The sequence below is a fragment of the Amycolatopsis sp. NPDC114484 genome, assembly GCF_055633755.1.
Window position 1 is genome coordinate 945,208 of the sequence record NZ_JBVKDQ010000001.1, and the last position, 57,671, is coordinate 1,002,878.

Consider the following 57,671-nt stretch of genomic DNA (forward strand, 5'->3'; position numbering starts at 1 on the left):
ATCGGCGGCGGCTACGCCTCGAACGCCCCGTGGGCGGCGCGGCTGTTCGTGAACGGGCAGCAGAACTGCACGGCCACGATCATCGCCCCGCAGTACATCCTCACCGCGAAGCACTGCGTCGCTTCCAGCGGGACGTACACCTTCCGCATCGGCAGCCTCGACCAGAGCAGCGGCGGCACGATGGCCACCGGCGCCGCGATCACGCGCTACCCCGGTGCCGCTGACCTGGCCATCGTCCGGCTGTCCAGCTCGGTGAACGCGACGTACTCGCCGCTCGGCACGTCGACCGACGTCCGCGCCGGACAGACCGTGCAGGTGTACGGCTGGGGCGCGACCAGCCGGTGTGGCTCGGAGATCAACTGCCAGTCGCGGTACCTGAAGGTGGCCAACGTGCGCGTGACGACGCCGTCGTGCAGCGACTACGAAGGCGGCGTCGCGGTCTGCGCGACATACGGCGACGGCATCACCGCGGGCGGCGACTCGGGCGGCCCGATGTTCGCGTCCGGCCGGCAGGTCGGCGTCGCGTCGACCAGTGACCGGCAGAGCAGCACCGCCTACACCAACATCACGCGGTACCGCAGCTGGATCTCGCAGGTCGCCGGGGTCTGATCGGCTGAGCTGACCACTCCGACGTCTGTTTTTGTCGGTGGTCCGGCCTAGTGTTGGGAGTGCGCACCGCTTCCGTTGCGCGGAGGAGGAGAACGATGCCCGACAAGCTGATCCCTGGGCCGGACCACCCGATCACCGTTGAGCCCAACCCCGCGCGGGTGGTGGTCAAGGCAGGCGAGAAGACGATCGCCGACACCACCCGCGCGCAGGTGCTGCGGGAGGCGAGCTATCCGCCGGTGCAGTACATCCCGCTGGAGGATGTCGATCTGGCGATGCTGTCGTCCACCGAGCACAAAACGCATTGTCCGTACAAGGGCGACGCTTCGTACTACAGCCTCGCCGCGGTGCCGGACGGCGAGAACGCGGTGTGGGTTTACGAGGCCCCGTACGACGCGGTAGCTGCGATCAAGGGACACGTCGCGTTCTATCCGGACCGGGTGGAGATCGAGGAGGTCGGCTGAGAGTTGGTTTCTTGGCCGGTGGCGGAGCTCGGGTCGTGGCTGGGCTTGGTTCGGTGGTGATGCTGGCTGGTGGCCGGTCTGGGTTGGGTGTGGCTCCTGGCTGGCTGCCGGTGCCGGTTCGGACTGGGCCCGGTTTGGTGCGGATCTTGGCTGGCGGCCGGTGCCGGTTCGTTGTGGATCCTGGGGTGCTGCCGATTTCGGCTGGCTGACCGTCTCGGCTCGGGCCGGTCTTGGCTCGTTGCTGATCCGGGCTGGCTGCCCGTGCCGGTTCGAGCTGGGCCCGGTTTGGTGCTGACCTTGGCTGCCGGTGCCGGTGCCGGTTCGGTGCGGATCTTGGCTTGGTACCGATTTCGGCTGGCTGCCTGTCTCGGTTCGGGCTGGTCTCGGTTTGGTGCGGATCTTGGCTGGCTGCCCGCGCCGGTTCGGCGCGGATCCTGGCCCGGTGCCGATCTCGGCTGGCTTCCGATCCCGCCCCGGTGCCGATCTCGGCTGGCTTCCGATCCCGCCCCGGTGCGGGCGTCAGCGGTCGACCTCGAGCCAGGACGCTTCCCCGGCCTGTTGCAGCGCGTTCCACAGCAGGTTGAGCGGATGGCTGTCCGGGTAGGAGGACCGTTCGCTGCGCCGGGCGAACACGCCGACGAGCAGTTCGAGTTTCGGCTCGATGTCGTCGACGAGGCTGATTGTGCGCAATCCGGAGGCGGCGTGCAGGCGGTTTTCGCCCGCGGCTTCGCCGAGTCCTTGGGTGACGAGCATGCATCCGCGGATCAGACCCGAACGGAGCAGTTCGAATCCGTATTGCGCGGAGTCGATCTCGGCTACGATGTCGAGCCGGTTGCGGTAGTCGGAGCCGAACCAGCCGCGCATAAAGTCGTTGATCACGCCGCCGCTGGGCACGACGAGCGGCAGCGTCGGCAATTCACTGGTGCGCACGGACTCGCCGGGCTTCGGAGTGTCCATATTGGTCAGGATGCCGAGGCCGCTGCGCCGCCATTCGAGCACGTCGACGGAGTCGAGCGCGCTGGTCGTGACGACGCTGCCGCACACCAGGTCCACGTCCTTGGCCAGCAGGCGGTCGATCAGGTCCTTGGTGCGCACGTGCACCACGTTCAGTTCGATGTCGCGCGCGCGGAACTGCTCGGCTACGAGATCGCCGGCGTGGGCCAGGCTGCCGAGGGTGTAGCGAGTCGCCCCGACGGTGAGCGTTCCGCCGAGTTCGCGGCGGCATTCGTGAATAGTGTCCAGCCATTCGGTAAGAGTGCGGCGAGCCTGGTGCGCGACGGCGCGCCCGGTGTCGGTAAAAAGAACGTCGCGGCCGCGGCCTTGCCGGTGCAACAATGGTTCCCCGCACAATTCCGAGAAATTGCGGTTGAGAGTGTCGAGTTGTTTTTGCACACTGGACTGGTCGCGGCCGAGCGTACGGGCGGCGGCGAGAGCGGTGCCGGTTTCCGCGACCGTGATCAGCGTGCGCAACTGGTCGAATGTGGTGTCGAGCAGGGCGGGTGACGAGCGCAGGAGCCTGCTGAGCACGTTGAACGACGGCGACCGGAACGGGCTGGGTGCGGACATCTGGCAGGGCTCGCCTTCTGCATTCACTTCTCGGACGACGAAGAGCCTAACCCGGCCCTTCTGATCTCGCGGCCAGTTCAAAAAATCTGTAGATAATATCGGCGAACCAGTGGACGGCGCAAGCGTTCGGCGGGAAACTCCGTGACGCTTGATTTGATTGCTGATCCAAGGAGTTCGACAGAAGTGAGTTCGTACAGTTCCACCGGCGCGCGACGTTCCCGCACCCTGACCATCGGCGGGGGGCTGGGATTGCTGGGCGCGCTCAGCGGGCTGCTGTGGGGTGCGATGGTGCTGGTGCGGGGCGAGGGCTTGATTCGCCCCGCCGTGCAGGAGTACCTGCAGACCGAGGGCCGCGAACTGGCCTCCAGCGGTCTGCTCACGGCCAACGACCTGACCGGAATCGCCATGGCGTCGTTCAACAGCCGCGCGGCGATCTGGCTGGTCATCGGCCTGGTGACGCTGGTGTCGGCCGCGATGGTGCTCGCCGCGCACAACTGGGCGCGAGTGGTGTTGACGGTGTTCGCGGTCTTCGGCATCGGCCTTGGCCTGCGTGACCTGATCGACCTGAACCCAGCGTTGCTGAACGCCTTCGACGCGATCGCGGTACTGAGCCTGCTGGCGGTGCTCGTGGTGCAGTGGCTGCCCGGCGCTAACCGGGCGGTCCGGGCGCGGAAGAACGCGGTGATCGCGCGGAAGGCCGCGGCGTTCGCGGTCTGAGGTCCGGTTCGGGTTTGCCGGGGCGCGGTGGTTGTGAGCGGCACGTTCTGAGGGGTCGTGCCGCTTGAGGAAGCTGACGCTTGAGCTTGTCGGGGTTGCGGTGCCGGAGAGGTGGCTGTTTGAGGGGACAGCGCCGGGGACGGTGACCGCTTCGGTGGGTGCTTCGGGGGAGCGCGTCCCTGAGGGGTGCCTATCTGCGAGGACGGTGCCGGAGGGGCAATTGTCTTAGGCGACAGTGCCTGAGGGGGTGACCGCTTCAGAGAGCGCGTTGGGCGGAGCGATCGCGGGGAGCGAATGCTTCGAGGGAGCGCGTTCTGAGGGGCGGCCGTTTGGGAGGACGGCGCTTCGGCGGCGGTGTGGGCGGTCGTAAGGGGGCGGCGTTCGAGGAGCATCCGTTTGAGGGGACGGATGCCTGGGAGGGACAGCGCTGCTGAAAGGACGACCGCTCGAGGGATGGCACCGGAGGGGCGGCGGTGCGGGACAGTGCCGGGGGCGCCTTCGATGGAAGGGCGTTGTCAGAGGCGGAGGTTTGCTGGGCCAGTCAGGCTTCGCTTGAAGACGTTGCTGGAGGGGAGGTTTGCTGGGTTAGCGAGCCTTCGCTTGGAGGACGTTGTCGGAGGGCGACGTTTGCTGGGCCAGTCAGTCTTCGCTTTGAGGACGTTGTTGGAGGGCGATGTCTGCTGGGTCAGCCAGCCTTCGCTGGAAGGACGTTGCCGGAGGGGCAACGTTCGCTGGGCCAGCCAGCCTTCGTCGGGCGTCGCTTGAGGGAAGCGATGTTTGAGGGGAGTTCCGCTCGAGGGGGAGTTCCGCCTCGCCGCCTGACGGGCGGTGAGGCGGGACCGGGTCTTGGTTCTGCTTCTGTTGCGGGCCAGGCGCTGGGCGAAGCCGAAATCGGCGCGCGAGTGTGGTCGATGACCGACGGTGCCGTGGCGACCGGGTCCAGCCTTCAACGGTACCGTGGTGACCGGGTCCGGCCTTTATCGCGGCCGTGGTGACCAGGTCCGGCCCTTATCGCGTTCCATCGACCGTCGTGAGGTGATCCGGCGGGTCGGCTGAGATCCACCGGGGCAACAGCCTTGCTACGCCCCGAGAGTCGGCGGTGTCGGGCGCATGCCGGTTTCTGGGTCTACGGCGGTACCGTCGTCAGCGAAGAGGTCTACATCAAGAACGTACTTGCGTTCGTGCTCTTCGTCTTCTTCGTTCTTGCCACGTTGTGCTCCGGACGCCGCCGCGCCGGGCAGGCCTTTTCCGCCGGGGGCACCACGTTCCGCGCCGGCACGGGAAGCCGCGCCTTCGCTCGCACCGGCTCCGGAGCGGGGGCCCGCTTCACCGCCCAGTCGGCCGGAACCGCCGCCGGGTTTGCCGGAGCGGCCGGAATTGCCGTCGCTGCCGGGACGACCGGGGCCGCCGAGTTTGCTGGGGTCGCTGCCAGTGCGGCCGGGGCCACTGCCGATGCGGGCGGAGCCGCCGCCGAGGCGTTCTGGGATGCCGCCGAGACGGCCGTCTCCGGGGCCGCTGATCGGGGTGATGCCGAATTCGTTCACCGAGCCGGGGGTCGACGGGGTCCTCGTTCCGCCGTGCCACGGGTTGTCCACGTTCGGGCCGGAGGTCGCGGGCGGGGTGTATCCGGAGGTGCTTGTGTGGTCATTTCCCCCGCCAGGCAAGGAATTCGCAGTCGAAGAGTTGTGCGTGGAAGCGCTGGTGTGCGCAGTTCCCGGATCGAACGTCGAGCCAGTCCCGCCGGTCGAATGACGCTCGGGGGCAACCGAACCATGCTGGGGCTTCGCCTCGGTGGAGGGGTGCTGCTGGATGGTCACATCCCCGCCGTCGTAGGTGCCGATCTTCCCGTAGTCGACCTTTAGCTGCTGCGTGTTTCCCTGGCTTTCCGAAGTGAACTTCTCATACGTATCAACGTTTTTCTGCTGCGCGCTGTCATGCTCGATGAGTTTGGAGAGGACGTCCGCGTTCATCAGCCCCATCGCGGGAGTCGGGCTTCCCGTGGGTGCGGGCGGGATCGGCGTCAGCTGATTCCGCAGGTTCTCGTGCATGGCGATGCCGGTGGCATGGGTGTTTTCGTTGGCCGCGAACGCCTGGTGCGCGTCGATCGCCGAGGCGCGGACCTGGCGAAGTCGTTCGCTGACCAGGTCCGCACCCTGGCCGCTCCAGCACGATTCCAGTTTCGTCAACGTCCCGGAGAGGTCTTGGCTCAGCGTTTCTTGCTCGGTGGCCAGTTCGCGAGCCATGGTCGCGCCTTCGTGCCAGCCGCTGGGTTCTGCGGCCTGCACTTGCTTGACGATGTCCTCGATCGGCACCGTCAGTTCCTGGTGCTGGTCCAGGTACTGCTTGATCGGCTCCCAGAATTTCATGTCACCGGCCGGCTTTCTGCTTCAACGTGGTGAGGACGTCGTTGGCGACGTCGGCCGCGAGCGGACACGGGTCGACGTTCCCGAACTTGCTGGCGCCTGGGGTGACCTCGACCGCGAAAGACAGTCGGTCGGTGACACCGACGTTGACGTCGCAGGTTTGGGAGTTCGGGCCGGGTTGGGTGCTGTAGGCGACGGCGGGGAAACCTTGGATGGGCTGGAGCACCTCGAAGCGCTTCATCTGCGGGCGGACGTTCACGTAGACGTTGCTGAGGCCGTCGTTGTTCTTGTCGAAGAAGGACAGGCCGATAAATCCATGGGTGCCGGGGCTGGTCCACTCGCAGGCGCGGACTGGGGTGGTGTCGGGCTTCCCGGGCACCGCGGAACCGAGTTGGTCGGTCAGTTGCTGGGTGGTGAGCGCCTGGCACGGATCGCCGGAGAGCGCGTTGTCCGGCAGCGGGTTTTCGACCTTTGGCGCGCCGCCGTAAGGCAGAGTCTGTGTCGGCGGCGCGGAAGGTGTCGGGGTGCCGTCCTTGGGGGTGGAGCAGCCGACGGCGAGGACAGCGACGCCGAGCACCGCGATGGTCGTGCGCAGGTTCATCCGATTTTTCCTGGGGAGTGAGCGCCGGGATTGACGTTCTGGATGGTCTTGGTCTGGCCCTGCTCGTTCTGGTCGATCGCGGCGAGCGCTTTCTGGATCCGGTCGGCGAGCTCCTTGACGTAGCGCAATTGCCGGTCGATGTGCCCGCCTCCGTAGGAGAACGCGCCCGGCTTTCCGCTGCCGTCACCGACCATCGCCACGTGCATCGCCGTGGTCGACGGGTCCTTCGACGGCGGCTTCATCGCGCACAGGGCGGTGACTTTGCGCTTCATGGAAAGGAGCCTGTCCTGGTACTCCAGCAGATCCTGAAGGATCCCCTTCGCCGCATCGACCTCCAGCGAGAACCCGCCCTGGCGGGGCTGGGAATCCCACGGGTGAAAGACCGAGAACTCGACGTCCTCCCACACGCGAAGCCCTCCCCATGTTCGGTGTCATCAAATGCAGACAGCTAACAAAGTAGCTGATCACTCACTGCCTGTGTGACGTTCTCCGAAATGCGGAAGACGACTAGACATTAATGCTCTAGACGCAATTTCTATGGTAATTCAAGAACAGTTGTGAACGCGCAGTTCAGGCCGACAAATGCCGTACCGCCGCCCGGTGGACGTCCGGCAGCAGCGGGTTTTCGTCGGTGGCTCGGCTGGCTACCACGATCTGGCAAGGGGCGATCCCGTCGATCGGGACCGTTGTCAGGTCTGGCCGGGCGCGGATTCGGCAGTCGGTCAACGGCAGGACGGCCACAGCCTGTCCCTCGGCTACCAGTTCCAGTTTGTCTTCGTAGCTTTCCGCCGGCGGTGGGACGGGTGCGCCGTCCAAGCGCCAGAATTCACGCCAGGTCGTTGTCGGGCCGGTGCACGGGACTACGGGTTCCTCTGCGAGATCGGCTACTCCGACGGAATCCTTGGCTGCCAAAGGATGTTCCGTCGAAACCACCAGCACCCGAGGTTCGTCGCGGAGCACGGTGACGCGCAGGTCGTCCGTGGGGAACGGGAAGGGGAGGCGCGACACCAGGGCGTCGACGCGGTGTTCCGGCAGTGCGGTGGTGTCGTTCCAGCGCAGGTGCAGGGTGCGGATCTCGGCGTCCGGATGTCGCTGGCGCAGCTCGCGGACCACGGGGGTCACGATGAAGTCGTCGGTGTAGCCGAGGGTGACCGTATCCGGGCTCGCGGCGGCTTTCGCGGTGCGGCGGGCCAGGTGGGCGGTCGCCAGCAGTTCCTGTGCGTAGGGGAGGAAGGCCTCGCCGGCGGCGGTGAGCTGGGTGCCTTGCCGTGTGCGTTTCAGCAGGTGGACGCCCAGTTGGTCCTCCAGGCGCTGGAGTTGCCTGCCCAGCGACGGTTGCGCGACGTGCAGCGCGGCGGCGGCCCGGCCGAGGTTTCGGTGTTCGGCGACGGCGGTGAAGTACCGCACCAGGCGCAGGTCGAAATCCGCGTTGGGGTCGAGCGGGTCGGTCACGAAGTCCAGGTTACGCGTCCTGCGGAGGAGGCATCACGACCTGCGAAATGGGTCTTGGACGGCGAACGGAAACCGATCTTGACTGGAACCGGAGGAAAGGAGTTCGGAAAATGAAGTACGAAGGCAAGCGAGTGGTGATTATCGGGGGAACCAGTGGGTTCGGGTTAACCGCGGCGAAGCAGTTGGTGAGCGAGGGTGTGCGGGTGATCGTCACCGGGCGCAAGCAGGAGCAGCTCGATAAAGCCGCGGTTGAGCTGGGTGATCGTGCCATCGCGGTGCGCAGCGACATCGCCTCGCTCGCGGAGATCGACGCGTTGGCGGATCGAACCAGGAAAGAGTTCGGCACGGTTGACGCGGTCTTCATAAACGCGGGCATCGCGAAGATGGCTCCCTTCGCGGAGGTTGGTGAAGAGGATTACGACGAGCTGTTCGCGATCAATGCCAAAGGGCCTTATTTCGCGGTACAGAAGCTCGCGCCGCTGCTGAACGAGGGCGGTGCGGTGGTGCTCACGACGTCGGTGGCGAACGTCCGCGGGATACCGATGATGAGCGGGTACGCGGCGACGAAGGCGGCGTTGCGCTCGATGACCCGCAGCTTCGCGACCGAGCTGCTGCCGCGGAAGATCCGGGTCAACGCGGTCAGTCCGGGGCCGATCGACACCGGCATCCTGGACCGTTCGCTGCCGCCGGAGATCGCGGAGCCGACGAAGGCCCAGATGGCCGCGGACAACCCGATGTCCCGCTTCGGTGCGCCGGAGGAGGTCGCGACGGCGATGCTGTTCCTTGCCTTCGACGCCACGTACACCACCGGTGCGGAACTGGCGGTCGACGGTGGCGCGTCGCAGCTCTAGGAAAGCGCCCGTTTCCACACCTCGGCGGCGCAGCGGCACAGCTCGGTGGGCTCCACCGCGGCCGGGTCGAGCAGGCATTGGAGGGCGATGCCGCGGAGCTGTCCGACGATAGCGACGGCGAGTTGTTCCGGGTCGGCATCGGCGCGGATGGTGCCCTCGGCGATGCCTGCGGAGATCTCCTGCCGCAGGTCGTCGCGGAAGGCCTGGTCGCGTTCGCGGAAGATCGGGGCCAGCTCCGGCGCGGTCATCGATTCCGCCCACAGCACCAGGAAAGCCCGGCTGAGCACGTCCGGCTCGCTGAGCTGGGCGAGGTAGCCGTCGATCAGCCGCAACAGCCGGTCCAGGCCGGGCGGCAGCGAGTCCAGACCGGGGACGAAGCCGGTCTGGGTGGTACGGGCGAGTTGTTCCAGCAACGCCTGTTTGCCGCCGAAGTGGTGGGTGACCAGGCCGCGGCTGTACCCGGCGCGTTCGCCGACCCGGGCCAAGGTCACGGCGCGCACGCCCTCCTCGACGACCAGCTCGGCGGCGGCTTCGAGCAAAGCGGCCGACGCCTGGTCGCGGCGTTCCTGTTGAGTGCGGCGCGTGGTCACGGGAAGAAACTCTACAACATACTTGCCAGCCGACAAGCAAGTATGCGTAGAGTGGGAGCGACGAGAGGGAGGAAGTCCGATGACCGCAGTTTTCGTCCACGGCAACCCCGAAACGGCCGCGGTGTGGGAACGCCTGCTCGCGGAGCTGGGCGACCGGCCGACGGTGTGCTTGTCCCCGCCCGGATTCGGTGCGCCGTGGCCTGAAGGGTTCGGCGCGACCGCCGTCGAGTACCGCGACTGGCTGATCGCCGAGCTGGAGAAATTCCCCGAACCGGTCGACCTCGTCGGCCACGACTGGGGCGGCGCGCACGTGCTCAACGCCGTCATGGCCCGCCCGGAGCTGGTGCGCAGCTGGGTCAGCGACACAGCGGGCGCGTTCGACCCGGATTACGTCTGGCACGACCTCGCGCAGGGGTGGCAGAAACCGGGCGTCGGCGAGGAAGCCGTCGCGGCGATGTTCGGCGCGCCGGTGGAAAAGCGCGCGGAACGCCTGGTGCTGGGCGGAATGCACGAGTCGGTGGCCGCCAAGGTCGCCGAGGGGATGAACGACGACATGGCCCGCGCGGTGCTCCCGCTCTACCGGTCCGCGGCGCAGCCCGCGATCGCGGAGTTCGGCCGGGATCTCGAACGCGCGGCGGAACGTCCGGGGCTCGTCGTGCTGGCGACCGAGGACCACTTTGTCGGGACGGACGAACAGCGCCGCCGCGCGGCCGGACGGGCCGGGGCGAAAGTCGCGGTGCTGGAGGGTCTCGGGCACTGGTGGATGACGCAGGACCCGGTCCAGGGCGCGCGAATCCTCACGGAGTTCTGGGAAGCGTCCTAATAGGACAGTTCAGGCGCGCGCGACGAGATGGAACACCCGGCTGAGCCGCCGGTACGGATCTCGTCGCGCCGCCTCCAGCTCGACCTCCGCGATTTCAGCGATCCGGCTCTCTTCCGGGTCCAGGTCCAGCCAGTCGGCGAACAGCCAGACTCCGTACCAGGCAAGCGGTTCAGCCCCCAGTCCGACGAGCAGCTGCGACAGCCCAGCCACCGTGTCGGCGCGAGTGTCCACGCCGAGGACGCCCCGCTCGCTGTGCGCGTCGAACGCCGTCAGCGCGTCGCTCCACCGTCCTTCCAACGCCGGGAGGACGGCCAGCGTCTCGGCGTTGAGCGCCATCACCGAGACGATCCCGCCCGGTGCCGCGCAGGCGCAGAGCGCGTCGATCATCGGCACGGGATCGTCCACATACATCAGCACGCCGTGGCACAGCACCGCATCGAATTTCTGACCGGCGACCGCGGCGACGGCGTCCTCGCCGCGGCTGCGTAACAGCTGGACTCGCTCGCGAACCTCCTCCGGTTCCGCGGCGAGACGCTCCTGCGCCTTCGACAGCATCGCGTCGGACGAATCCAGCAGGACGATGTCGTAACCCAGGCGCGCCAACGGAAACGACTGATGCCCGGCTCCACCGCCGACGTCGAGCACCGTGGCCGGCGGCGGAGGCAGGTGCGCCAAGAGCTGCTGGTGCAGGACGTACGTGCGAACTCGGCCTTTAACGGTCGCGTACGCGCCTTCCACGAACGGACTCGCCAGCGCGGCCCAGGCGTCGGTCTCCATGCCGTTCATCCTGCGCCCGGAGCCGGGGCCGGGGCAGTCGAGGGCCAGCGGGAGGCACACAAGATCGGCCGACCGGCTGTTCGCGTACCGTATGGTCTTGGTCACGTCGGGTTCGTCGGGTGAGGGGGACGCGGAGGCAATGGGCGTGCTGGGTGCGCATCCTGGAGGGGTCGAGGTTCCGCATCAGGTCCCGCCGACCCCGCAGCGGTTCGTGAACCGCGCCGGGGAACTGGCCAAAGCGCGGGCCTTGCTCGGCTCCGGGGCCGGCCCTGGCACCCGGATCGCGGTCTTCAGCGGGTTGCCGGGCGTCGGCAAATCGTGGCTCGCCCGGCGCTACGTCGAAGAGAACCGGGGAGTGTTTCCCGGCGGCGAGCTTTGCATCGACTACGGGGCCGCGGGCCAGGGAACCGAGGCGGTGAGCGACGCGTTGACGTCCTGCCTGCTCGCGCTCGGCGTCGCGAATGAGGCCATCCCGGCCCGGTTGGCCGACCGCGCCGCGCTTTTTCGCACGAGGACGGCGGGCGCGCCGACGCTGGTGGTGCTCGACGACGTCACCGATCCGGCTCAGGTGCTCTCGTTCGTGCCCAATTCGCCCGGCAGCGCGGTTCTCGTGACGAGCAACGCCCGGCTGACCGACCTCCGGTTCGAGGGGGCGGAGGTCCTGCCGGTGCCCCCGCTGGACGACGAGTCGGCGATGCACCTGGTCCGGGAACTGTGCGGGCCGGAGGCGACCGCCGACGAGGCCGGACTGCGCAGGCTGGTCCAGGAATGCGGCGGCCTGCCGGTGGCGCTTCGCGTCGCGGTGCAGCGGTTGCTCAGCAGTCCTGGCCTCACCGTCGGTGCTCTGGCCGAGACGATCGCCGAGCACGGGGACGACAAGACCACCGCGACCTTCGGGATGGGCTACGCCGCGCTGCCTGCTCCGGCGGCCAGGGCGTACCGGCTGCTCGGTGCGGTGGCCGCGCCCTCGGGCGGATTCGACCTCGATCTCGCTGGTGCCGTGCTGGCCGGCACGGTCGCGGAAACCGGTCAAGCGCTGGGGGTTATCGCCGAAGCCGGTCTGCTCCAGGCCGAGCCGGGCGGGGTTTTCCGTTTCCACACCCTGGTTCGTCGGCATGCCGCGGACCGCGCACTGGCCGAGGACACCTCCGAGGAGTTGACCGCGGCGGCGCGTCGGCTGGCCGAGTTTCTTCGCCAGCGCGCGGCGTTCGCGGATCTCACGGTGACCGGCTCCGGCCGGTACCGGAGCCCGCGGTACGCCGAGGTGCTCCAGACCGGCGAAAGCCCGTTCGGCAAAGACCGGCCCGCCGCGCTGGATTGGCTGGACAATCGACGGCCAGCGATCGCGTCCGCGATCCGCACGGCTGCGCAGCACAAGTGGTACGACCTGTCCGCGCAGCTGGCAGAGGCCGTGACGGCTCTGTACGCGAACCGGCGTTACCTCGTGGACTGGACCGAGACGAGCGCGGTCGGGGCACAGGCCGCGGCCTTGGCAGGCGACGCCGCTGCAGAGGCGCGGTTACGCAGCTTTTCCTCGCGCGCGTGGGTCGAGCTGGGCAGGCCGAACCGGGCAAGGTCCGAATTGGACAGTGCGTTTTCCTTGCTGGACAAGGTGACAGACGTCCGTCTTCGCGCATCGGTGTGGGAGATGGACGGCCGCTACCACGAAACGCAGGACGACTGGGAGCGAGCGCTCGCGTCGTTTCGTCGTTCTCTGGAACTGTTCGACAGCGTCGGGGATGGCCGGGGCGCGGCGTCGGTGACCTACTTCATCGGCTGCGCGCAACTCGCGCTCGGGGACGTTCTGACTGCCGAGGAGACCCTTCTCCATTCGCTCGGCCTGCTGAAGCAGCACGACAGCAAGATGTACGGTCGCGCGTTGCGGACGCTCGGCCGCCTCGAAGCGGCGCGCGGACAGGACGACGCGGCACGTCGGAGGTTCGCCGAATCTGTGCAGGTGCTGCAGGACAACGGCCATCTTTTTCACGAATCGTGGACACAGGAAGATGTCGCGGAACTGGCCGGCAGGCTCGGTGATCGCGAGGCGGAACGGGCCGCGGTGGCGAGGATGGCGGAGATCCACACCCGGCTCGGCAGCGACCGGGTCGCCGAATTCACCCGGCGGCTGGCGGAACTGGACGGTCGGTGACCTCGATCCGCAGGAGACACCGGTGCGGTCCGAACTCCACCGGAAACTCGTTGGCGGACAAGGAATCCGCTCGTACGCGGGAGAACGCGGCGGCTGCCGCGATCGTGACGTGGACGTCCTCGGTCGTCGTCAGCCGCACCCGGCAGCCGTCTCGGGTCTGTGCGGCATACCGGCCGGAGCCCGTGCTCGCGACGGCAAATCGGGCCGGATAGGCATCGAGGATCATGGCCGTCCATTCCCACGCGGACTCGGCATCGGTCGCTTCACTCCGGCACAGGACGGAGGCTTTTTCCGCGTACCGAAGATCGCTCACGCTCTCCTCGACTACGAGCGGCCACTCTTCCTTGCTTTGCGGGAGCGGCCACAGGTCCGACTCGGCCGGGAACGCGGCCGCCGGACGACGGTCGACTGAAATTCCGCCGCCGGAGGCGGGAACGAGACGGACGCGGAAAGCGGCGGGTTCGCGGTGGCTCCACGGTGCCGGATCGGGGGCCCGGAGCAACGGAGCGGGTCGCTGCGGCGCGAGGCCGAGCAGGTCGTACAGAACGCGCTGGATCCGATCCGCCGCCTCGCCGCGATGTTCGAACAGGCGCGCGGTGACCGGCTGGTACCGAACTGAATCGTAGTTCTCGACAGCCGCGTCCACCTGCGCTCGAAGGTTTCCTCCGACGTCGACGTGCGGGGCTAGTTCATGGAGTGCGGCGACGGGTGAGCCCGGTACGGTTTCCTTGGCGGGTTCGGTGAGCAGCAACGGTTTCTCGATCCCGGCGGCGTAGAGACCGAGGCTGCCGTGGTCGGTGAGCACGAGGTCCGCGGCGACGAGCGCGGCGTGCCAGCCCGCTTCAGGCGGGAGCACCACCGCGCCCGAGTCGAGTTCGTCGGAGAGCAGGAGTTCCAGGTGACGAGGGCCGTGCTCGGCCCATACTCGCGGGTGGAGGACCAGGCACAGCTGATAGCTGTCGCACGGGAGTTGCGCGAGCAGTTCGCGGAGCAATCCGGGGTGTCTGGCTACGCCCGCTTCCGGGCCCCAGGACGACGCGAAGACGATCAGCCTGCGGTTGCCGGTGCCTAGCTGTCGCCGGTAGCGATCCCGCAGCGGCAGGCTGGCGGTGAGCTGGTCGAGGGTGGCGTCTCCGACGACCTCGGTGCGGAGCCCTTCCCCGGGAAAGGCGGCGCGAAGCTGACGGTCCTGCTCTGAAGTGGACAACAGGATGAGGATGCGACCGGTGGCGAGCGCGTCGGGGTGAGGCAGTCCGGCCAGATGCCCGTCGGGCCATTCTTTGTTGAACCCGAAGCCGTGCGCCAGGAGCAACACCGGTCCCTTCGTGGCCGCGAAGTCGATGTTCTCGCTCGCGGTCAGGACCAGGTGGTAGTCACCGACGGTCGGCAGCGCGGTCCAGGAAACGGTGTCCGGGACTCCTCGGTCGTGGAGCAGTTCCAGAGTGCCGGCGGGGGCTTGAGACGAATCGCTGAGCGTGTAGAGGTACTCGATCCGCGGGTCGCCGCGCAGCAGTTCCTGGGCCTCCAGCAGACGGGCGACGGTGTTGCGGTTGTGTCCGACGAACACGATTCGCCGCTCGGGGACGAAAGTTCTTCCGGCTTCCGGCTCCCGGCTCCCGGCTCCCGGCTCCCGGCTCCCGGCTCCCGGCTCCCGGCTCCCGGCTCCCGGCTCCCGGCTCCCGGCTCCCGGCTCATCTATTGTACCAGGATAACTACTCTCCGTGCTCGCCGAAAGGGGATTTCCGCTGGACATCCGCTGTTGTCCCCCCTGTCGGTTGCACGGCGTGATCTCGCCCCACGATAGTTCCCCGATCCGCGCGGACGCTGGCCGGTTCAGGATGCCGCGCTGGTGCGGCTGAACGGGCTGCGCAGGTCGATATCCGCGCGAGCGGCGGCGAGAAAGTCCTCAGTGGCCGCGGAGAAGGACGCGAGGGAGGCGTCGTATTCAGGACGCCTCCGCTGGTCGATCGCACCGCCGTGGCCGGGTTCGGTGGAGGTGCGGATGGCGGTGACGGTGTCGCGCAGCGTCTCGGCGGTGGTGACTGCCGCCGTCATCCGGTCGGTCACGTCGCGATGGGCCAGCAGCCGGGCTTCCGCCGAGACCGCGCGGAGCCGTTCCACCAGCGGGTCGATGGGTTGCCGCGGGCTGTCGGGCGGGGTCGGCCAGACCGGGGCTTGGCGCAGGTCGTTGGCGGCGGCGAGGAAATCGCGGTACAGGGCGAGCAGTTCGGTGGTCCACTGGAACCGGGTTTCCCGCCGGGCTTTGCGGTAGTCCATCCAGACTGTCACGAGCAGAGTCAGCAGTACGCCGCCGAGCGCGATGAGCGGAGTCGTCCACGCTGAGGTCGAGTTCATGCCCGGACGGTACCGGCGAAAGTTTTTCGCCAGGGATGTCCAGAACCCGCCCTCGCCTCCGACCCATCCCCGTAAGACCCCGAAACCACGAGGAGCAAGACGATGAAGTTCCTGATCAGCCTGCACATCAACCAGTCCGTTCTCGACGCGCTGACCGACGAGGAGAAGGAAGCCCTCGGCGACGGCGTCACCGCGTTCATGGAGTCGACGAAGAAGTCCGGCGAGCTGATCGCGGCCCAGGCGCTGGCCGATCCGTCGCAGGCAGTGGTGGTCTCGGTGCGCGGCGGGCAGCCGGTGGTCACCGACGGGCCGTTCCTCGAGTCCAAGGAGTTCCTCGGCGGCTACTACCTGCTCGACGTCGAGAGCAAGGAGCGCGCGATCGAGCTGGCCGCGCGGATCCCGGACGCCGCGATCGAGGGGCTCGGGGTCGAGGTGCGCCAGGTGATGTTCTCGGAAGGACAATTGGACGCGTGAATCCTCCCGCCGTCGAGGACCTGCTGCGCGAACTCGTGCCGCAGGTCCTCGGCGTGCTGGTGCGCCGGTACGGCCAGTTCGAGGGGTGCGAGGACGCGGTCCAGGAGGCCGTCCTCGCCGCTTCGCTGCAGTGGCCGGTCGAAGGCGTGCCGAACAATCCGCGCGGCTGGCTGTCGACGGTCGCGTCCCGGCGGTATATCGACCAGTTGCGCAGCGATCAGGCGCGCCGCGAGCGGGAGCTGGCGAACGCCGTCGAGGCCGCGCCCGAGGTGCCGGACACCGACGACACGCTGCTCCTGCTGTTCCTGTGCTGCCATCCGACGCTGACGCCGGCGTCGCAGACCGCGTTGACCCTGCGCGCGGTCGGCGGGCTGACCACGGCCGAGATCGCCAGCGCGTTTTTGGTACCGGAGGGCACGATGGCTGCCCGGATCAGCCGTGCCAAACAGCGGATCAAGGCGGCGGGCAGCTCGTTCCCGGGTACGGAAAGCCCGGAACGGCTGAGCGTCGTGCTGCAGGTGCTTTACCTGATTTTCAACGAGGGCTACACCGCGTCCTCCGGCAGCGACCTGCATCGCGCCGACCTGGCGTACGAGGCGATTCGCCTGGCCAGGATGGTGCACGCGCGGCTGCCGGACGACAGCGAAGTGACCGGCCTGCTCGCGTTGATGCTGCTGACCCACGCTCGCCGCGCGGCCCGCACCACGGCGTCCGGAGACCTGGTCCCGTTGGCCGACCAGGACCGCTCGACGTGGGATCGCGCCATGCTCGACGAGGGCACTGAGCTGGCGAAGGCGTCGCTGGGCGGTTCGGAATTGGGGCCGTATCAGCTGCAGGCGGCCATCGCCGCGACGCATGCCGACGCGGCGACGGCGGAGGAGACCAACTGGCGGCAGGTGCACGCGCTTTATCTGATCCTGGAACGGATCGCGCCCAATCCGGTCGTCACGTTGAACCGCGCGATCGCGCTCGCCGAGACCGAGGGACCGCGGGCGGGGCTCGCCCTGCTGTCCACATTAGACGGTGAAGAGCGGATGGCGCGGCATCACCGATTGCTGTCGGTGCGGGCGCATTTGCTGGAGAAAGCCGGGGATCTGCCTGGCGCGTACGAGAACTACCGGCTGGCGGCCAAAGCGACGGCGAGTATCGCGGAGAAGCGTTATTTGGAATCCCGGGCCGCCCAGGTGCGCGAGTGAATTCTCCGCGACCGGGCTCGCGGGCCGGTCGCGAGTTCGAGTAGGTTGCGCTGCGTGTCCCGGACGTCTGCGAGCGTGCCTGACGAGGTCATGCACGTCTCGATCGTGGACCGGCTGTTCGCCCGCGCGGACGACGAACGGCCGTTGTTCACCCACCAAGAGCACACTCGCGGCGTCGAGCACACGCTGTCGTGGGCGGAGTTCGCCGCGAAAGTCCGGGTCGTGGCCGGACAATTGCGCCGGGTCGCGGAACCGGGCGAGCGCGTCGCGATCCTCGCCGGGCAGGAACTCGCTTATCCGCTGGCGTTTTTCGGCGCTCTCGCCGCCGGGATGGTCGCCGTTCCGCTGATGCTGCCCGGCAACCGCGCGCAGGCCGACCGGCTCGCCGGCGTCCTCGCCGACTCCGGCGCGCGGGTGTGGGCGACGTCGTCGGCCGTCGTGGCGAAGGTGCGCGAGTTCAGCGATCCCGGCGACCTCGTAGTGGTGGACGAGCTGTCCGGACCCGGCGTCGACCCGGTCCGCGTGGGCCCGGAAAGCCCGGCCTACCTGCAGTACACGTCGGGGTCGACGCGCGAACCGGCGGGCGCGGTGATCCCGCACCGGGCGATCGTCGCGGCGTGCTGGCAGGCCAGCCACGCTTACGCCTCGGACGAGCAGACGACCTGCGCGGGCTGGATCCCGTTCTTCCACGACATGGGTCTGATCCAGCTGCTGTGCCTGCCCGTTTACGTCGGCGGTCGGTCGGTGTTCATGTCCCCAGCGGAGTTCGTGCACCGGCCGCGGCGATGGCTGCGCCAGCTGTCGGACTACCCGGCCGTCTTCACCGCGGCCCCGAATTTCGCCTACGACCTGGCGGCCGACGCCGGAGCGGAGGACGACCTCGATCTTTCGGACGTCCGGGTCGCGCTCAACGGCGCCGAGCCCGTCCGGCCGCGCACGGTCGAGCGTTTCCACGAGGTCTTCGGCCCGCGTGGGTTCCGTCCCGAAGCGCACCGGCCGTCGTACGGGCTGGCAGAGGCCACGGTCTACGTCGCGAGCGCGGGAGACGAAGGGCCGCGCGGCGCGGTGCTCGACCGGGAAGCCCTGGCCCAGGGCCGCGCCGTCGAAACCCCGGACGGCCAGCCGGTGATGTCGGTGGGACGGCCGGTCGGGCAGCTCGTCCGGATCGTCCACGACGGACACGAGCAGCCCGAGGACGAGGTCGGCGAGATCTGGGTGCACGGCCCGAACGTCGCGTCCGGCTACTGGGGCCGCGGCGACGCGGACTCGTTCGGCGGCGTCCTCGACGGGCTCGACGGCTGGCTGCGCACCGGCGACCTGGGCGTCGTCCATCGCGGCGACCTCTACGTGACCGGCAGGCTCAAGGACCTGATCGTCGTCGACGGCCGCAACTTCCATCCGCAGGACCTCGAGGCGGCGGCGGGCGAGGCGCATCCGGCGATCCGCCGCGACCGGGTCGCCGCGTTCGGCGTCGCCGACGAACAGGGCGAGGGCGCGATGGTGGTCGCGGAATGGGCCCGCGGCGCGGAAGCCGAGGTCAAGGACGTGACCCGGGCGGTGCTGCGAGCGGTGTCGAGGGAGCACGATCTCACGCTCCGTGCGGTACACCTGGTCCCTTCTGGCGGACTTCCGCGCACTTCCAGCGGGAAGGTCGCCCGGTCCGCCGCCAAAGCGCGTTACGGTGGGGTGCGTGGGTGATCACTGCGCCGAGGTCACGAAGGTCGTCAGCGACACCTTCCGGCTAGACCCGGCCCTCGTCGTGCCCGACGCTCCGCTGGAGGAGCTCGGCATCGACTCGAAGGGCCGGATCCGGCTTCTCGCGGCGCTGGAGATCTACTACGACGTGTCGATCGATCTGGACGAGCTCGATCGGTTCACCGACGTGGAATCCGTGGCGGCTGTGCTCGCGGAGGCCCTGGCAGCTAGCCGAGCTGAGGAGAAGCACTGAAATGAGCGGTGGGGGCGGGTACACCGCGACAACCGAAGCGTTGTCGAAGGCGTCGAAGAAGATCGGCGACCTGGCGGAGAAACTGCTGGACGACAATCCGGACCTCGAACACTCCGAGCTGACCAAGGAGAAGTTCGGCCGGGTGCACCAGGCGCACGCCGACAAGTACCTCGAGGGGACCAAACAGCTGTGGGGGGCGCTCTCCGGCTACAGCAAGGCCCTCGAATCGTTCGGCACGAACATCAGCACCGCCGGATCTGCCTACGGCAAGAACGAGGACAACCAGTCCGGCGCCATTAACAAGACCGGCAACGGCGTCGACGGGATTCTCTGATGGCGGACGACAAGCAGCAGCCGAAGACGTGGCCGGATGTCAAGAAGCTGCTCGACAACTCGGCGGTGCCGCCGGAGCTGAAGGACGGGCTGCTCCGGGCGTGGGTGCACGAGCACCCGCATCCCGAAGGCGACGAGGGCAAGGACGTCGCGAAGTACATCCAGTCCTATGGGCGGACGTTCATCACCGTCCCGAAAGATCCGTTCGCGGCGCCGGGCGGCGCCCCGCCGCTCGAGCAGGTCTACGAAGAGGCCCGGCAGAAGGGCCAGCAGAACAGCTACAACCAGGACGAGAAGAAAAAGGCGGTCGACCAGGGCAAGGACGACCTCGGCAAGAAGAAGCCCCCCGCTCCCGGCGAGGGCAAGGACGCCGCGGCCACCGGCACGAAGACCTCCGACGAACTCTTCGACCCCGCGGCGGCCGCGCTGCGGGTGTTCGAGACCTTCGGCGGGCTGCTGGAGAAGATCCCCGACGACTGCAAGGGGAACACGCGCAAGCTCGACCTCGACAAGGACATCCGCGGTCCGTTCGACGAGCAGCGCGGGATCAGCTTCGAGGGTTTCGTCAACGACGCCATGCATTTCAAGCACGGCTCGGAAACCGTGAAGTCGACGCTGACCGAAACCGGCACCGAACTGGGCACCCTGTTCGGGACCTGGACCGGAGCCGGTGCCGACGCGGCGTCGGACAAGTACAACGAGAGCATCCAGAAGAAGGCCGCGAAGCTGGGGGACGACCTCAACCACGCCAGCGAAGCGACGCTGCACACCACGAAGACGCTGTTCGACCTGTGCAAGGGGAAGGCCGACCAGGTCATCGCGCTGTACCGCGATCAGGTCGGCAAGGCCGACTACACGATGGCGCAGAAGGTCATCGCGGTCGCCATCGGCGAGCACGGCAGCGTCAACGACCTGGCCCAGATCGCCGGCTGGATGGACTACAACTTCGGCACCAACCTGGTCAACACCCTCAACGACCAGGGCTGCTGCGATGACGACGAGATCCAGAGCCACGGCAAGGACCTCGCCAAGCAGTGGATCATGAACCAGTTCAACCCCGACATGTGGGACACCGTCTACAAGGGGTTCGAGAAGGCCTGCAAGGACGCCAAGGACCTCGTCGACAAGGCCTACGACGCTCTTGACAAAGAGATGGGCAAGCTCAAGAACAAGTTCGAGGGCGCCAAGGACGGCGGGGCTGGCGGTTCGGGCGGTTCCGGTGGTCCCGGTGGCGGTGGGCCCGGCGGGGGCGGTCAGGGTCCTGGCGGCAACAACAAGGGCAACGGCGGCAACGGCAACGGTTACGGCGGCGGTCAGGGGAACGGTTACGGCGGTGGCCAGGGTGGTCACGGCGGCGGTCCCGGTGGGGGAACCGGCGGCGGTCCTGGCGGCGGGCCCGACTCGGACACGCCGCAGGGTGACCACCCCGGTGGCACTGGCGGTGGCCCCGGCGGCATCGGCGGCGGTCCTGGCGGCGGCACCGGCGGCGGGTCCGGTTCGGGCGGAGGGTCCGGCAGCGGATCCGGGTCCGGCGGGGGCGGCGGGAAGGTTCCCGACCTCGACGTCCCGTCCGATTCGCCTGGCGGCGGTCCGCTCGGCGGGGGTTCGGGCGGTGGTCCTGGCGGCGGGACCGGCGGCGGCGGTCCGGTGGACGGCCCGCCGATCAAGACCGACTCCGGCGGCGGCTCCGGCCCCGGCGGCTCTGGTTCCGGTCCGGGCGGTTCGGGCCCGGGTGGTTCGGGGCCCGGCGGCGGACAGGACCAGCACCAGTCCGAGGAAGAGGCCAAGCAGCGGGCCGAGCAAGAGGCCAAGCAGAAGGCTCAGGCCGAGGCCAAGCAAAAGGCCGAGGCCGCGATGGACGCGCTGAAGAAGGACTCGCAGGGCAGCCACGGCGGTGGCAGCCTCGGCGGTCCGGGCAGTGGCGAACCCGGTTCGACCGGCGGCGACGGCAAAGGCCCCGACGGCAAGGGCCCGGACGGCAAGGGTCCCGACGACAAGAGCCCCGGCGACGACAAGGCCCCCGGCGACAAGGGTGGCGGCGGCGGTTCCCCCGGCGGCGGCGGTCCGGTCGACGGCCCGCCGATCAAGACCGATCCCGCCGACGGCGGTCCTGGCGGCGAGGACGGCAAGGACCACGACGGCAAGCCGGGCGAGGACAAGGACCACGACGGCAAGCCCGACGACGACGGCAAGGGCCACGACGGCAAGCCCGGCGAGGACAAGAATCACGACGGCAAACCGGACGACGAGGACGGCCGCGATGTCCTGAAGGTCAAGCAGGGCGACAAGACCTTCGAAATGTCCGAGCCGGACCACGACGGCAAGATGGACATCAAGATCGGCGAGGGCTCCGGCGACGTCAAGGACTTCAAGATCGACTGGTCCGACGACAAGTCCGCGCACGACGGCGGGGACGGCCAGCAGCACGGCGACGAGGTCCACCACCCCGGCGCGGACGGCAAGATCCACCTCCGCGACGGCGACACGAAGATCACCGCCGAGCGTCCGGACGGGCCGAACGGGCCCACTGTCGTCACGGTCGACGACGGCAAGGGCAACCCGACGACCTACACGCTCGGCGAGGAGGACAAGCCGCAGGGCATGCGCCCGGTCGACCACGGCCCGCAGATGCCCGACGGCACCACCGGCCGCCACCACGCGGGCGACGGTCCTGGTCAGCACGGTGACGACGGGCCCGGCAAACACGCCGGCGACCACAAGGGACCCGACGGCAACGGGCACGGCGGCGCGTCGCCCAGCGGCAGCCACCCGGTGCATCCGATGCACGGCGGGCCGGGTCCGGAGATCTCGCACACCGGCGACCCGTTCGGCGGGCACCCGGCGGGCGATCCGGCGCATCCGGCGGGAGGCGGCCCGGGGGCCTCGAATTCGGACGCTCCGGGGCACCACCCCTCGGGCGGTCCGGCCCAGCCGCTGCACCACGGCGTCCCGAGCGGGGCACCAGGTCATCCGATGCAGGGCGGTCCCGGTCCGGAGATTTCGCACACCGGCGGTCCGGGCGTGCCCGCTGGCGCTCCGAGCGCTCCGCTGCACGGCGGGCCCATGGTCGGGGTCGACAGCACGCCGGTCGTCGGCACCCAAACCGGTGGCGGGTTCTCGGCGCCGGCGGGCGACCACCCCGGCGGCGGCCAGTCGGGGTCCGGCGGCGGGATGCCCGGCATGGGCGCGATGGGCGGCGGCCACGGAGGTGGCGGCGGCGGTGGCGAGACCGAGCGGCGCGCGGCGTACCGGGTCGAGGGCGCGGTCTTCGACAACCTCGTCGAGCCCGCCAGCCGGATCACTGGTTCACTCGACGATGACGACGACGCGCCGATCATCCGGACCAGGTAGGAGGACGCATGAGCGAAACCGCCGCGATGAAGGCCGAACTGGACTCGCTGGTCCGGGAGCAGGCCGACCGCCGGGCGCTGCGCGAGCAGAAGGCCGAGGAGATCAAGGCGCAGTCCCAGGAGTACATGACCAAGCAGGCGCAGGCGGCCGAACGGTACGTCCAGCACCGGCGGGAGATGGGCAAGCGCAAGACCAAGTCCGGGTGGAGCACGGACCGGCCGAGCACCGAACCGCCCTCGGCGTTCGATTCCGACGAGTTCGGCAACGAGCCCGGTTCGGCGTCCCCGTTCGCGGTGACTCCGAACCAGCCCGCTCCGCGCAGCGAGGCGCCGCGCCGTCCGACGCGGCGTCCGCGTCCGGCGGAGGACGACGAGGACGACGACGCCTTCCTCAACAACCGTTGGCGCGATTGAGGTTCTGACCCGGGAGGGGGCTTCGCTGCCCCCTCCCGGCGGTCAGATCCGGACCAGCATCTTCCCGACGTTCTCTCCGCGCAGCATCCCGATAAAGGCGTCCACCACGCGCGGAAACCCTTCTGCCACAGTCTCGTTCACGAGCACCTGCCCGCTGCGGACGTGCGGGATCAGGAATTCCTCGAACTCCTCGCGCGCGTCCAGGTGATTGCGCACCAGAAACCCTTCGATCCGAAGGCTTTTCCCGACCACGTCGAACAAGTTGTGCGGCGCGCTCGGCGGGGTGCGCAGGCTGTTGTACTGCGCGACCGAACCGCACCAGGCGACCCGGCCACGCTCGCGCAGGGCGTCGATCGCGGCGGCCAGGTGATCGCCGCCGACGTTGTCGAAGTACACGTCGATTCCGTCCGGTGCCGCCTTCGCGAGCAGATCGGTGACCGGGCCGTCGTGGTAGTTGAAGGCGGCGTCGAAACCGAGATCGCGGGTCAGGTGCCCGACCTTCGCCGCGGATCCGGCGCTGCCCACGATCCGTCCCGCGCCGAGTAACCGGGCGATCTGCCCGGCCGCGCTTCCCACCGCACCGGCCGCCGCGGAAATGAACACGTCGTCGCCAGGTTGCAGCTGCGCGATCCGGGTCAGGCCGACGTACGCGGTGAGCCCGGTCCCGCCGAGAATGCCGAGGTAGGCGCTCAGCGGAACGCCGTCCGCCGGGACGATCGTCCGGACGTCGGCGGCCGTGACGACGGCGTGGGTAGCCCAGCCGCGCCGGTGGAACACCGTCGTGCCGACCGGCAGCGTCGGCTCCTTCGACTCGACGACCTCGCCGATCGTGCGGCCCTCCAGACCCGCGCCCAGCTCCCAGCCGCCCCATTCCATGAACTCGCGCATGTACGGATCGACGGACAGGTACCGGTTCTCGACCAGAACCTGGCCGTCGGCGAGTTTCGGCAGCGGCTGGGTGACGAACTCGAAATCGGCGGCGCTCGGCGCGCCCTCGGGGCGGCGGACCTGGCGGACGGCGGTAAGCGACACGGGATCTCCTTAGGAATGGCTCTGACCAGCAACTTAGGCATGGCGAAGCCATCGCGGCAGACCGCTGGATCGATGGACCGCGCCAATCCATGAATCTCGCTCATGGCGGTGGCTAGGCTGGCCGCATGGATGCTGTCGACCTCACGCCGGGCGAGCTGCGCCTGCTGCTCGCGGTGGAGCGCACCGGCAGCTTCACCGCCGCTGCCGCCGAACTGAGTCTCACCCAGTCCGCGGTCTCGCACGCCGTCCGGACCTGCGAACGCAAGGTCGGCGCCATCCTGTTCGATCGCGGCCGAACCGGTGCCCGCCCGACCGCGGCCGGTGCCCGCGCCCTCGTGCACGCCCGGCTGATCCTGCGCCAACTCGACGTTCTCCGCGCCGAAGCCCGGGGCGCGGCAGCCGGAACCCTCACCGGCCCACTGCGGATCGCCGCTTTCCGCAGTGCCGCCGCACATCTCCTGCCCGCCGCGCTGGAACGCTTGACTGCCAAGCATTCCGGCCTGAACCCGCAGGTCCTGATCGTCCCCGAACTCGGCCGCGGCACCGCGGGCGAGGTAGCCGACGGACGCGCGGACGTCGCCATCGCCACCCTCGGCGAGGACGAAACCCCGCCGGTCGGACTGGTCGCCGGAGAACTGTTCCGGGAACCGTATTTCCTGGTGAATCCCGGCAACCAGCCCGATCCACGCGGGCTGCCGCTGCTCGACTGGCCGGAGAACTGCTCCTCCTACACCCGGTCCTGGTGGGCTCGGCAGGATTGGCTGCCTTCGGCGAAAATGGAGGTCGCCGACGACGGGGTGGTTCTTTCCATGGTGGCGCAAGGGATTGGCATGGCAGTCCTGCCGAAGCTCACCCTCGCTGCCATCCCGTCGGGAGTCGCCGTCATCCCGCTCGCCGACCCGCCCACCCGGCGGATCGGGTACGTCGCCACTTACGCGGGCGCGCAGTCCCTCGCGGTACGCGAATTGGTGCGGGAATTGCGGACGGCGGCCGAGGTGCACGCGGTCAAGGAAAACGTGCGCTAGAGCCGATAGCGGCGTTCCTGATCCCTGACAAAGACCATCGTCGCCGGGAATTTGACATCTTCCGCGCGCCCGAACGGAGGTTGTGCCTCCCCGCGCGGCGGCCAGACTGGAGGCACGCGGGACCTGTGCCCGCGGCGATGGCCCGGAGCTGGTCATCGGTCGAGCCCATGCCGGTAAACCGCCTGTTCGGTGCGTGGTCGTTGCTCGTCGTTCGTTCGGCCTCCCCGGCAGGCGGGAGCGAAGGAGGACGGATGAGATTCGGCGAAAAGGCGGCCGCGGTGGTAGTGGTGGCCGTCGTCGGGGTGGTGATGTCGGTGGCCGGGTCGGCGGCGCTGGCCACCAAGGTGGGCGCGCCAGCGTGTTCGCCGGGCACCACGGTGACCACCGACGACGGCCCGGTGTGCGGCGTCGCGGGCGCGGAGATCAAGTCGTGGCAAGGGATTCGCTATGCCGCGCCGCCGGTCGGCGAACTGCGCTGGGCATCGCCGCGGCGGCCCGCGCACTGGACTGAACCATTCGTCGCGACCGAGGAGGGCCGCGAGTGCCCGCAGCCGCCCGGAACCGGTCCGGGGTCGGCTGACGAGGATTGCCTCAACCTGACCGTCCGCGTGCCGGCCAACGCGGGGCCCGGTCCGTTTCCGGTAATGGTGCAGATCCACGGCGGCGGATTCCTGTTGTGGAAGCCGCAGGACGCGAGCCGTCTCGTGACCGCGGGGCACGTCATCAGCGTGGAGTTCAATTACCGGCTCGGGATTTTCGGCTTCCTGGCCCATGAATCGTTCGGTGCGCACGCCGGCAACTACGGCCTCCAGGACCAGCAAGCCGCGCTCCGCTGGGTGCACCGCAATATCGCGAAGTTCGGCGGCGACCCGCGCAACGTCACGATCTACGGCGATTCCGCGGGCGGTTCGAGCGTCTGCGCCCACACCGCTTCGCCGACCTCGGCCGGGCTGTTCCAGCGCGGTATCAGCCAAAGCGGGGAGTACAACTCGTTGCTCGGGGCCGACATCATCTGGCAAACGCAGGACTGCAAAGCGAACCTGCCCACCGAGAAACAAGCGCGGCAAAAGGGAGCCCGGTTCGCCGCGGCACTGGGTTGTGCCACTGCCGCCTGTCTGCGTGCGCTGCCCGCACAGACCGTGCTCAAACAGGCCGACCACGGGAGAAATCCGGACAACGGCACGGTCGCGCCGATCGTGGACGGCAAGACGCTGCCGATGTCGCCCGCCGAGGCTTTCGCTACCGGGCACGTCAACCACGTAGCGCTGATGCACGGCGTCGACCGCGACGAAACCCAGCTGCCGTTCGCCGCGACCGCGGCCGATTACGACAAATTCCTGAAGGAGCAGTACGGAAAGCACGCTCCCGAGGTCCGCGAGACCTATCCGCTGAAGCGTTACCCCGCGCCGGCTCCGTACCTCGCTTACCGGACCGCCGTCGCCGACTCCAACTCGGTCTGCCCCGCACTGCTCAACGACGAGCGGTTGTCCCGGCATATTCCGGTCTTCGCCTACCAGGTCGACGACACCGATATCCCGCCGCAATTCTTCGTCGACCCCACTAAGCCGAACGGTGCCTACCACGTCGCCGAATGGCTGCTGATGTTCCCGAACGGAGTCCGGCTCACGCCCAATCAGCAGGTGCTCGCCGATCAGCTGCTGACGCAGTGGGCCGGGTTCGCGCGCACCGGAAATCCCACTGTGGACGGCGCTCCGCGATGGGATCCGTACACAAAGGACAATCCTGTTGTGCTGGCGCTCAACGCTGCCGGGGACAGTCAGCTCACTATGGAAATCCCGCGTCAGCACCACTGCGCGGAACTCTGGGACCCGTTGACCCCCTTCCCGCACCGATAAACGGAGCGGGTACTCGGCTGCGTTTTTCGTAGCAGAAGCCGAGCTCTCCCTGCCCTGGCGCGCGATTTCCCTAACTCTGCTGACAGTGTGGATGCTGGCGACTACCGTAGGTGGTTCGTCGGGGGACGCGCTGTTAGCCAGGGTAGAGGGGGCGGCATGGGACAGCGGGCGACATTCAGATCGGTTTTCCGGGTCAGGGAGTTTCGCGCACTGTGGGCCGCGGAGTTGTTCTCCAATGCCGGAGACCAGCTGGCGCGGGTCGCGTTGGCGATTCTGGTCTATCAGAGGACCGATTCGGCCGCATTGACCGGATTGACTTATGCGTTGACGTTCGTTCCGTCGCTTTTCGGCGGGGTGCTGCTCGCGGGTCTCGGCGACCGGTTCCCGCGCCGCACGGTGATGGTGGCCGCCGACGTGGTCCGCGCGGTGCTGGTCGGGCTGATGGCCTTGCCTGGCATGCCGTTGTGGCTGCTGTGCGCGCTGGTCGTCGCGACGACGCTGTTGCACGGTCCGTTCAAAGCTGCACAGCAAGCGCTGCTTCCGGACGTGCTCGAAGGCGAGAAATACACGACCGGAATGGCGATCCGGAACATCACGATCCAGACCGCGCAACTGGCCGGTTTCGCCGGCGGTGGCGTCCTGGTCGCCGCGCTGAGCGCGCAGGGCGGCCTGGTAGTGGATGCGCTGACCTTCGTGGTTTCCGCGGTGATCGTCTGGCTGGGAGTGAGCCGGCGGCCTGCCGCGCAAGGGGCTGAGCGCCGCCCTTTCGGTGCGTCGCTTCTCGACGGGACAAAGGTGATAGTCCGCGATCCCGCGCTGATGGCGCTACTGGCGTTGTGCTGGCTCGCCGGGTTTTACGTGGTGCCTGAAGCGCTCGCCGCGCCTTTCGCGAGCGACCTTGGTGCCAGCGCGGCGAGCGTCGGACTCCTGATGGCCGCGGATCCGATCGGAAGCATCGTCGGCGGCATCGTTTTCAGTCAGGTCCCCGAACCCGTTCAGGTCCGGGTCATCGGAGTGCTCGGCATTCTCGCCGGGGTGCCGCTCGTCGCGGTGTTCGCGAATCCCGGCCTTGTCGTGGCGATGGTCCTGTTCGCCCTGTCCGGTTTTTTCGCCACCGCCTACAACATCCAGGGCACCGCCTCGTTCGTCCGGCGGCTCCCGGATGCCCACCGGGCACAGGGATCGGGCGTGTTGTCCGCCGGGCTGACCACTGTCCAGGGACTGGGCGCGCTCGCTTCGGGCGTTCTCGCCGACGCGATCGGCCCGGCCCACGCCATCGCGTTCGCGGGCCTGGCCGGAGCGCTCGTCGCGATTCCTATTGCCGTGGCGTGGCACCGGGCTCAACCGGTCCGGCCCGCATTGGCGGGATGATGACTACGTCTCGCGGTTGCGCACGTCGGCTTCTCCTTTCCCGCTGGGGGCATCGAATTGATTATGGCTGACATTGGCACGGAAGACAGAACTCCGCGGCATTTGCGTCCGGCGGCCTCCCGCCGGCAATGGACTTTCTGGACGCAGCGACGCGGCCTGATCGCCTACTGCCTCCTGATCGAGGCCGCGGCGGCGGTCCTGACCGCGGCCGCCGTCCTCGCCGGACACTTCTCCGGACGGGCTTTCCTCATCTTCGGCCTGCTGGTCGGATTGGGTTTGCTGCAGGCGGAACTGGGCCGCAAGGTCGAACGGCTCCGGCGGCTCATGTCGGGCACCCCGCACATCAACCTGACGTCGGTGTGGAGTTTCTCCGGCGTGCTCCTGCTGCCTCCGGCGCTCGTCACGGGGCTCGTCGCGATCCTCTATCTCCATTTGGCGACGCGAAGTCTCTATCGCATCCGCCGCGTCCCGGCCTCCCGTGTGGTGTTCAACGCCGCCCTGGTCATCGTCACCTGCCAGGCCACCTCGATCATCCTCTCCCGCACCCCCGCCCCCCGCCTCGACGACGCTCTCCATACCGGCTGGACCGGTTTCAGCAGTCTCTCCCTCGCGGCCGCCGCGTATTTCGTCATCGCGGCCCTGATCACCGTCCCGGGGCTCGACGCGCCGGACCGGTCGCTGCGCACTCTTTTCGGCGGCTGGGGCGACAATCTGCTCGAAGCCGCGACCCTCTGTCTCGGCATCCTGACCGCGCTCGCCGTGACGACCATGGCCGAGCTGGCTCTCTGCATCCTGCCGCCGTTGCTGGTCATCCACCGCGCAGTCCTCGTGAAGCAGCTGGAGATCGCCGCGACCACCGACGAGAAGACCGGCCTCTTCAACACCACCGGCTGGCACGCCCTCGCCGCCCGCGAACTCGACCGGGCCCAGCGGACCGTCGACTCCAGTTTCGGCGTGCTGATGGTGGATCTCGACCGCTTCAAACGGATCAACGACCAGTACGGACACCTCAGCGGCGACGCCGTCTTGCGCGCCGTCGCCGTCGCGATCACCGGCGCGGTACGCGACTACGACTCCGTGGGCCGGTTCGGCGGCGAGGAGTTCGTGGTTCTGCTGCCCAACATCCACCCGGCCGACGTCCGCATCGTCGCCGAACGCGTCCGCGAAGCCATCGAGCGGCTCGTTGTGGAGGTGCCCGCGGCGAACGGCACGAAGCAGATCGACGGGCTCTCCGCCTCGATCGGCCTCGCGACCTATCCCGAGGCCGGATCCGCCATCGAGCGCCTGATCCACGCGGCCGACCAGGCGCTCTACAACGCGAAGAACACCGGCCGCAACAAGGTCGTCAGCAGTGCCGACCTCGCCTGAGCGGATTGCCCTCGGCGCGGAAATGACATACGGTTCCGCCACTGACATCTGATTCCGCAGAGGTGGCCGATGACCAAACGCGCACTGGTGCTCGGTTGTGGCGGCACGCTGGGCTTCGCCTGGACCGCTGCCGCCCTCGCTGCGGTCGAGGACCAGCTGGGATGGGACGCGCGCGAGGCCGACGTCCTGGTCGGGACGTCCGCGGGCGCGGAGATGGCGGCGTTTCTCGGCTCGGGCATCGGGGTTGGCGAGATCCTGGCCGCGCTGCTCGGGGAGCCTGCCGACGAGCGCGTCGTGCACCATCTCGCCCAGCATCCGGGCCTGCTGCCACCGTTGCCGACACCTGTCTGGCCCGGTCTCGGCCTCACCGCCGCAGCGCTGCGCGGGCGGGCCGACCTGTTGGCCGGGCTGGCTGGAGCGCTGCCGAGAGGCCGCGGAGACGCCGGATGGCTGCGCGATCTCGGCAGCGCGTTGGCCAATGCCGACGGTTGGGTCGACCATCCGCAGACCTGGCTTGTCGGAGCCGACATCCGTACGGGGGAGCGGGTCGCGTTCGGGAATTCGCAACGAACGGACCTCGGCACCGCCATTGCCGCGTCCTGGGCGATTCCGGGGTGGTTCCCGCCGGTCGCCATCAATGGCCGCAAGTACGCCGACGGTGGCACCGTCTCGCCGACGTCCGCCGATCTCGTTCTCCCGACCGGCGTCGAGGAAGTCGTGCTCATTCCGCCGATGTCCACGTCCGGCGGCGCACACGGGCACGGCTTCGCTCGCGTCGAACGGCTCGCCCGGCGCGCGATGACGCGCCGCGTCGACGCCGAGGTCAAGCAGCTCCGCGCGGCCGGCCTCCGGGTGCTGCGGATCGAACCGGGGCAGGCCGAGCTGGACGTCATGGGCCCCAACTTCATGGACCTGCGCCGCCGCCCCGAGGTGCTTCGCGCCTGCCGCACCCTGACCCCAGCGCGCGTACGTGCCGCCATCGAGCAAGGAGCGACCCGATGAACTACCCCAAGATCGACCTCGACGGCGCGTCCGTCGCGATCACTGGCGGCGGTGCCGGGATCGGCCGTGCCGTCGCCAAGTTGTTCGCGCGCAAGGGAGCGCGCGTCGCGATCGGCGACCTCAACCAGGCGGCTGCCGAGGAGACCGCCGAGGAGATCGGCGGCACCGGCCACCACCTCGACGTAGCCGACCGCGACTCGTTCGCGTCCTTTCTCGCGGCGGCCGAGAAAGCCCACGGACCGTTGCGCGTGCTGGTGAACAACGCCGGACTCATGCCGAACGGCGGGTTCCTGGAACTTTCCGACGCCACCGACCGGCTGCAGATCGACGTCAACCTCGGCGGCGTCCTCAACGGCCTGAAACTCGCGCTGCCGGGGATGGTCGAACGCGGTTTCGGCCACGTCGTCAACGTCGCCTCGCTGGCAGGCAAGTTCCCGGTCAAGGGGCTGGCTGTCTACAACGCGACCAAATTCGCCGTGGTGGGGCTGACGGCCGCGACCCGTTTGGAGTTCGCGGACGCGGGCGTCAGCATCACCGCCGTGCTGCCGTCGGCTGTCGACACTGCGCTTGCCTCCGGCCTGGATATACGGCCGATTCCTAAGGTGCAGCCGGAGGACGTCGCCAGGGCGGTTGTCGATTCGGTGCGCAACCGTCGTGCTGAAATCGCTGTTCCCGGTTATGTCGGTGTGCTGGCTACGGCTGCGGGAGTCGCGCCGGAGCCGGTCCTCAACCGCATTCGACGGTTGGTTCGTGACGATCGCGCGCTGCACTCGGACCGCCCGGAACGTGCGGCGTACCGGGCGGATCTCGAGGCGCAGCAAGGATCTCGACAGTAGTCAGGCGACCAGGCGCAGCCAAGCCGCGGTGAGCGCCGCGTGTCCAGCCGGAGTCGGATGGACGCCGTCGGCGGCCCAGTACTCCGGTCCGGTCGTCGCGGAGAGTTCGGCGAACATGCCGTCCGCGGCGAGTAACTGCGCGCCGTATTTGCGGGCGAGTTCGCGCACCACCTGGATTTTCGGGTCCAGGTCGACGCGCCACTTCTTCCGTTCCGCGACACCGAGGCGCAGATCGCCGACCTCGATGTCGCCGCTGATCGGCAGCAGGAACGGTTCGATGAGGATCAGCTCCGCTCCGGATCCGGCCAGCGGCGCGAGCAACCGGTCGTAACTGGCCGCGTAGTCCTCGGCCGGAATCACGTAACCGTCCGGGTCGTACGAATGCCAGCCGACGTCGTTGATGCCGACGAGGATCGACACCACGTCCGGGCGCGCGTCGAGAACGTCGTTCTGCCAACGGGATTCGAGGTCCATTGCCTTGTTGTCCGCGATCGCGGAGTTCAGCCAGGTTACCGGGCGACCGGGGTGGCGAAGTCCCCATTCGCCCGCGATCCGCGGCGGGTAACCGAATCCGAGACCGTCTTCGCTCTCGTTTCGCTGGCAGTCGGTGATCGAATCGCCGGTGAACAGCACGGTGCTTCCCGGGCGAAGAGTGATGGTCATGTCTGCTCCTAGTTTTCGCCGAACCACTGGGTTTTGGCTTGGTTGAAGGAGTCCTGGGAAAATTCGCGGTCGCCCGCCCACGCGAGGATGCCGTCCGGCCGGACGAGTACGGCACCCAAACCGAGGTCGTCCTTCGCTGTACCGGCCGCGTAACGCAGCTGGCCCGCGGCCTCGCGCAGACGTTGCTCGGCGCTGAAGTCGAGCACGACGCCACGACCGTCCTGCATCAGGTCGCTCAGGCGAATTCCGTCTGTCAGCTGGAAATCCGGGGCGTAGCGGCCGATCAGCGGATGTTCTCCGCCGAGGTCGTAGCGGAGCGACGAGCCGGACATCTTCCCGTACACATAGGTCGTGCCGTCGCGAGTGTCGAGCAGGTCGCGGAGGACGCCTTGCACCGCCTGGCCGTGCGCGTCCGGCCGCATCGCCGCTGCCTGAGCCCGCGTCCAGTCGAGCACCCAGGCACCGATCGGATGGCGCTCGCGGGTATAGGTGTCGAGCAGCGCTTCCGGTGCCCGCCCTCCGATGACCGTCGCGAGTTTCCAGCCCAGATTCACGGCGTCGCTGATTCCGGTGTTGAGTCCCTGCCCGCCCAGGGGGGAGTGGATGTGCGCGGCGTCGCCGGCGAGCAGCACTCGGCCGCGCCGATACGTCGTGGTCTGCATCGCGCGATCGGTGAACGTCGAGACGAGGCGGACGCCGGTCAGCGTGACGTCGGTGCCGGACACTCGGCGCACCACGGTCTGCAGGTGCTCCAGGCTCGGCTGCTGTGTGCGGTCGAACGCCCCCTGGTCGAAGTCCAGTACGCCGAGGTGCCCTGGCGTCGGCATCTGTATGTACATGCCGGTCGGCGTCAGGTTGAAGCCTGGGCTGAGCTTCTCGGGATCGGCGAGGTCGACGAGCATGGTGTAGCCGGTGAACTGCGGTTCGGTGCCGACGAACTCGAAACCCGCCAGCCCGCGCACGACACTGCGCCCGCCGTCGCAGCCGATCGCCCAGCGCGCCGCGTACTCCTGCTCGCCAGCCCGCGCGACCACGCCGTCCGCATCCTGCTGAACAGCGGAAACCTCGACCCCGCGCCGGATTTCGACCCCGAGCTTGGCCGCCCGCTCGGACAGCACCGCCTCGATCGCGTCGAGGTTGGTCATCATGCCGCCGGGCACCGCGCTGGGCAGCCAGTACGGCAGCGCGGCGAGGTCGACCTTGGCCGGATCGAGCACCATCCCGGCGAAATGACCCGCCGTGCGCGGCCGCTCCTCGCCGGGAGCGTCGTGGAGGGCCGACGTCGCCAGCAGCGGAGGCAGCATCCCGCGCCGGTGGAACGCCTCGATCGACGTGGCCGACAGACCACGCATCCCGAGCGGAGCCGTCCGCCACTGGGAACCGGGCGCGGGCTCGCGTTCGAGCACCAGGACCGAGCTGCCCGCGAGACCAAGCTCGCCGGCCAGGAACAGACCGACCGGCCCAGCTCCCACTATTACCGCGTCATGCATGGCAAACCCCTGTTCTCGTTCGATACGGCCACCTTGGCGACGGCCGCTCACACGGCCCGCACACGGCGCTCACCCGGGGGCGCATGGCGCTGACCCGGCCATTCGCGCGAAGATCGTCGAATGGACGGGAGCGCGCGGCTTCGGGTCACGCTGCTCGGGGCGTTTCAGGTGACACGAGGTCCCGTGGCCCTCGCGGTGCCCGGTGCCCGGTTGCAGGCACTGGTCGCGCGGCTGGCGCTGGCTGGCGGACGTCCGGTCGAGCAGAGCGTCTTGGTCGACGCCATCTGGGCCTCCGACCTGCCCGCCGACCCCGCGCACGCCCTACAGGCCCTCGTCTCCCGGCTGCGCCGCGCCCTCGGCTCGCCGAGCGAAGTCACGCAGGTCGCCGGCGGTTACCGGCTGACCGTCGATCCCGCCGACGTGGACGCGCTGCGATTCGAGCAACTCGCCACCGCTGGCCGCGACCGCGCCGCGGCGTTGCTGGAAGAGGCCGTGACGTTGTGGGGAGACCGCCCCGGCGTCGAGCCTGCAGCGGTCGCGGCAGTCGATCCCGCCGCTGCGACCCGGCTGGCCAGCCTGTCGATCGAGGCCGTCACCGATCTCGCCGAAGCCGAGCTTTCCCAGGGGCGCCCCGACGCAGCCGCCGCTCGCCTAACCGCTCTACTGGCCGACCATCCCGTCCACGAGCGCGCCGCTGGCTTGCTCATGGACGCCCTCGCCGCCCAAGGACGTCAGGCGGACGCATTAGCCCAGTACGAACAAATCCGGGAAACCCTGGCCGACGTCCTCGGCACCGATCCAGGCACCGCGCTGCGCGAACGACACCTGAACCTGCTGCGCGCCGAACCCGCCAGGGAGACCAAGCCGAGCACCTTGCCCGCGCCGCTGACCAGCTTCGTCGGCCGCACCGACGACCTGGCCCGGATCGACACGCTGCTCGCCACTGGCCGGTTGGTCACCGTGCTCGGCCCTGGCGGTGCTGGCAAGACGCGGCTCGCCTCGGAGGCCGCCCGCCGCCGGGAATATCGCGACGGCAGCTGGCTGATCGACCTCTCCTCGGTCACCGAACCGGCCAAGGTCGCCGCCGCGATGCTGGCGGCGATCGGACTCCGCGGCACCGCGCTGTTCGAGTCCTCGGCCAAACCCGTCGGCGAGCTGGACGTGCTCGCGGATCAGTTGGGCGGCAAGGAAAGCCTGCTGGTGGTGGACAACTGCGAGCACCTGATCGATGCTGTGGCGCATCTCCTTGCGGCGCTGCTGCCTCGCTGCGCCGGATTGCGGGTCCTGGCCACCAGCCGCGAGCCGCTGGCGATCGACGGCGAGGCGCTGGTCCCGCTCGGCCCGCTTCCCTTGCCAGAACCGGATTCTGACGTCGAGCGGGCTCGCGACACCGCGTCCGTGCGGCTGTTCACCGAGCGAGCAGCCGCCGTGCGCCCGGACTTCGCGGTCGACGACCGGAACCTCGGCGACGTGCTGCGAATCGTCCGCGGACTGGACGGCATGCCGCTAGCGCTGGAACTTGCCGCGGCTCGTCTTCGGACGCTGTCCTTGGCAGACTTGGCGTCCGGCCTGTCCGACCGATTCCGGCTCCTCACTACCGGCAGCCGCACTGCCTTTCCCCGGCACCGCACGCTGCGCGCGGTGATCGCCTGGAGCTGGGACCTGCTCAGCGACGACGCGCGGACAGTCGCGGAACGAATCTCGGTCCTGCCCGGCGGCGTCACGCCCGCCTCGGCCGCCGCGGTCTGTGCTCTCCCCGTCGATCACGTCCAGGAACTGCTCGCCGACCTCGTCGACCGCTCGCTGCTCCAGCTCGCTCCCGGCCGGTACCGGATGCTGGAGACGATCCGCGAATACGGTCTGGAATGCCTTGCCGGACAAGGGATTTTGTCCACTGTACGGAACCTGAGTGCCGAGTACTTCGCCGAACTGGCCGCCGTCAACGACCCGCTTCTGCGCGGTCCCCGGCAACTCGACGCACTCCACCTGCTGACCGCCGAATACGACAACATCCTGGCCGCCCTGCGCCACCTCTGCGCCACCTCGGATGCCGCGCTCACCCTCGCGCTCGACCTGACCTGGTACTGGCACATGCTGGGCCGGCACGCCGACTCGTCGTACTGGCTCGGCCAAGCGACTGCTCAGCCGGGTATGAACCACGACATCGCCGCCGGAGCGCTGCTGCTAGACGCCGGTGCCCCAGCCGACGAGGTGGGCACCCGCCTGCTGAACTACCCGGAGTTGCCACCCTTCGGCGTACTGACCGCCGCCGAACTGGCCGTCCGCGCCGGAGTTGACGCGGCACCGCTCATCCAGCGCCTAGCCGACGGTCCGGACCGATGGCTGGCCGGATTGGCCCGAATCACCCGCGCCGAACTAGCCGAAAACGACGGTCAGTTAGCCCAGGTCGGCCCGGACGTCGAGTTCGCGCTGGACTGTTTCACCGAAGCCGGGGACAGCTGGGGCCTAGCGATGGCCCTGCCGATGCGCGCCCTGCTGCGGCAGTACGACGGAGATCTGGACGGTGCGCTGGCCGACCTGACCGAGGCCAAGCGGCTGGCCCAGGAATTCGGTTCGCTCAGCCACAACGACGAGACCTTCATCGACCTGCGCCTGATCGACCTGCACGTCCGGCTGGGCGAAACCGGCCAAGCGGCAGCGATGATCGCCGTAACCAGGGACCGCACGCTGCGCTCGACCGTGCCCGAGACCGTCGTGCTGCTCGACGCCCGAGAAGCCAGCTTCCGCCTGCGAACCGGGGACCTGACCCGGGCTCGCGAGCTGATCGAGGCAGCCGAGGCCGGGCTGCCCACCCAGCTCCCGTTCGGCGGCGACCACGGACAGGCATTGGTGAGCGCCGTACGAGCCGAACTATGCCTGGAACTCGGCGACGGCCCCGGTGCCGAAGCAGCGCTGGCCCGGGCGTACGCGGCCGCGGTCAACAGCAAGGATCTGCCGATCGTGGCCACGGTCGCGGTGACCGTGGCTGGCCTGGCCGCGCTGTACGGTCGATACTTCGACGGAGCGGAAATCCTCGGCGCGGCGGCCCGCCTGCGCGGTGCCCACGATCGGACTGACCTGCAGGTACGCACCCTGAGCAGTCGCGGCCGGCTGGCCCTCGGCGAGGAACGCTTCACCGCGGCGTACGAGAGCGGCTGGCAGCTGCCCGCGCCGACGGCGGTGACGCGAGCCGATCCGGCCCGGCTGCGGCGGAGCGGTTCGTTTTCCGGATAGCCGGTGTTCGGTCGCGCGGCTAGACCATTCCCGGCGAGCCTTGCACGGTGGAGACAACCAGATCCTTCCGGGCTCAAGGCCGGAAGCCGAGCAGTGAGATTCAGCGGTGCCTTTGGGAAACCTTCCCCCTCGCGGCGTTGGCCCCACAGACGACAGGGAGAACCCCGCTGATGTCCGAGACAACCGAAAAGTCGCTACGCCCTGGCGACCTGGCGATCCGGAGCGGAGCCGTGGGCTCCCTCGTACTGGTGCGGCTGAGCGGCGCCCTCGACCTGGCCACCGTCGACACCCTCGCCGAAGTGCTCGACACCCAGCTCCGGACCAGCCGCGACATCGTCCTGGACTGCACCGGCCTGGACTTCATGGCCGTCGTCGGAATGTCGCTGATGATCGACACTCACCACGCCGCCGGAGTCCGGCGGCGAAGACTGGTCGTGGTGACCGGCAGCAACCGCGCCGTGCTGCGCCCGCTGCGCGCCACCCGGGTCGACGTGATGCTCAACCTCGCCACCACCATCGACGACGCGTGCGCCCAGCTCGGACGTTTGGTGCCCGACCCACGCGGGTAACCGGGGGCCCTACCCCACGACCGAGCGCGGTCGGAGGTCCTTGGACAACGCCGAAGGGCCCGCCGGGGCCGCGATCGGCGTGATGAAGGAGGGCCACCGGGCGTATGTCCACCCCTGGACATGTGGTGTTCGACAGCGACGACCTGGAGCGAACCGAAGAATTCCTCAGCAGTTCCTACGCCCCGATGCGCATCGGCAGCGGCGGCCGTAACGTCGGTGCCCGCATCACCCGCGTGGCGTCCGAGAGCGTCAGCGCCGACGAGCTCGACCTGCACTTCGACCTGAGCTACGACGTCGATCCGCTGGGCCGGATCTGCCTCTGCGACATCGAAGCCGGAATCATCGAAGACCACAAGGTCGCCGGATGGACCGAACCCGCCGCCTTCACCCCCGGCGACCTGTTCTCCTTGGCACCGCCGGACCGTCCGTACTCCGGCCGGATCTGCCAGGCGCGCTACAGCATCACCATGCTGGACCCCGCTGTGCTGACCCGCGTCGCCGGTGCCGAAAAGCCAGTCGAGCTACTCGACCACAACCCCGTGTCGGCGGCTGGTGCCCAGCACCTGCGTGCCGCCATCACCTACCTGCGCGACCAGGTTCTGTCCGCTCCCGACATCGCCGAGCACCCGCTGCTGGTCAGCACCGCGACCCAGCACCTCGCCGCGGCTGTGCTCGCAGCTTTCCCCACCACCGCGCTGGACGAGCGGGCTGGCACCGACTTCGATGCGCATCCCCAGGCGTTGCGCCGCGCCATCTCGTTCATCGAAGCCAACCCCGAGCGCGATATCACGGCCACCGACCTGGCCCAAGCGGCTGGCGTCTCGGCACGGGCGGTGCAGCTGGCCTTCCGACGGCATCTTGATACGACGCCGATGGCTTATCTGCGGCGTGTCCGCCTGGATCATGCGCGGGCTGAGCTGCGTGCTGCCGCGCCAGGGGAGACGACTGTTACCCAGGTGGCGGCGCGTTGGGGCTATACACGGCCCAGTGCATTTACTGCGCATTACCGGGCTGCTTATGACGAGCTTCCCTCGCAGTCTCTTCAGGACGACCGCTGATGTCTACAGTGGACTAACCTGCGCGCCGATTCCCCGCAGGCGAAGGAAATGCTGTGTCAGGGGTGGTAGATCTCTTTGACCTGAGCGATCTGGTCGTCGCCGCTCACCAGGATCTGGGCGAGGGCAGGGGTTCCGCTGGCGAGGGTGTGGCGCAGCTGGTCGGCGTCGCAGCGGAAGGTGCCGAGGCCGTCTTCGCCGACGGTGGCTTGGTTGTCGTTCTGGCACAGGGTCGCCGCGCTCCACACGATGGCGCGTTCGGCCAGCGGGAGACGGTAGGTCTTGGTGTCGCCCGCGACCGGCACGTACTGGTCGCCTTGGGGGCGGACCAGCTGGAAAGTGGCCATGCCGACGTTGGTGTCGAAGCCGGTGAACTGCACGGTCTGAGTGGTGTTCGGGAACCGGCGGGACTGTGGTGCCGGTGCCTTGTCGTTGCCCGACGGCCGGGTCTCGATCGTGTAGTCGGTGCGGCCGTCCTTGCCGCAGACGCTGCCCTGGGGGTTGGCCTGGTCGCCGGATCCGGCGCAGGTCCAGTGGCCGAAGATGTCGAGCACGCGGTGGCCGGGGCCTTCGCCCTTCGTCGGGATTTCCCGGTAGTACTCGGTGATCACCTTGAAGGCGTCGTTGCAGCCCGGGTTGGTGCCGGTGGTCGCCGACACCGCGATCACGTCCATCTGCGGGCCGTCGGGGGAGGTGACCCGCTTGCCGTCCAGCTTGCTGCAGTTGACGTCGCCGTCACCCCCGTTGCCGCGTGCGGTCGCGTTGCCAGACCCTCCGGAGCCACCGGTCGCGGCACCTTGCGCGGCCTGCTGGGTGGTGCCGTTGTTCACCGGGGACCAGTTCCCGGAGGTGTTTCCGCTGCAGGCGGAAAGGAGCGCGGTGGCGGCGATCGCCCCGCCGATCATCGCCATCTTGAACGTCTTCTTCGCGGTGATTTCCATTTTCCGGCGTCCCTCTCGCGGCAATTGGTGAAGCTGTGCCCGAAAAGACGCCGACCTCCGGCCGAGGTTGTGCGGTGCGGCCCCCACCGGGCAACGCTGCCCGAAGGTACGGCCGAACCCGACCGGGGAAGGCAATGCTCCGGACGGTGGGGCAACCCCCTGGCAGACCGGCCGTGACTCCGGTGCCGGGGTACGGACGCAGACGTAGCGCCGATTCAGCGGCACCGGAGGGAACACCCACTCCGGCCAAGCTGCTGCCGTGCGGTGCCCGAGTTTGCTTCTAGCGGGTCATGGCCGTTGTTCTCCTTCGAGTTGAGCGAAAACGATGATGTTGTCGCGGTAGGAGCGCGCGGTCCGGTCGAAGGTGCCGCCGCAGGTGATCAGCCGCAGTTCTGGGCCAGCGGTGCGGCCGTACACCTCAGCGGCGGGGAAGTGGTCCTTCGAAGCATGGATCGTTCGGCCTACCACGAAGGTGACGGAGGAGCCGTCCGCGCGTTCGACGGCGATCCGGTCGCCCGGCGAGAGTTCGTGCAGGCGGTAGAAGATTCCGGGTTGGCTCGCGCCGTCGACGTGCCCGACGATCACCGCGGGCCCGGTCTGGCCGGGTGCCGGTCCCAGCGCGTACCAGCCGGCTTGCATCGGGGTGCTCACCGGCGGGGTTTGCATGCGCCGGTTCGCGTCGAGGCCGAGCTTGATCAGCGACGAGTCGGCGTCGAGTTTCGGGATGTGCACCGCGATCGGGAGCACCCGGGCCGCGGGGTTGTTGACCGCGACGACCGGCCGGGCTGACGGCGAGGCCGGAGCGGCGTGCGTCATGGCAGGCGCGCCGGCCATCGTGTCCGGTGGTGGCGTCCTGCCCACGGTCAGGGTGAGTACCAGCCCCACAGCCGCCGCGAGCCCCACGGCCGCGCCGAACGCGAGACGACCGGGACGTAGCGCGAGCGGCCTCGGACGGGTCCGCAGCGGGGTTTTCTGGTGGCGCCAGCGTGCCGCGGTCGCCCGCATCAGGCCGCGGTTGATCAGCCAGAACAGCAACCAGGTGGAGCCGAAGTAGAAGAGGGAGCGGAGCGCGGGATCGCCGGCCTGGTCGAACCGGCGCAGTACCAGACAGGCCAGTGCGGCTTCGGGGATCGCGGTGAGCAGACCGAAGAGGTCCGGCCAGTCCGTGTCCCAGCGCAGTCGCAGACCGGCGTGCTGGAGCGCCTCCCATCCGACCCCGCCGATGACCAGGAGGGACGCGCTCGCCAAGGCAAAGCCGGCGTGGCCCGGCAGGAACGTGACGGCCAGCAGCATCCACGCCAGGCCGCCCAGCGCGAGCGGGACGAGCCCGGTCTGGATTCGGCTGGACGGTGCCAGGACGGGAGCCCTGACGTCCTTGTCCACAGGCATGACCCACTCCAGTCGGTGCGGGGGGAGGGGTGGTGTGGTGTGGCCGGGGCACGGCCACACCACACCGTTCCCCCTATCGGAAGTGACGACGACGCGCGGCTGCCGCCGTCACCATGAGGAGAGCGATCGCCAGCAGCGCCAGTCCGCCACCGACGATTCCGCCGATTCCGCCGTCGACCGGCTGGCCATCGTCAGCAGTGCCGCCACCGCCTGCCTCGACCGCGCCGGCCGGCACCGGGAACCCGGCATCGACCCGTCCGCTCGTGGACCCGGACATGGACGCATCCGCCGCACTGCGGTAGGTCTCGGAAGCGATACCGCTCGCTGGGTAGCCAGCCGCGATGACCGCTCCGTCGCCGCCACTCGCACTGCCGTGGACGGAGCCGCCGGTCTCGTTGCCAGCCGACTGCCCCGCCGTGCCGACGGTTCCGCCAGTGCTGCCGTTGGACGGGATGCCCGCGGTGCCGCTGCTGGTGGGAGTTCCGCCTGCGGTGGTGCCGGTGGTGCCGCCGGTTGTGGGGTCACTGGTGCCGCCTGGCGTGGTGCCACCGGTGGTGCCGGTGGTCCCGCCGGTTGTCGGGTCGCCGGTGCCGCCTGGGGTGGTGCCACCCGGCAGACCCGGGAGGAGGCCGCCCGACAGACCGGGCAGACCCGAAAGACCGGGCAAGCTCGGCAGACCCGGGAGGGTTCCGGCCGGGTTGCCGGAACTCCCGCTCGGATCCCCGGTGCCTGGCTCCGGCGCGGGTGCTGGTGCCGGAACAGGCGCCGGGCTGTTGGCGGGGGCGACGTAAGCAGTGCCGGTGGTGCTGGCCTGCTCACCGTTCGCCGAGGTGCCCGTGACAGTGACCGGTGCCGCGGTGGTGCTCGCGGCCGGGGTGAACGTGCCGGTGCAGGTGGTGCTCGCACCGGCGGCCAGTGTGTCGTCGTTGCAGGTCATCGCGCCACTGGAGGTGGTGCCGCTGACGTTGCTGACAGTGCTGGTACCGGTGTTGGTGACCGGGACGGCCACCGTCGCCGGCTGAGCGGCGGTGACCGGCACGGCATTGGCCGGTGATCCAGCGCTGGCGCCGTTGACGGTGGGCGTGCCCATGGTCAGTTGGCACGAGCATCCGGTGTCACTTCCGCTACCCCCCGGAGCCGGTGCCGGACCAGGTGCTGGCTCCGGTGCCGGGCCAGGTGCCGGTGCCGGAACGGGCGCCGGGTCGCTGGCGGGGGTGAGGTACGCAGTGCCGGTGGTGCTGGCCTGCTCGCCATTCGCCGTGGTGCCGCTGACCGTGACCGGGTGACTCGAGCTGTCCGCGGTCGGCGTGACGGTGCCGGTGCAGGTAGTCGAGCCGCCGGTGGCCAGAGTGCTCGCATCACAGCTCATAGCGCCATCGCCGGTGGTGCCGTTAAGGCCGGACACGGTGTCGCGGCCGGTGTTGGTGACCGGCACCGAGACCGGGACCGGCTGGTTCGCCGGGGCGTGGGCGTTGCCCATGGCTCCGGCTGGGGTGCCGTTCACGGTCGGTGTGCCCAACGTCAGGTCACACGAGCATCCGCTTGCCGCGCCACCTGGCGAAGTGCTGCCACCGGTGGTGGTGCTGCCTTCGGGCGTGCCGCCGGTGACGGTGGTGCCGCCATCGGGCGTGCCGCTGCCCGCGGTGTCGCCTGAAGCGCCGCCGCTGGAAGGGGCACCACTGATCGTTGTGCCTCCAGCGGTGGTCCCGTCACCTGTGCCACTGGATGCCGTGCCACTGACGGTGCCACCGGTGGCGTCACCACCGGACATGCCGCCACTGGACACATCCACCTGACCGCTCCCGGCTGCCGGTGCCTGGGCGCTGCCCGAGGCATCGGCTGTCGAGCTGCTCGACGGAGCGGCCGTGGACTTGTCGACCGAGCCTGTCACGGCTGGGCCGCCCACATCCGCCGTCGATGGTTTGGCCGCGCTGGGTGCCAGTTGGCTCAGGCGCGAGGTGACTGCCGCCAGCGGGGACGAGCTGCTCGACTCCGCCGGACGCCAGCGCACCCCGGTGTACTTCTTCCCGGTCGAGCCGGTTGTCAGCGACTGTTTCGTCTTCGTCCCGTTCGGGACCGAGCGCAACGGCGCACTAGTCGCCGCCTTCGCGCTGCTGTCAGACCCGCACCCGCACGGGCTCCCGCTCGGTGCCACGGCCGACAAGGCCGACGTGACCGGAGCGAGCAGGGTGCTGCTTGGCGAATTCGCGGACGTTGCGGTGACTTGGTCGGTTGCCTGTTGCGGAGGGCTGGTGTCCTCGTCGGCATGGGCGACGCCCATCCCCAGTACGAGGAACCCCCCGGCGAGCAAGCCGGTCTGGAGAGACCTTCTCACCCAGGTATGCATGATCGTTGTCCTTTCACGCTGTGATAGCGGGGCCACGGGGGCGGGCAGTTCGCGCCCGCCACCCGGGCCGGGAACCATCAACCGGTGTCTGGGCTGGCTCAGTCGGTGGTCGCCGCGGTGGCGATCACGCGCCGGCCAATCCGGTGAGCGGCTTCAGGACCGGCAAGCCGGCCGTGGACGAAGCGGCCGAGCCGCCGGTCGCGCTCTGGCCGCACGTGCACGGACCCGCACCGGTGTAGCGGAACGTGTAGGTCGTGGTGGCGCTGCGGCCGTCGTCGGACTTGCCGGTGAGGGTCGCTTTCACGTTCTGCTGGCCGGATTTCGGCGTGAAGGCCATCGTGCAGGTGGTCTTCTGGCCGACGGCGAGCGAGCTGTCCTTGCAGGTGACCTGGCCGTTCGCCGAGCGCGCCGACAGACCGGTGATCGGAGCGGAGCCCGAATTGGTCGCCTCGAAGGTCATCTTCGAGGAGCCGGACGGGCTGAGCGTCGGAGCCGTCGACGCGCCGACCGGCGAACCGTTGACGGTCGGCGTGCCGGTCACGGTCAGCTTGGCGGCCCCCGCCGGAGCGGCGGACGACGTCGTGCCGGTGTAGTGCACCCGGCAGCTCTTGCTGACCTGCGCACCGTTGGAGCCGGTGACCGTGAAGTTGAACGTGGTCACGTTCCGGCCCGGCTTCGCCATCGTCTTCATCGAGCACGTAGTGGTCTGACCCGGCTGCAGAGAACCGGAACCACAGTCGAGCTGGCCCAGCGATGTGCGGCCGCCCAGCCCGTTGACCGGGACCGAACCGGTGTTGGTCACCGGAATCGTGACGGTGATCGGCGAATCGGCGTTGACCTCCGGACCCGGGCTGCTAGCCGCGGCCTTGCCGTTGACCTGCGGCGTCCCGACGGCGATCGCCGCCGACTGCTGCGGCTGGGGCTGCGGTGCCGGAGCTGGCTGGGGCTGGGGAGCCGGAGCTGGCTGCGGTGCCGGGGCGGGCTGAGGCTGCGGTGCGGGAACCGGAGCCGGCAGCGGGTGCGGAGCCGGGAGAGGCTGCGGCTGCGAGCCGCCCAGCAGCCCAGTCAGCGGGCGGACGAGCACACTGGCGTTCGGCAGGCCAGGAAGACCGCCGGACTGATCCGGCGTGCCGCTCCCGCTGGAGGTACCCGGCAGGGGCAGCGGCGGCAGGCCCGGAAGACCAGGCGTCCCCGGCGTGCCCGGCTGGCCAGGCGTGCCGGAACCGCTGGGAGCACCCGGCGAGAGCACACCCGAAAGCCCAGGCAGGCCCGAAAGCCCCGGGAGACCAGGCAGACCACCTGTCTGACCCGGCTGGCCTGGCTGACCCGGCGTGCCTGGCTGACCGGGAGTGCCCGGCGTGCCCGGCTGGCCTGGCTGACCCGGCGTACCCGGCGTACCCGGGTTGGTCGGGTTGGCCGACGAACCGCCGAGAACGTCCCCGGTGAGCGGACCGACGAGCGGCACGGTCGAGGTCGGCAGCTGCCCGGCCAGGCCCGCGGTCGGCAGGCCGCCGGTCGCGCCCGCGGTCGGGAGCCCGTTGGTCAGGGTCTTGTCACCCGAGCCGGGCAGGCCCGGCAGGCCGAGCGACTGGAGCGTCTTGACGTTGTCGGTGATCTTCAGGACGTCCAGGACCGCGGCCGGGTTGCCGCTGTTGAGCTTGTCGAACGCGGTCTGCCCGAGCAGGCGGAAGGCGTCGAAGTTCTTGCCCGCGAAGGACACGTACTCGTCCGGAGTGAACACCGTCTTCGGCCCGAGCCGGTTCATGATCTCGCGGGCCTGGAGGGTGTTGTAGAGGTAGTCCGGCTTCAGGATCTTCGCCGGGTCGGGAATGCTCGGCATCCCCTTCTGGACGAAGTTGGCCACCTTGTCCGGCGTCGGCAGCCGGGACATGTCGATGGCCATGGTCTTGGTGTTGATGGGAAGGCCCATCCCGCCGCAGCCGGTCGCCATCGTCAGGTAGTCGGTGCCGTGGCCCCGCACGTGCGAGGGGTTGAAGATCGGGATCCAGCCCAGCGGGCCGCCGTAGATGTCGACGACCGGCATCTGCGAGTTGCCGATCGCGCCGCTGGCCATGGACAGGATCAGGTTCTGGTACGACGGGTCCGTGTGGTAGGTCAGGGCGTGCGAGCTGCTGCCGATCAGCGGGATCCCGTCCTCGTTCTTCCACATGTGCTGCAGGAAGAAGTCGCACGCGTCGCCGCCGCCGTGGTGGGTGGTGTCCCCGGTCGAGTGGGCGCCGCCGGACTGGTTCGGGTCGGTCGACGTCTGGACCGTGTCACCGCCGAAGAGGCCGCCGCTGAACGCGCCGCCGCTGAGGACGTCGCCGCTGAGGAACTTGCCCACGGTCGGGATCTGCGCGGTCGGGAGGTCGCCGGTGGACGAGGCCACCGGGCCGAGCGGGCTGGCGGAGGGCTGGCTGGTGGTGCTGGCGGTGCCGCTCATTCCGGAAGCACTCATCGACGAGCTGGGCTGAGAGCTCGAGGCCGACGAGGTGGTGTCCGTTCCGAAAAGGGCCAGGCTGTCGAGGCCCGGCAAGGGGGCAGCCGCGGCGTTCAAAGCCAGGCCGGCCAGCGCGACGGTCGCGGTCACCGACACCGCGGCCGCACGCGCCGAGCGGCGCGTCGCGCGGTTCGGCCGAGCGGGATTTTGAGCGGGGGAAAGGCCAAGGGAGGCCGATCCGCCCTGGACATCGGCGCGACGGCGCCGAGTCCACCGTGTGAATTTCATGGGAACGCTCCAGTTCATGAGCGCCGGCCGATAACATCGGCGCGGCGGTTGACGTGTCTGCTGTGAAACGGGTTGTGATTGCCGTCAGCCCTGGACACCAGCCGTTGATGGAAGTAGTGGCAGCGGGAGCTACTGGCCTGCGATTTCAGCCCTTGAGTTCGCGAGCCAGCCGTCGAGATTGCAGCTCGGCGGTCCTGCTGTCGCTACTGATCAATCGAATTGCGAGGCACGGTGATCAACAATTGCCGTGGGCGGCATCGGTGATCGGTCAAGTGCTCGCTTGCGCGTTGATCGCGCTGGTTGCCGACACGTCAGTCGGGCGACACCGGAGGTTGCTGCGCGAGCATGCGCAGCGGAGCGACGTCATCGGAGTTGACACTCCAGGAGGCGAGTCGCTGGTCGTGGGCGGCCCTTCCGGGCAGCACGATCGCGCCTTGCGCGTATCCACCGCTTGAGTTCGCCGAGGAAGTGCCATCACCGGACCCGACGGCGCCGACGGGCGCTGCCGGGAAATCAATAGGAAGCTGGCCGGTCGGGAGCTGCGAGCCGATGCCCGCTTCCGCCGGCATCGCGGACGCTCGCGGGAACGAGTCCCGGCTGTGCGGCCCGGTCGCGCAGACCCCGTGGTCGCTGCCGAGCACTGCCGCGGGTGCGGTCGCCGCGGGTGCCGTGGCCGAGGGAGCTGCGGTTGCGGTCGCCGCGGCCGGTGCCCCCGTAGCCGCGGTGCCGGGCGAGTCCGGAGAGGACTGCGGGCGGGGAGCCGGTGAAGTCTTGGAGTCCGCCGGAACCGTAGCCGAGATCGTGACCACGCCCGGCACAGCGAGGCGGGGCTTCAGACCGGTGCTGGAAACCACCGGCTCGATCGCGGACACCGCACCCGAAACCGTGCCGGTGACCGCGTTCGTGATCGGGTTGTCGAGCGTGCGGCTCGCCGTGGTGACGGTGTCGCGCACCGCGGTGTCGACGGTTCGGGCAACCGCGGTGGTCGCCTTCTCCGCCGTCGAGTCAACCCGCTTGATCGTCGGCGCCAACGCCGGCGCGGCGGAGGCGGCCAACGCGGTGGTCTTCTCCGCCGTCGTGTTCACGAGGGAGGCGATCGAGTTCGTCATCGAGTGCGTCGCGGACACCGCGATCGGAGACGGTGCGAGCTGTTTGGCAGGACCCTCTGGCTGAACGGTGACGCTCGGGAGTCCGCATTCCGCCGCTGTGGCCGGGTCGCATCCGGTGTCCGCGGCGGCGGTCGGGGTGTCGAAGGCGGCCGCCACGCCGAATCCGGCGAGGACGAACGCGCCGAGCAGTACGGCACGGCAGACCACGGCGAGGCAGCTCGCGCGTGCCGAGTGGCTCGCGCACTTCTCGCTGGGCGACATTCGGCACGGACACTGGAATGGCTCCGGAAGAACCGGTGCGGCACGGTCGGAAATGAGAGGCCCGGCGTGCCCGTGACGACCAGGAGAAACGGGCGACGGGCCCGTTTCGCCGTCGGTCGTTCGCAGCCACGCCATCGCACTCCACCATTTCCGGCTTGCTCGAAGTGTTGCTCAGAAAGCAGATCGTAAAGACGTGCCTGGCAATAGGGAACAGCCACTTACGGGACCCGGCTCTGTCGCTGCCGGTAATCGCCGGTCAGGCGGCAACCACTCTCAGTCGGTGTCAGAATGCGGGAGCGCAAACCTTAGGTGCACGATCGGGTGAACTGGGGTGGCGGCCACCAACCGCTTGTCTCGCTCGAGGTCCGACGCGACCTCGGCGTGTTGGTAACGATTTGGCAACTCAACATCATCGCTGCTGGCAGGAGCGTGGTGCAATGGGCCAAGCCGCCGACGGCACGGAACTGTCGGATCACGGACTCGCCCCCGCATCCGCCCGACGGCGAGCCGGTGTCCGTGCGCTGCCCGGACCCGATCGGGCCTGTTCGGCGGCGGCGAATACGTTGTGATGACGGCTGGATGAAATTTAGCTAATTCCGCATAAGGAAATGAGCGGACCTTCGTCTCTCGGGCATGGAGACGGTGTCCCATCCTCGAACCGAGCACGATCGCGAAAGACCTTCGGAGAAGGAGGCTGCGGTGGTGGTACTTGTCTACGCCGACCGGCCGAATACGCGCCATGGGGTCGCGCGGTCATTGCAGGGTGCGTCGGGAATCGGGCGCGTCGAATGCGCCGGGACACCTGACGAACTCGTCAGCAGATACGCTCGCTCGTCCGCCGATGTGGTGCTCGTCGCGGTCCGTTCGGGGGAGCCGTCCGGTCCCGCCGCCGCCGCGAGGTTGCTGGCGATCGCCCCTGGTGCCTCGGTGATCATGTTCGGATCGTCCGGCACCCTCGCCGCGGCGACCAGCGCGCTGGTTCCCGGCGTCGGCGGATTCCTCCAGAAATACGACGACCCGCACCCCGCGCCGGCCGTCGCCGCCGCTCCCCGCGACATCGCATTGCCCGAGGCCGGTACCCCTCGTCTGTCCGAACGCGAGCTCCAGGTCCTCTGGGGCATGGCGCTCGGCCGCAGGAACCTGCAGCTCGCAGCCGAGCTCTCGCTCTCCGAGGACAGTGTCAAAACCCATTGCAAACGGATCTTCCGCAAGTTGGGCGTCCACGACCGCGCCGAAGCGGTCGCTGCCGGATTTCGCGCCGGTTTCCTCTCCTAGCCACGCGGGCGCTCTCCGGCCGCGTTTGCCGGGCTCTGCGCCCGGTCCGACCTGAAATCTCTGCGAAGGCGAGAAGACAATGGCGAGTGATCTCGATATCCACGGGCGTTTGCGGCGCTGGCGCCGGGGTGAGCAGTCGTGAAACGCGCGCTGATCACACTGATGCTGGCCGGTCTGCCCCTGCTCGGGCCGGGCACGCCGGCCTTGGCACACGACACGCTGGCCGGGTCCACCCCGGCGGACAAGTCCACTGTGGACACCCCGCCGCGCACCGTTGAACTGAAGTTCGACGAGCCGGTGCAGCAGGGTGCGGGGTTGAACACCGTGGTAGTCACTGACGCGCAGCACAACCACTGGGAGAGCGGCCCCGCAGTGGCGACGGGCAGTTCGGTGACAGTCCCGTTGCGCGCGCTGGGCGCAGCGGGCTCGTACACCGTCGACTACCGGATCGTCTCCGAGGACGGCCATCCGGTCCACGGCTCGATCACCTTCGCGCTGAGCAAGCCGGCCAGCGGTCCACCGGCCGTGGCCGCGGCGCAGCCCGGCGTTGCCGCCCCCGCCGAGGCGGACAGCGCAGGGCTGCCGGTCTGGGTGTGGATTGTCGGCGCCGCGGCGTTGCTCGGCATCGGGCTGATCCTGTCGCTGCGGATCGGCAAACGGCGGTGACTGTCGGCGGGCCGGCCCGCACCATCTCGCCCCGGCTCCGGTTGACCGCGGTGCTGACCGCATCGGGTTTCGCCGGGGTGCTGCTCGGGACCGCGATCGTCGCGGCCCAGCCGGCTCCCGGTCTGCCGGATCCGGGCGCGGTGATCGAGGTCGGCCTGCCGATAGTGCGGGTGCTGCTGGACTTGTCCGCGTTGAGCACAGTCGGGCTGTGCGTGCTGCCGCTGCTCATCGGCGTCGACCGGCCCGAGCCGGTGCTGGCCGACAGCCGGGTGTGGGCCGCGGCCAGCTCGCTGGTGTGGGCCGCCTGCGCGCTGGTCCTGCTGGTGCTCCAGACGGCGGAGCTGCACCCAGGAAGCAAGGTGTCGTTCGCCGCGCTCAGCAGCTACGTCGATGAACTCGGCGCGGGCAAGGCGTTGCTGGTGGTGTTCGTCAGCGCGCTGGTGTGCACCGGCCTGGCGGTACTCGGCGGCGATTCGCTGCCCGCCGAACTGCGCGCTGTGGTGGCTCTGCTCGCGCTGCTGCCGCTGCCGGTGACCGGGCACGCCATGGACTGGCGCTGGCACGACCTGGCCATGGTGTCGATGGAACTGCACATCCTCTGCGCGACGGCATGGTCCGGCGGGCTGTTCGCGGTGGTCGCGCTGGTCGCGAGCAACCGCGCGCTGCTCGCCGACGTGCTGCCGCGGTTCTCCAAGCTGGCCACGGTATGCCTGGTCGTGGTGGCCGCCACCGGATTGACGAACGGCATCACCGAGGTGGTGTCCACGCCGCCCGGACACGACCTGCTCAGCGGCCTGCTCGACACCGGCTACGGCCGGCTGGTGGTCGGCAAAGTGCTGTGCCTGCTCGGACTGGCCGCACTGGGCGGCAACATCCGGTTCCGGCTGTTGCCGTCGATCATCCAGCACAAACCAACCGCACTGCTGCGCTGGGCGGCCTTCGAACTGACTGTGATGGGCGTGGCGTTCGGCTTTGCCGTGGTGCTGAGCCACTCGCCAGTCTCCTGACAGGGCCAGTGCTTGCTGCCGACAGCTCGCACCGTTCCGGATCTGCGACGACCGCGCCTGCAAGCCCGGCAAGAGAAGATCCGCACTTGCGCCGATTGCCGTCGTCTCCTTCAAAGAAGGGTGTTGCGGTGCCGCGCGTCGCTCCGCGAAGACAGTGCACCCGCTCTCCGCCTACACGTCCGTTATCCGTTCGGTAGGAAGTGGAGTCACGGCGTCAACCATGCAATTGACAACCCATGTTGTGCAACTACGGTTGTTCTTATGGCTCGTGACCCGGTTGCCATTGCGACCTCCCTGCTGCGGGCGCTTGAGGCCGGGCAGTGCGGCGAGGATCTCCGGAAGTACTTCGCCCCGACGGCGTCGACCGTCGAACATCCGAACCGGCTCAAGCCCGAGGGTGCCCGCGCCACCCTGGACCAGATGCTCGCCGCGTCTGAGGTCGGTGCCGGGCTGATGTCCAGCCAACGGTATGACGTCCGCTCGGCGGTGGCGGCCGGGAACACCGCGATCCTCCGCCTCACCTGGAGCGGTGTGATCGCGCGTGACGCAGGCCCTTTCCGCCGCGGCGACGAACTCGTCGCGCACATCGCCCAGTTCGTCGAGACCGCCGACGGCTTGATCACCTCGATCGAGACCTTCGACTGCTACGAACCATTCGACGTCCAGTCGTGAACCTCTGCGCCTGGCCCGGCCGTTCGACCAGCCTGCTTTGAGCGGGCGTGATTTCGGCTGACCGGTACTGCCAGGGGCGACCTGATCATCGCGGAAGGGTTCAATCCGAACTCTCCGCGTGCAATCTGCGAACCCGCTGCCATCGCCCTCCCCGAAGGGATCCGCCATCAAGCCCCGCGTGCCAACCTGTGTCGGCATCGCCATGATCGGCCCGGACGGCAGGTCTGGAACACGGAGCGACTGCGAAGTGGATCTTCGAGGCAGTGTTTACTGGTCAACGCGCTACGAGAGTGGTGGGCCGCCTGGGGCTCGAACCCCGAACCTACGGATTTAAAAGTCCGCAGTTATTGACTTCCGGTCTGTGTTGCGCAGTGTCATTTTATGCCAGTTTCTGCAGGTGGCGACCAATTTTCTGGTGCGCGAGTGTCGGTTGATGTCGTGCTGTGCCGGGTTCAGCTTTCGTCGGTGGGTCAGTGCTATTGCCGACACCTGCAGCAGGTTGGCGGGCGGCCCGGTTGGTTTCCCGTGCTATCGGGCTGGACCAGCCACGAAGCAATTCCCCGACCCGGAGAGTTCTTCCGCCTAAAATCCGAAAGCCTTTTGCGTCAAACGAGCTGCCGGCCGCTGGTTGCGTCGCAGGAGGCCTCGGTCGTGCTCGGTGCCTTGTTCGGACTCGTGTCCTCCGATCAGCCTGCCGGAGGGCGCCAGCCGGTCCTGTGCTCAGTCGACCGCGTTGGATCGTTGAGTTCCTGGACCAGCTTGACGACCTCGTCCAGCGTCGGGTTCGCGATCACTTTCTCGCTGGCGCCGACGAAATCCGTGCCCGGGTCGCGCACCAGCAGGCGGGACACCGACGCGAGCATGGCCAGCAGCGAGATCGAGTCACCGCCAAGCAGGTTGAAGTCTCCCTGACGGATCACCTCGGCGATGCCGATCCCGAGAGTGTCGGCCCAGATTCGGGCGACCTGGGTCGCGATGTCGTCGAGCGGCTCGGTCTGGCACTCGGCGTCGTCCCTCGCCGGATAGGGGTCGGGCAATGCCTTGACGTCGATCTTGCCGTTGGCGATGCGAGGGAACTCCGGCAGCGTGAGCACCACCGACGGGACCAGGTGCCGTGGCAACAGGGACGCGGCATGCGCGATCAACTCCGCGGGCGGCACCGGCCGGGACAGCACGACGTAGCCGCACAGCGTTGTTCGTTCGTGCCCGGTGTCCCGGGTGTGCGGCACGACCAGCGCCTGAATCACCGCGTCATGCTTTTCCAGGGCGCCTGCCACTTCGGTGGGCTCGATCCGGTGGCCGAGGATCTTGATCTGGTCGTCGATGCGTCCCATGTGCTCCAGTTCGCCGCTGGGCAGCACCCGGGCCAGATCGCCGCTGCGGTAGGCGCGGGTCCCGTCGGCGAGTTGGACGAAGCGTTCGCTGTTCAGCTCCGGGCGATCGTGGTAGCCCCGGCACAGCTGTAAGCCCGCGAAGTACATCTCGCCGACCTCGCCTTCGGGCACCGCGACACCGTTGGGGTCGTGGAGGGTTATGGCGGTCCCCCGCACCGGACGGCCGATCGGCACCGAACGCGCGGGGTCGTCGAGGTCGGGGTCATACCGATGCAACGTGCAGCCGCCGCTCATTTCGGTGAGACCGTTGGCGTTGAAGATCCGGCATTCCGGCCCGAAGATCTCCTGGGCCCGCGCTGCCACCGAACTGCGCAGGCGCTCGCCCCCGAACACCACCGAGCGGATGCCGGCGGCCCGCACGTCGAGTCTGTTGATCAGTTCGAGGTGTGACGGTGTCACCTTGAGGCAGTTCACCCCGCGCTCGCGCAGCAGCCGGCGCAGGGTCACGTGATTCGGTTCGCCGGTCGCCAGCTCGATCCGGCCACCGGCGAACAACGGCAGGAACACCGCGGTGTACGGCCCCACATAGGCGAGGGAGCTGAACATGGCGAAGCAGCAGTCCGCGTCGATCCCGAGTGCCTCGATGGCCCAGCCCGCGTAGCCGGCCAGGTTGCGGTGCTCGAGTTCGACACCCTTCGGCTGGCCGGTCGAACCGGAGGTGTAGAACACCGCCGCGAGGTCTTCAGGTGCGACCGCGATCTCGACGGTCTCCTCGGTCGTGGTGGGCAGGTCCTCCAGCACGAGCGCCGCACAACCCGGCGGGACGGCGGATCGGCCGGCGTGTGCCCGCTCCACCACGCACACCCGCGCCGCCGCGGCCGTGAGCACACTGGCCAGGCGCGCATCGGGATGCTCGGTGTCCAACGGCAGGAACGCCGCACCGGCCCTGAGAATGCCGAAGATCGCCGCGATCGCGGCGATCGAACGACCGGCTATGACGCCGACGACGTCGCCAGTCCGGACGCCGCGCTGGCGCAGCTCGGCCGCCACCGCGGTCACCCGCAGGTCGAGTTCGGCGAACGTGACCTCGGAGTCGTCGGTGGACAGGGCGATCGAGTCGGGGTGGGCGGCGACGGCCGCGCGGAACAGGCTGGTCAGTGTGCCGTGCTCGTATCGCGGGTCCGGCGTGCCACCGGACAGACGACTTTCCGGTGGCGACAATCTGTCGACGATGCTGTCCAGCAACTGCTCGCCCCGGGCGGTCAGCGCCGGATCGTCGTCCATGCTCAGCACGATCTCGGTGCGTCGGTCGGACTCGATGACGCTGATCGTCGGTGGCACCAACAGACCGCGCAACGGCGCGGAGTACACGGTCCGCGCCTGAAAGTCCGCCGTGCTGAACTCGGCCAGTTCGACCTGGCCGAGATGGGTGATCGCGAAGTGCCACGGCGCCTGACCGCGCCGGCTCAGCGTCGCGTCGGCCAGCCGGCCGGTCGCCCGGTGCAGTCCCAGGGGCAGGCGCATGATCGACGCGGCCGCCTTCGACGTCGGCAAGCTGGCGAGTTCCTCGTTGCGGCTCAGGGCGAGCAGCACGCGCTGGTGGATCTGCTGCCAGGTCGTCGACGCACTGATCGGCAGGGTGAGTCCGCCGGACAGATTCGCGGTCAGCCTGGCCTGCGGCCGGTGGCGACGCAGGTCGACCGGGATCAGGCAGACCAGCTCGTCGGCGTCGTGCTGCCGGACCAGCGCTTCGGCGATCTTGGCGACCAGCGCCGGATGGTTCCCGCTGACACTGCGCCGCAGGCGGACCCCTGTCCTCCGGCTTGCCGCCGCGCGACTTTCGAGAACCACATCGACGAAGCGGCGAGCAGGAGGTTGGGGCTCGACATCGGCCTGCGCCAGCAGGTCGGCTTCGGTCAATGCGTCCACCGCGGGCCGGCCCTGCTCGCCGCGCAGCGCCGCGAACACCTCGGCCACCCAGGTGAGTGCGCCCCGACCGTCCATGAGGGCGTGATGCGTGCGGAACACCATCGTCGGCGTTGGACCGGTGAACAGCACGACCTCGGTCATGGGCCGTCCCCGGTCGCCCCGGAGCTGGCGGGCCAGCTCGGGCGAGTTGATCAGGTCCGACACGCCTGCCGCGCGGCCTGCCACGACCCGGACTTCCGGCGCGATACCGGAGTCGACCCACCGGCGCCCGCGACGCACGAGGCGTGCGCCTGGACAGACATCGCCCGCCACCGCCACCGCGTGCCGGAGCCGTTCGACATCCAGGGAACCGGCGCCTTCGACGAAGATCTGGATGGCCATCGAGTCCGGTGGACTGGCCAGCCGCATCCATTCCAGTGGCGATATCGGCCTGGTGAACACCTCACTGGCGGCCACGAGACGCTCCTTCCATGGTGATCGTTTCGATGATGGATTCGTTGAGCTGCCGTGTGTGCCTGTCCAGGCAGAAGTGCCCACCGGGGTAGACGGTCATGGCGAAGCGTCCGGACGTGTGCTCGCGCCAGGGGCGGGCTTCGTCGAGCGAACACTGGGGATCGAGATCACCGACATGCACGTGGATCGGGGTTGCCAGGGCGGGGCGCGCCAAGGGCGATCAGGGCGGCGATGTGGGCCTGGGCCTGGCTCGCGGCTGTGACCTGTTCCTGGATACCACTGGCGAGGTTGAGCCGAATGTTGTTGACGCGGCGGAATTCGGTCTCCGCTTCGCGTGGAATACCAAGCGCGACACAGACGATGCGCAGCGGCCCGCGAACGCCTCGACGAGATCCGCCGGATTTCCGTCGGACTCCAGCACGTCCAATTGCCGGTCGACCAGGACGCCGATCATCGGCCGCAACTTGTTGATCTGCCCAGCGGTGAAATAGGGTTGTAGGACGCGCCGGATCCCCGCGTGGACAGGTCGTCGCCCAGAACTGTGGTGACATTCTCGAACCGGGTGATCAGCCACGCGTCGGTTCCCCACGGTATCGTCACTGGATCCAGATAGTGGCGTGGCATGTGTGGTGGCAGCAGATCCTGATCGCTCATGGGAATCCTTCGCGTCCGCACGGGTATCCCGCCGACTCATGCCGAACGGCCGTGGCAGGGTGTCAGCGCGATCACGATGCCACCAAGTTCACGTGTACGACTGCTGGAAATGAAAAGTTGAACGCGGCAATCGACCGCGATTCGCGCATTCACGTACGTTCCAGGGTCGCGATTCCCGTAAGGAAGACCTCTTGAATCCGCCGTTCGCAACGGTTTGGGTAGTCGGGCTCGGCACGGTCGGTTCGGCGATCGCGGCCATGCTCGCCGAACACGGCTATCGCGTGGTCGGTATTGAGAACGACATTGCGACCTTTTCGGACATCTGGAACAGTGTCGTGCCGCACGTTCGCGATTACGACAGCCGGCCTGTCCGTGACCGAAGTTTGGGAGCGTCGCTGAGCGAGCGGAGGCGAAACGGAGCACGTTGGCCTGGACGCACAACCGCGAAGTGGACCTTCGGGGCGGTTTTAATGCTGGTCAACGCGTTATGATAGTGGTGGGCTGCCTGGGGCTCGAACCCAGAACCTGCGGAGTCAAAGCCCAGGTCAGTGGCTGGTTCTCGTCATCTGCCGATCTTGGTCTTCACCTGCATGGCGGCGCTCCGCGGATGATCATGCTCGGTCGCTGATTCGCGTCGTTTGCGATCGTTTTCCGGGGGAAAACCGGGGAGATGATCATGCTCTCTGGCGGTACTTGACGCTCGCCCGCTCAGCCCGCATCTTACCCACTCATACTTCCCCCAACCCCGATACGAAGCTCCCACGCGGTCGGTAGGGCCGGGTCAAGGCACGCTTTCCCGCCTTGACGCGGTGCTACCGACCGTTGTCACGATCAGGCTTCGGGGTGGCCCTAGGCGATGCTTCTGCGTAACAGGTCGAGGATCATCGGCGACTGTTTCCGCATGGGTGGGATGTCCGGTTCTGGCGCGAGGGTCCTGTGTGCTGCCGGTGGGCGGCGCTGGGGTCCGGCACCGCTGGCGGCCGCGCGGCCCGGCCGGTGGGCGGAGCGGAGCGGGAGCCCGCCGTGCCGGGATCGCGGCGGCCGCCCGGGCGAGGGGCTACGGACCGCAGCAGGCGCGCCGCCCGGCGGCGCGCCCTTGATCCCATAGAGCCAAGTTCGGCAGCACGACAGGTCAAAAGTCTATTAAGCAGGAGGCGAGTATGCTCAAACGAAGGATGGTCTTCTATCGATGGTCCTCACAGGATTCCGATAAGTTATTCGATCCGCACGCCGTAGTGAGGGATCTGTATGAGCGGCTTCAGACTGACGAAGAAGCCGGAATCCTCGATAGCGGTGACAGCACAGTGGCAGTGATTCCAATTGAGTTTACTGACAAGACTAGGCCGGTCAGATTGCAGCTCTTGTCTTTGCGGAGCGCTGGACGGCTGCCCGCAAAATGGAGACCAGACGCACCGCTCGATTCAATTCCACTTCTGGAAGGCGAGTATTCGGCAGATGTGACGCATGTCTGTATTTGGGCCGACGGAATAGCGGGTCAAGAGTACCATGCAAATGCTCCTAGGCTGAACCGCCTATCATTCTTCCTTAGGAGAAAGCTTGGGGTAAGAACTCAATTTGATCCGTTGTACAACCCAGACATGTTCGACAGGCTTGAACGACTGCGAGGGCGTTTGCGATCGGTGCACATCACGCTAGTTAACCCGCATTATGCGCATGCCACCGATAGATCTGGAGCATTCGGGGAACTAATTCCTGCAGTGTTTGGCTCGCGGGCTCCGTCCTTGAATGTCCAATTGGGAATGGGCAGGTACGGGCCACGTGATCGATTCTTGGATGCTGGCATCGAGGATGCGGTCTTCGATATAGCCGAACACGCTCACGAGCAGGTTGATCGAATGGTGGTTGGCGGAATTAATCCCACCACGGGGAAAGCTGAGAGGGTCGACTTGTTGAATGAGCGAGTTCAAATTGAGAGAGCTTTGCCGGAAGACTCCAGGGTTAACTCGATTCCAGAATCGAGTGGCGCCTTCGGGGCAATCGAAGAGGCGCGTACCGAACTCGATGGAAGTACGCTGATCGAGCGGTCACTGCAAGCGCAAGCCGTACATAAGTAGGTGTACATGCGGAACGCGCTCAGATTTTTGGACCGAAATGTATGGTCGGTTCCGATCTTGCTGACGGTGTTGGTCTTCATTGGATTGTTAGTTTACAGCTGGTTTTCCGGGGCGCCAATTTTGCTCGCGTCAGCAAAATCGTCGGTTCGGCAGCAAGTGTACTCGTCCCTCGCTAGTTCATCAGGATCGCTTCTAGGATTCACCATCGCGGCCGTTACTATTCTGACAGCATTTGGACCTCGTCAACAGCGGCTCCAGCGAGAGATTGACCGCGAGAAACGTCTAGGCAGAGCCAGAACCC

Annotated in this window: 47 protein-coding genes (1 of these 47 running past the window's edge); 29 read left to right on the forward strand and 18 right to left on the reverse strand. The window is 68.5% G+C overall.

Annotated elements, in window-relative coordinates:
* Both ACZ7SW_RS04580 and ACZ7SW_RS04585 read left to right on the forward strand, forming a co-directional pair.
* On the forward strand, positions 1-609 hold the 3' portion of the coding sequence (locus ACZ7SW_RS04580; RefSeq protein ID WP_470228999.1) for a S1 family peptidase. 105 nt of this gene lie to the left of the window's left edge; the window shows 609 of its 714 coding nt (coding positions 106-714); the start codon falls outside the window, past its left edge; its stop codon occupies positions 607-609.
* Between the two features lie 95 nt (positions 610-704).
* On the forward strand, positions 705-1,070 hold the full coding sequence (locus tag ACZ7SW_RS04585) for a DUF427 domain-containing protein (protein WP_470229000.1): 366 nt from the start codon (positions 705-707) through the stop codon (positions 1,068-1,070).
* 519 nt (positions 1,071-1,589) lie between these two features.
* Here ACZ7SW_RS04585 and ACZ7SW_RS04590 read toward each other — a convergent pair.
* The gene (locus tag ACZ7SW_RS04590; RefSeq protein ID WP_470229001.1) at positions 1,590-2,636 is read right to left on the reverse strand and encodes a LysR family transcriptional regulator; all 1,047 of its coding nucleotides are present in this window, start codon (positions 2,634-2,636) and stop codon (positions 1,590-1,592) included.
* Between the two features lie 183 nt (positions 2,637-2,819).
* On the opposite strand from ACZ7SW_RS04590, the gene ACZ7SW_RS04595 reads away from it, so the two are divergent.
* On the forward strand, positions 2,820-3,353 hold the full coding sequence (locus ACZ7SW_RS04595) for a hypothetical protein (protein ID WP_470229002.1): 534 nt from the start codon (positions 2,820-2,822) through the stop codon (positions 3,351-3,353).
* 1,079 nt (positions 3,354-4,432) lie between these two features.
* Here ACZ7SW_RS04595 and ACZ7SW_RS04600 read toward each other — a convergent pair.
* The 4 genes from ACZ7SW_RS04600 to ACZ7SW_RS04615 form a co-directional block, all read right to left on the reverse strand.
* Positions 4,433-5,719 carry a hypothetical protein gene (locus tag ACZ7SW_RS04600; protein ID WP_470229003.1) on the reverse strand — a complete coding sequence of 429 codons (1,287 nt, stop codon included), beginning with the start codon at positions 5,717-5,719 and terminating at the stop codon, positions 4,433-4,435.
* A gap of 1 nt (position 5,720) precedes the next feature.
* Positions 5,721-6,317 (reverse strand): DUF3558 domain-containing protein, encoded by a 597-nt coding sequence (locus ACZ7SW_RS04605; RefSeq protein WP_470229004.1) that lies wholly within the window; start codon positions 6,315-6,317, stop codon positions 5,721-5,723.
* A complete protein-coding gene (locus ACZ7SW_RS04610; RefSeq protein ID WP_470229005.1) occupies positions 6,314-6,724 on the reverse strand; it encodes a hypothetical protein in 411 nt (136 codons plus the stop codon). The genes ACZ7SW_RS04605 and ACZ7SW_RS04610 overlap by 4 nt, the downstream gene beginning before the upstream one ends.
* A 163-nt stretch (positions 6,725-6,887) precedes the next feature.
* Entirely contained in the window at positions 6,888-7,769 is an 882-nt protein-coding gene (locus ACZ7SW_RS04615) for a LysR family transcriptional regulator (protein WP_470229006.1), read from the reverse strand.
* A gap of 110 nt (positions 7,770-7,879) precedes the next feature.
* On the opposite strand from ACZ7SW_RS04615, the gene ACZ7SW_RS04620 reads away from it, so the two are divergent.
* Positions 7,880-8,620, forward strand: coding sequence for a glucose 1-dehydrogenase (locus ACZ7SW_RS04620; protein WP_470229007.1), 741 nt, complete (start codon positions 7,880-7,882; stop codon positions 8,618-8,620).
* Here the strand turns inward: ACZ7SW_RS04620 and ACZ7SW_RS04625 are convergent.
* On the reverse strand, positions 8,617-9,210 hold the full coding sequence (locus tag ACZ7SW_RS04625) for a TetR/AcrR family transcriptional regulator (protein WP_470229008.1): 594 nt from the start codon (positions 9,208-9,210) through the stop codon (positions 8,617-8,619). The two genes, ACZ7SW_RS04620 and ACZ7SW_RS04625, sit on opposite strands and share 4 nt — an antisense overlap.
* A 79-nt stretch (positions 9,211-9,289) precedes the next feature.
* Between ACZ7SW_RS04625 and ACZ7SW_RS04630 the strand changes: the two genes are divergently transcribed.
* Entirely contained in the window at positions 9,290-10,033 is a 744-nt protein-coding gene (locus ACZ7SW_RS04630; protein WP_470229009.1) for an alpha/beta fold hydrolase, read from the forward strand.
* Positions 10,034-10,042: 9 nt separating this feature from the next.
* On the opposite strand, the gene ACZ7SW_RS04635 is transcribed toward ACZ7SW_RS04630, so the two are convergent.
* Entirely contained in the window at positions 10,043-10,915 is an 873-nt protein-coding gene (locus ACZ7SW_RS04635; protein ID WP_470229010.1) for a methyltransferase, read from the reverse strand.
* Here ACZ7SW_RS04635 and ACZ7SW_RS04640 point away from each other — a divergent pair.
* Positions 10,908-12,959: a hypothetical protein gene (locus tag ACZ7SW_RS04640; protein ID WP_470229011.1), complete on the forward strand. Its 2,052-nt coding sequence runs from the start codon at positions 10,908-10,910 to the stop codon at positions 12,957-12,959. The genes ACZ7SW_RS04635 and ACZ7SW_RS04640 overlap by 8 nt on opposite strands.
* Here ACZ7SW_RS04640 and ACZ7SW_RS04645 read toward each other — a convergent pair.
* Together ACZ7SW_RS04645 and ACZ7SW_RS04650 are read right to left on the reverse strand one after the other, a co-directional pair.
* Complete coding sequence (locus ACZ7SW_RS04645) at positions 12,925-14,526, reverse strand: hypothetical protein (RefSeq protein ID WP_470229012.1); 1,602 nt, start codon at positions 14,524-14,526, stop codon at positions 12,925-12,927. The two genes, ACZ7SW_RS04640 and ACZ7SW_RS04645, sit on opposite strands and share 35 nt — an antisense overlap.
* A 266-nt stretch (positions 14,527-14,792) precedes the next feature.
* On the reverse strand, positions 14,793-15,314 hold the full coding sequence (locus ACZ7SW_RS04650) for a hypothetical protein (protein WP_470229013.1): 522 nt from the start codon (positions 15,312-15,314) through the stop codon (positions 14,793-14,795).
* A gap of 102 nt (positions 15,315-15,416) precedes the next feature.
* On the opposite strand from ACZ7SW_RS04650, the gene ACZ7SW_RS04655 reads away from it, so the two are divergent.
* The 7 genes from ACZ7SW_RS04655 (at position 15,417) to ACZ7SW_RS04685 (ending at position 23,029) form a co-directional block, all read left to right on the forward strand.
* A complete protein-coding gene (locus ACZ7SW_RS04655) occupies positions 15,417-15,788 on the forward strand; it encodes a YciI family protein (protein WP_470229014.1) in 372 nt (123 codons plus the stop codon).
* The gene (locus ACZ7SW_RS04660) at positions 15,785-16,984 is read left to right on the forward strand and encodes an RNA polymerase sigma factor (RefSeq protein WP_470229015.1); all 1,200 of its coding nucleotides are present in this window, start codon (positions 15,785-15,787) and stop codon (positions 16,982-16,984) included. Before ACZ7SW_RS04655 ends, ACZ7SW_RS04660 begins: the two co-directional genes overlap by 4 nt.
* Before the next feature lie 90 nt (positions 16,985-17,074).
* Positions 17,075-18,682: a fatty acyl-AMP ligase gene (locus ACZ7SW_RS04665; RefSeq protein ID WP_470229244.1), complete on the forward strand. Its 1,608-nt coding sequence runs from the start codon at positions 17,075-17,077 to the stop codon at positions 18,680-18,682.
* Positions 18,675-18,932 carry an acyl carrier protein gene (locus ACZ7SW_RS04670; RefSeq protein ID WP_470229016.1) on the forward strand — a complete coding sequence of 86 codons (258 nt, stop codon included), beginning with the start codon at positions 18,675-18,677 and terminating at the stop codon, positions 18,930-18,932. The genes ACZ7SW_RS04665 and ACZ7SW_RS04670 overlap by 8 nt, the downstream gene beginning before the upstream one ends.
* A gap of 1 nt (position 18,933) precedes the next feature.
* On the forward strand, positions 18,934-19,266 hold the full coding sequence (locus ACZ7SW_RS04675) for a hypothetical protein (protein ID WP_470229017.1): 333 nt from the start codon (positions 18,934-18,936) through the stop codon (positions 19,264-19,266).
* A complete protein-coding gene (locus ACZ7SW_RS04680; RefSeq protein WP_470229018.1) occupies positions 19,266-22,616 on the forward strand; it encodes a WXG100 family type VII secretion target in 3,351 nt (1,116 codons plus the stop codon). Before ACZ7SW_RS04675 ends, ACZ7SW_RS04680 begins: the two co-directional genes overlap by 1 nt.
* Before the next feature lie 8 nt (positions 22,617-22,624).
* Complete coding sequence (locus ACZ7SW_RS04685; RefSeq protein WP_470229019.1) at positions 22,625-23,029, forward strand: hypothetical protein; 405 nt, start codon at positions 22,625-22,627, stop codon at positions 23,027-23,029.
* Between the two features lie 42 nt (positions 23,030-23,071).
* Here the strand turns inward: ACZ7SW_RS04685 and ACZ7SW_RS04690 are convergent, their stop codons facing one another.
* On the reverse strand, positions 23,072-24,061 hold the full coding sequence (locus tag ACZ7SW_RS04690) for an NADP-dependent oxidoreductase (protein ID WP_470229020.1): 990 nt from the start codon (positions 24,059-24,061) through the stop codon (positions 23,072-23,074).
* A 125-nt stretch (positions 24,062-24,186) separates the two neighbouring features.
* On the opposite strand from ACZ7SW_RS04690, the gene ACZ7SW_RS04695 reads away from it, so the two are divergent.
* The 6 genes from ACZ7SW_RS04695 to ACZ7SW_RS04720 all read left to right on the forward strand — a co-directional run bounded on the left by ACZ7SW_RS04695 (position 24,187) and on the right by ACZ7SW_RS04720 (position 31,519).
* A complete protein-coding gene (locus ACZ7SW_RS04695) occupies positions 24,187-25,086 on the forward strand; it encodes a LysR family transcriptional regulator (RefSeq protein ID WP_470229021.1) in 900 nt (299 codons plus the stop codon).
* Between the two features lie 251 nt (positions 25,087-25,337).
* On the forward strand, positions 25,338-26,942 hold the full coding sequence (locus ACZ7SW_RS04700; RefSeq protein WP_470229022.1) for a carboxylesterase/lipase family protein: 1,605 nt from the start codon (positions 25,338-25,340) through the stop codon (positions 26,940-26,942).
* A 156-nt stretch (positions 26,943-27,098) separates the two neighbouring features.
* Complete coding sequence (locus ACZ7SW_RS04705) at positions 27,099-28,313, forward strand: MFS transporter (protein WP_470229245.1); 1,215 nt, start codon at positions 27,099-27,101, stop codon at positions 28,311-28,313.
* Between the two features lie 63 nt (positions 28,314-28,376).
* The gene (locus ACZ7SW_RS04710; protein WP_470229023.1) at positions 28,377-29,681 is read left to right on the forward strand and encodes a sensor domain-containing diguanylate cyclase; all 1,305 of its coding nucleotides are present in this window, start codon (positions 28,377-28,379) and stop codon (positions 29,679-29,681) included.
* Positions 29,682-29,750: 69 nt separating this feature from the next.
* A complete protein-coding gene (locus tag ACZ7SW_RS04715) occupies positions 29,751-30,683 on the forward strand; it encodes a patatin-like phospholipase family protein (RefSeq protein WP_470229024.1) in 933 nt (310 codons plus the stop codon).
* Entirely contained in the window at positions 30,680-31,519 is an 840-nt protein-coding gene (locus ACZ7SW_RS04720; protein WP_470229025.1) for an SDR family oxidoreductase, read from the forward strand. Before ACZ7SW_RS04715 ends, ACZ7SW_RS04720 begins: the two co-directional genes overlap by 4 nt.
* Here ACZ7SW_RS04720 and ACZ7SW_RS04725 read toward each other — a convergent pair whose 3' ends face one another.
* Complete coding sequence (locus tag ACZ7SW_RS04725; protein WP_470229026.1) at positions 31,520-32,182, reverse strand: SGNH/GDSL hydrolase family protein; 663 nt, start codon at positions 32,180-32,182, stop codon at positions 31,520-31,522.
* Positions 32,183-32,190: 8 nt separating this feature from the next.
* Positions 32,191-33,672: an FAD-dependent monooxygenase gene (locus ACZ7SW_RS04730; protein WP_470229027.1), complete on the reverse strand. Its 1,482-nt coding sequence runs from the start codon at positions 33,670-33,672 to the stop codon at positions 32,191-32,193.
* Positions 33,673-33,792: 120 nt separating this feature from the next.
* Here ACZ7SW_RS04730 and ACZ7SW_RS04735 point away from each other — a divergent pair, with 120 nt between their 5' ends.
* From ACZ7SW_RS04735 to ACZ7SW_RS04745, 3 genes are all read left to right on the forward strand, one after another.
* Entirely contained in the window at positions 33,793-36,906 is a 3,114-nt protein-coding gene (locus ACZ7SW_RS04735; protein WP_470229028.1) for a BTAD domain-containing putative transcriptional regulator, read from the forward strand.
* A 170-nt stretch (positions 36,907-37,076) separates the two neighbouring features.
* Positions 37,077-37,475, forward strand: coding sequence for an STAS domain-containing protein (locus ACZ7SW_RS04740; protein WP_470229029.1), 399 nt, complete (start codon positions 37,077-37,079; stop codon positions 37,473-37,475).
* Positions 37,476-37,579: 104 nt separating this feature from the next.
* The gene (locus ACZ7SW_RS04745) at positions 37,580-38,533 is read left to right on the forward strand and encodes a helix-turn-helix transcriptional regulator (protein ID WP_470229030.1); all 954 of its coding nucleotides are present in this window, start codon (positions 37,580-37,582) and stop codon (positions 38,531-38,533) included.
* A 56-nt stretch (positions 38,534-38,589) separates the two neighbouring features.
* Here ACZ7SW_RS04745 and ACZ7SW_RS04750 read toward each other — a convergent pair whose 3' ends face one another.
* From ACZ7SW_RS04750 to ACZ7SW_RS04770, 5 genes are all read right to left on the reverse strand, one after another.
* Entirely contained in the window at positions 38,590-39,471 is an 882-nt protein-coding gene (locus tag ACZ7SW_RS04750) for a hypothetical protein (protein ID WP_470229031.1), read from the reverse strand.
* Positions 39,472-39,759: 288 nt separating this feature from the next.
* Entirely contained in the window at positions 39,760-40,860 is a 1,101-nt protein-coding gene (locus ACZ7SW_RS04755; protein ID WP_470229032.1) for a class F sortase, read from the reverse strand.
* A 73-nt stretch (positions 40,861-40,933) separates the two neighbouring features.
* The gene (locus ACZ7SW_RS04760; RefSeq protein WP_470229033.1) at positions 40,934-43,285 is read right to left on the reverse strand and encodes a hypothetical protein; all 2,352 of its coding nucleotides are present in this window, start codon (positions 43,283-43,285) and stop codon (positions 40,934-40,936) included.
* Positions 43,286-43,331: 46 nt separating this feature from the next.
* The gene (locus ACZ7SW_RS04765; protein WP_470229034.1) at positions 43,332-45,596 is read right to left on the reverse strand and encodes a hypothetical protein; all 2,265 of its coding nucleotides are present in this window, start codon (positions 45,594-45,596) and stop codon (positions 43,332-43,334) included.
* A 650-nt stretch (positions 45,597-46,246) separates the two neighbouring features.
* Positions 46,247-47,305: a hypothetical protein gene (locus ACZ7SW_RS04770; RefSeq protein ID WP_470229035.1), complete on the reverse strand. Its 1,059-nt coding sequence runs from the start codon at positions 47,303-47,305 to the stop codon at positions 46,247-46,249.
* A 699-nt stretch (positions 47,306-48,004) separates the two neighbouring features.
* On the opposite strand from ACZ7SW_RS04770, the gene ACZ7SW_RS04775 reads away from it, so the two are divergent.
* The 4 genes from ACZ7SW_RS04775 (at position 48,005) to ACZ7SW_RS04790 (ending at position 50,925) form a co-directional block, all read left to right on the forward strand.
* The gene (locus tag ACZ7SW_RS04775; protein ID WP_470229036.1) at positions 48,005-48,580 is read left to right on the forward strand and encodes a response regulator transcription factor; all 576 of its coding nucleotides are present in this window, start codon (positions 48,005-48,007) and stop codon (positions 48,578-48,580) included.
* Positions 48,581-48,718: 138 nt separating this feature from the next.
* Positions 48,719-49,246 carry a copper resistance CopC family protein gene (locus tag ACZ7SW_RS04780; RefSeq protein ID WP_470229037.1) on the forward strand — a complete coding sequence of 176 codons (528 nt, stop codon included), beginning with the start codon at positions 48,719-48,721 and terminating at the stop codon, positions 49,244-49,246.
* Positions 49,243-50,253 (forward strand): copper resistance D family protein, encoded by a 1,011-nt coding sequence (locus ACZ7SW_RS04785; protein WP_470229038.1) that lies wholly within the window; start codon positions 49,243-49,245, stop codon positions 50,251-50,253. Before ACZ7SW_RS04780 ends, ACZ7SW_RS04785 begins: the two co-directional genes overlap by 4 nt.
* A 261-nt stretch (positions 50,254-50,514) precedes the next feature.
* The gene (locus tag ACZ7SW_RS04790) at positions 50,515-50,925 is read left to right on the forward strand and encodes a nuclear transport factor 2 family protein (RefSeq protein ID WP_470229039.1); all 411 of its coding nucleotides are present in this window, start codon (positions 50,515-50,517) and stop codon (positions 50,923-50,925) included.
* 686 nt (positions 50,926-51,611) lie between these two features.
* On the opposite strand, the gene ACZ7SW_RS04795 is transcribed toward ACZ7SW_RS04790, so the two are convergent.
* Positions 51,612-54,644 carry an amino acid adenylation domain-containing protein gene (locus tag ACZ7SW_RS04795; RefSeq protein WP_470229040.1) on the reverse strand — a complete coding sequence of 1,011 codons (3,033 nt, stop codon included), beginning with the start codon at positions 54,642-54,644 and terminating at the stop codon, positions 51,612-51,614.
* A 95-nt stretch (positions 54,645-54,739) separates the two neighbouring features.
* Between ACZ7SW_RS04795 and ACZ7SW_RS04800 the strand changes: the two genes are divergently transcribed.
* The 3 genes from ACZ7SW_RS04800 to ACZ7SW_RS04810 all read left to right on the forward strand — a co-directional run bounded on the left by ACZ7SW_RS04800 (position 54,740) and on the right by ACZ7SW_RS04810 (position 57,370).
* A complete protein-coding gene (locus ACZ7SW_RS04800) occupies positions 54,740-55,132 on the forward strand; it encodes a hypothetical protein (protein WP_470229041.1) in 393 nt (130 codons plus the stop codon).
* Between the two features lie 354 nt (positions 55,133-55,486).
* Positions 55,487-55,786, forward strand: a complete 300-nt coding sequence (locus ACZ7SW_RS04805) for a 3-hydroxyacyl-CoA dehydrogenase NAD-binding domain-containing protein (RefSeq protein WP_470229042.1) — start codon at positions 55,487-55,489, stop codon at positions 55,784-55,786.
* 669 nt (positions 55,787-56,455) lie between these two features.
* Positions 56,456-57,370 carry a hypothetical protein gene (locus tag ACZ7SW_RS04810; protein ID WP_470229043.1) on the forward strand — a complete coding sequence of 305 codons (915 nt, stop codon included), beginning with the start codon at positions 56,456-56,458 and terminating at the stop codon, positions 57,368-57,370.
* Positions 57,371-57,671 lie beyond the last annotated feature (301 nt).

Bases quoted from the DNA above. Each gene is read 5' to 3' on its own strand.
- ACZ7SW_RS04760 (WP_470229033.1), bottom strand. From the start codon at position 43,285: ATGGTTCCCGGCCCGGGTGGCGGGCGCGAACTGCCCGCCCCCGTGGCC.
- ACZ7SW_RS04680 (WP_470229018.1), top strand. From the start codon at position 19,266: ATGGCGGACGACAAGCAGCAGCCGAAGACGTGGCCGGATGTCAAGAAG.
- ACZ7SW_RS04590 (WP_470229001.1), bottom strand. From the start codon at position 2,636: ATGTCCGCACCCAGCCCGTTCCGGTCGCCGTCGTTCAACGTGCTCAGC.
- ACZ7SW_RS04665 (WP_470229244.1), top strand. From the start codon at position 17,075: ATGCACGTCTCGATCGTGGACCGGCTGTTCGCCCGCGCGGACGACGAA.
- ACZ7SW_RS04620 (WP_470229007.1), top strand. From the start codon at position 7,880: ATGAAGTACGAAGGCAAGCGAGTGGTGATTATCGGGGGAACCAGTGGG.
- ACZ7SW_RS04810 (WP_470229043.1), top strand. From the start codon at position 56,456: ATGCTCAAACGAAGGATGGTCTTCTATCGATGGTCCTCACAGGATTCC.
- ACZ7SW_RS04735 (WP_470229028.1), top strand. From the start codon at position 33,793: ATGGACGGGAGCGCGCGGCTTCGGGTCACGCTGCTCGGGGCGTTTCAG.
- ACZ7SW_RS04740 (WP_470229029.1), top strand. From the start codon at position 37,077: ATGTCCGAGACAACCGAAAAGTCGCTACGCCCTGGCGACCTGGCGATC.
- ACZ7SW_RS04720 (WP_470229025.1), top strand. From the start codon at position 30,680: ATGAACTACCCCAAGATCGACCTCGACGGCGCGTCCGTCGCGATCACT.
- ACZ7SW_RS04605 (WP_470229004.1), bottom strand. From the start codon at position 6,317: ATGAACCTGCGCACGACCATCGCGGTGCTCGGCGTCGCTGTCCTCGCC.
- ACZ7SW_RS04755 (WP_470229032.1), bottom strand. From the start codon at position 40,860: ATGCCTGTGGACAAGGACGTCAGGGCTCCCGTCCTGGCACCGTCCAGC.
- ACZ7SW_RS04600 (WP_470229003.1), bottom strand. From the start codon at position 5,719: ATGAAATTCTGGGAGCCGATCAAGCAGTACCTGGACCAGCACCAGGAA.
- ACZ7SW_RS04650 (WP_470229013.1), bottom strand. From the start codon at position 15,314: ATGAACTCGACCTCAGCGTGGACGACTCCGCTCATCGCGCTCGGCGGC.
- ACZ7SW_RS04685 (WP_470229019.1), top strand. From the start codon at position 22,625: ATGAGCGAAACCGCCGCGATGAAGGCCGAACTGGACTCGCTGGTCCGG.
- ACZ7SW_RS04730 (WP_470229027.1), bottom strand. From the start codon at position 33,672: ATGCATGACGCGGTAATAGTGGGAGCTGGGCCGGTCGGTCTGTTCCTG.
- ACZ7SW_RS04790 (WP_470229039.1), top strand. From the start codon at position 50,515: ATGGCTCGTGACCCGGTTGCCATTGCGACCTCCCTGCTGCGGGCGCTT.
- ACZ7SW_RS04675 (WP_470229017.1), top strand. From the start codon at position 18,934: ATGAGCGGTGGGGGCGGGTACACCGCGACAACCGAAGCGTTGTCGAAG.
- ACZ7SW_RS04700 (WP_470229022.1), top strand. From the start codon at position 25,338: ATGAGATTCGGCGAAAAGGCGGCCGCGGTGGTAGTGGTGGCCGTCGTC.
- ACZ7SW_RS04745 (WP_470229030.1), top strand. From the start codon at position 37,580: ATGTCCACCCCTGGACATGTGGTGTTCGACAGCGACGACCTGGAGCGA.
- ACZ7SW_RS04770 (WP_470229035.1), bottom strand. From the start codon at position 47,305: ATGTCGCCCAGCGAGAAGTGCGCGAGCCACTCGGCACGCGCGAGCTGC.
- ACZ7SW_RS04655 (WP_470229014.1), top strand. From the start codon at position 15,417: ATGAAGTTCCTGATCAGCCTGCACATCAACCAGTCCGTTCTCGACGCG.
- ACZ7SW_RS04715 (WP_470229024.1), top strand. From the start codon at position 29,751: ATGACCAAACGCGCACTGGTGCTCGGTTGTGGCGGCACGCTGGGCTTC.
- ACZ7SW_RS04725 (WP_470229026.1), bottom strand. From the start codon at position 32,182: ATGACCATCACTCTTCGCCCGGGAAGCACCGTGCTGTTCACCGGCGAT.
- ACZ7SW_RS04750 (WP_470229031.1), bottom strand. From the start codon at position 39,471: ATGGAAATCACCGCGAAGAAGACGTTCAAGATGGCGATGATCGGCGGG.
- ACZ7SW_RS04705 (WP_470229245.1), top strand. From the start codon at position 27,099: ATGGGACAGCGGGCGACATTCAGATCGGTTTTCCGGGTCAGGGAGTTT.
- ACZ7SW_RS04630 (WP_470229009.1), top strand. From the start codon at position 9,290: ATGACCGCAGTTTTCGTCCACGGCAACCCCGAAACGGCCGCGGTGTGG.
- ACZ7SW_RS04800 (WP_470229041.1), top strand. From the start codon at position 54,740: ATGGCGAAGCGTCCGGACGTGTGCTCGCGCCAGGGGCGGGCTTCGTCG.
- ACZ7SW_RS04710 (WP_470229023.1), top strand. From the start codon at position 28,377: ATGGCTGACATTGGCACGGAAGACAGAACTCCGCGGCATTTGCGTCCG.
- ACZ7SW_RS04585 (WP_470229000.1), top strand. From the start codon at position 705: ATGCCCGACAAGCTGATCCCTGGGCCGGACCACCCGATCACCGTTGAG.
- ACZ7SW_RS04695 (WP_470229021.1), top strand. From the start codon at position 24,187: ATGGATGCTGTCGACCTCACGCCGGGCGAGCTGCGCCTGCTGCTCGCG.